The organism is Paenibacillus sp. JT22N7 (genome assembly GCF_059383875.1).
This window is the reverse complement of sequence record NZ_JBXENY010000011.1, coordinates 1-57671: the sequence shown is the minus strand read 5'-3', so window position 1 is coordinate 57671 and position 57671 is coordinate 1. Positions and strand designations below refer to the sequence as shown.

Sequence of the window (57671 nt, the reverse complement as noted above, 5' to 3'; positions counted from 1 at the left end):
GCAAGCCGTCTTACACTTTCCAGCATATCAAGCTGCTCGCCAATCGGCAAGACCGAACATAAATTATATGGCAGATCTACGATTGCCGCATCATAATGCCCCTCCAGCTCACGCATATCGCCCAGTGAAACAAGCTCCTTACTATAGCCAAAATGAGCAAGATTGACCCGGGCCCCCCGCACCGCAAGGGGATTGCGATCCACGCCACGAATCGCAATGCCCATCGACAGCGCTTCAATCAGCACGGTGCCCATGCCGCAGCATGGATCGATCATACTCAACACCTCGCCATTCGGCCCTGCGGCAATGTTAACTACCGCCCGAGCCACTCTTGTGCCAAGTGCTGTTGAATAATTTTGCGGCTTCTGCCGATGGGCGAGCCAGACTGCGCTCGCTTCCTCACAGTCGCCAAACCAATAACGCTGCTGCCAAAAGGTAATGCCCAGCAGACGCTCTGGCCGCCGCATGTCCGCGACGCCAATTAGTGATGCACCGACGGAACGCTCTAGTCCGCGCTGCTCTTCATAGCTGTATGGAGCATCCGCCACTGTGCAAAGCACCTTGAATGTCGCTCCATTCAAATCGACAAGCGGCAGCTGCTCTAGAAGCTCCGGCAAACTTGCTCCTGAAAGGGCAAGCTCAACGCGTCGCTTCAGAAACGGACTGCGGCTTGGATGAACGCGATGCTCGCTCACGACAAAGCCATCGCTAAGCGGAGCATCCAGCAAGCGGCTAAGCTCCAGACGGCATAGCTCCAATTCCTCTTCATGACAGCTGTAGCTGTATAAATAACGAGCCATTAATGATCTACGGACGTCCGCGCCTGAGGAGCAGCAATCTCATCGATGCTGAATGGCTTGAGCTCCGGCTTTGCCTTTTTTTCCACCTCAGCTGTTAATTCATTCACCTGTTTATTCAGCAGCTTAACCTGGCGCTGCAAACGGAATACACGCACCATTCCAAATAATCCAATCACTAATCCGCCAAGGAGCGTCGAAGCGAGAATGACGAGGATGAGCGGAATTTGAGTCTGCGCAAACATAAAATTAACTTGCACCGAATTGACATTTATTACGGCAAACAACGCAATAACGAATGCAAACAGCAGTGCGGATATAAGCATCGTTTGAGCCTTCATCGTTTTCTCCACCTTTATCTGGGTTGTTATTAGTTTATCATATTCCCTATTAAACCAATAGTCATGACGCCAAACAGCAAGCGGATGCCCGCCACAAAGGCAAGCATCCGCTTTAGATTGTTCGCAAAATAGTTATAATGGCTAACTAAGCTTTTCTTCTCACCTGCTGCCACACGAACATAACGATAATGACCAGCAATACCGCAAGCTGCGTAAGCGCCGTCTCCAGCGTCGGATAAAAACCAAGGAAACCAATAGCAGGCAGCTCGCTTACCGCATGTGTAGGCAGCCAGGCAGCGACCTGCAGCGAGTGAATGCTTTCTCCCATAAAACGGAACACCAAATAATAAATGAGCACCGATGCCACAATGAAAAAGGGGCGAATGGGCAGCTTCGTGCTGAAGCGAATTATGACGAAAGCAATCGCCACGAGCAGCAGAAACGTTACGCCGATCCCTAAAATCATTTGTAATGGATCAATGGAAGGTGCCATGCCGACATAAAAAATCGTCGTCTCCGCCCCTTCCCGCATAATGGCAAGCGCCGATACAGCGAACAGGGACCACAGACTGCCGCGCGCAATGGCACTGCCCATCTTGTTGTCAATATAGCTGTTCCAGCTGCGCAAATTCGCTTTGCTGTGCAGCCAATTACCGACCGTGATCATCAAGATAACGGAAACAAGACCGGCGATGCCCTCAATCGCTTCTCGCGCGCTGCCAGCCGCCGCCTGAGCAATGGCATAGGTGAGCAGCACAGCCATAACAGCGCTCAGCAGCAGGCCGACCCAGACGCCGGACCATACCCAGACGCGCTTCGACTCATTGCCCGATTTTTTCAAATAAGCCAGCAGGGCCGCAAGCACGAGAATCGCCTCAAGCCCCTCGCGGAGCAAAATCATTCCAGCGTCCCAAGCAGTATAACGCGTTTCCTCCACCATCGGAGCGAGTATTTCTCTGATTTCGGCAATTACCGCTTGGGCTTTATCTGGTACTGGCGGATTGGAGAGCAAATAGCCCGATACCGCCGTCATTTTAATTTCGATTTTCGTATAAGCATCAGCAGAGCGAATTTGCACCTGCCCCTCGACCGAAGGCCATTTTGAAATGAAGGCTTGCATTTGGCCATCGGCCTCATTCAAATTGCCTGCGGCTATGTCTTTTGCCGCTTTATCAACGATCGCAATCAGGTCAGCAATACCCAGCTTTTCCGCAGGTGCAGAGGCTGCATCGATTTTGCCAGCAATGTAGTCATTAATCAGTTGAATCATCGCATTCGTTTCCGTCTCGGCTTGCTCCGCACGCGGCGGCTCGGCCTGAAGCGCAATTCGGATCATGCTCATGGCCGTCTCCAGCTTGCCGTAAACGGTGAAGTTTTCCGAGCGAATCGCAGGTTCAATCGTCAGCCAATTATCGTTAATCGTCTTATAATTCGCGCTCGCCTTCACCCATTGCTCCCCTTGAATTTCGATCAGCAGCTTCGTTGCCATAGGCAGAAGCTGCTTCGCGGCTTCCTTGCCGGTCAGCTTAGCTTGATCGTCCTTCTGGACGCTTTTCACATATTTATTAATCGCTTTCGCCAGCTCGGATAAGGAAGCTTTGGCTTCATCCGGCTTGTTGTCTGCCTCATCCAACAGCACGATCGCATGAGCCAGCGCGGAATCGACATCGGCTGATAAATCTGATTTTTTCACGTTTAGCTGCTTCCAACGTTCATTTGCTTCTTTTATATGACCGGATGCCTGCTCCCAGTCGCTCTGGCTTGCCGCCGCAAGCGCTCCGCCAACGAGCGGAAGCAGCTTATCCAAATCGCTGGACGTTTCTGCAAAAGCTGGCCTTACGCCGATCGCTCCTAAAGCTATCGACGCCAAAATGACGATAATGCCCAGCCACTTCCAGCCTATGCTGTAACGGCTTCTACCTAAAACCATATGCCGCTTCCCCTCTCTCCCGCTACAATAACGTCTCTCCAATATAGCCGCCCTCGCTAACGCCAGGGAAACAAGCAAACACGGCGCTGCCCGTATGCACGATATATTCATTCAGCTTGTCCATGCGGCTGAGCTTCGTCTGCATCGGGATAAACTGCTTGCTCGTATCGCGGTTATAGCAAATGAACAGCAGCCCCGCATCCAGCTGACCGGTCCGATTGTCCAGACCGCTGGAGTAGGAGTAGGAGCGGCGCAATATTTTCAAAGAGCCGTCCCCTCTAGCAAGTGCCAGATGCGAGTTAGCTGGAATGACCGGCTTGCCGCTCTCATCCTTTTTGTTAACATCAACGGTGTCAAACTCCTTCAGGCTGCCAATTGGAGCACCGCTCTCCCGGTGTCGTCCGAAGGTTGCCTCTTGGTCAGACAGCGTTGAGCGATCCCACACCTCTACTCGCATGCGGATTCTTCTGACGACCATATAGCTTCCGCCCGCCATCCACGGCACGCCGTCATCAGCCGAAGCCCAGACGACTTGCTTCATCTGTGCCTCATCGCTCGTATCCGGGTTCGCGGTACCATCCTTGAAGCCCATTAAATTGCGTGGTGTCGCGCCCTGCTTATCGGCGCCAGAGGTGCGTTGAAACCCTTCTGCCGTCCAGCGCAGCACCGCCTTGCCCCGTGCGATACGCGTCAAATTGCGAATGGCATGGAAAGCGACCTGCATATCATTCGCGCACACCTGCACGCCAATATCGCCACCGCACCATTCAGGCTGCAGCTCATCGCCGCCAAATGCCGGAAGGTCCTCAAGCGACGATGGCTTCTTGCCTGACAGCCCGAAGCGTCCATCAAAAAAGCTCGGCCCAACACCGAACGTAATCGTTGTTTTGGAAGGCGACAGGCCTGCGGCTTCGCCCGTATCAGATGGCGGCAGATTCAGATTGTTATTGTCCGTGCCAATCATCGTTCCTTGCGTCATCGCAGCCGATGCGGCTGTCCATGCTTGAAACAATGTACGCACATCATCTATTGAAGCTGCCGTCAGATCAAAAGCGGCAAATAATATAAAATCCTGTGACGGCGTCGCAATGCCTGCCTGATGAGCGCCATAAAACGGCAGCACATCTCCACTTGCTCCCGCTTCGGCCCCTGTCGTCGTTGCGACGGACAGGCTTTTGCTCGCTGCCTGCATGATGCCGCCTACGCCAGTCGCACCGACCAGCAAACCAGCCCCACCAACGCCCATGAGCCGCAGTAAATCCCTGCGGCTCATCGGTTTTTCCAGCACGCTGTCGCCAGCCTGCTTCTGATTATGCTTCTGTTGGTCATCGTTGTTAGTAGTAGAACTCATAACATTAAGCCCCCAAAATTTTGCCCATTTGTGAAAGCGGTTCTGCCAAAGCGTCGAGCAGCTGGCTCAGCTTCTTCGTATCTTCTTCTTTCAAATCCAGATAAGATTTATAGCCATCGCCATCTTTATAAACAGCAAGCGCATCATCAAGATTTTTGAAGCTTGTGCCAATCAACGTTTCCAGCGCGGCGTCATGCTTGTTCAGCTGCGGCTGAAGCAGCTCATAAATTTTCTCTGCCCCTTCCACGTTCGCAACAAAATCATACAAGTCCGTATGCGAATAACGCTCTTCCTCGCCGGTTACTTTAGAGGAGGATACTTCGTTCAGCAGCTCAACAGCTCCCGTAACGAGCAGGCTTGGCTCGATTTCAACCGTCTCCATCAAAGCGCGAAGCAGCTTGATATCCTCAAGCAGCGTGTCGGCATAACCTTCAGCGCCTTTTGTCGTATTTTCTTCCCATAAAATTTTCTCGATACGGTGGAAGCCTCTCCATTCCTTCTCATCGACATCATTTTCACGGGCATCAATATGCGGGTCAAAATCGCCCAGAGCTTCAGCAATTGGCTCGATTCTTTCATAATACATTCTCGATGGCGCATACAGCTGCTTCGCCGCCCTGATATCGCCCGCTTTAACGGCATTGACGAATTTTTCAGTTTCAATAACGAGCGAATCCGCCTCTTTAATCGTAAAGGCGCGATATTCATCAAGAACAGGCTGCCATTCCTCTTCCGTGGCAGGCGCTACTGTAGCAGCTGGAGATTCCGACGCTGCCGGCGATTCTGCAGCTGTATTCGTTGCTGCTGCCCCATTGTCTGTTTTTGTATTGGTAGCGGTATCAGATCCGCAAGCCGAAAGAATTAATAAACTTGCACAAGATAATGAAATTGCGAGTAACTTCCAGTTCATTCGAAATATCCCCTTTTAATGATCCACGTCGTGTGAATTTATTCTATTGCGAAGTATATTCCTATTGAGAATCATTGTCAATTATATTTTTATGGCAATGATGGCACTTAGCTTTTCCGCTTTTCTAAGCAAGCGACCAGCAGGAGGGAAATCGTTGACAATTATTCTCAACGAACATAACATAAACTTAAATTAACCTCATGAGGAAGTGTCAGCAGCCCTTGTCTATCACCCAACATATTGCAAAAACCATTTATCGGCCTGGTATCGGCAAGCTTATACGACCGATAAGCAGGCTGCTTTTTAATCATATGAATGAAGGCATCGTCATTTATCATACAGATGGACAACTCGTTATGAGCAACCACGTAGCGGAAAAATACGGTTTTCTCGCTACAGCGGCAGCTAAGGACAGCATTTACCCGCTTTATTTTAAAATAAACGGGGCTATACCGCTCCCTTCCGATCAGCAGCCCCTGAACCGCTTGCTGCAAGGGGAGCAGGATATTGTCCAAGAGCTGTGGCTGAAGCCAGGCGAAGGAAAAGCCGGAAGCATCGTGCGAATCGTCGGCAAGGCGCTTCGCTCCTTTCGAGGTATGCCGCTCGGCTTTATGCTCGTCGTCCACGATATTACGCTCAGCAAATGGCATGAGAAGCGCCTGGAAGTAAGCGAGCAGCGCTTTAAATCGCTTTTTGAGCATAATCCGGATATCGTTCTGTGGTTTGATTTGAAAGGGACGCTGCTGAGCGTCAATTCGGCCTTTGAGACGGTCACTGGCCACTGCGCATCTGAGCTTATCGGACATTCGGTTGGCGAATTGATCAACGATGTGGAGGCTTGGCAGCTTCAGCAGCTGCTCGAGAAAGTCCATGAAGGACGGACTATTCATCAGGAAACGTCGATTACAAATAAAACGGGCGAGCTTGTTTATTTGCATGCAACAGTCATTCCCATTATTGTCGAGGAGCAGCTCGCCGGGTTCTACATCGTGGCCCAAAATGTGACCGCGCAAAAACAATCGATGGAGACGATTTCCCGCATCGCTTATTTCGATTCCTTGACGGGCTTGCCGAACCGCCATTCGTTTTTCGAGACGCTGACCGCAACTTTGGCGCAATGCAGCACATGCATCGACAGGCAATTCGCCGTGCTTTTCGTCGATTTGGATCGCTTTAAGCTCATTAATGATACGCTTGGCCACCGGGCTGGCGATTTTTTGCTGGAGCAAACCGCGCTGCTTATGGGCAAGTGCGTGGGAGACAGCGGCACGATTGCCCGGCTCAGTGGAGATGAGTTTATTATTTTGCTGAATCATGCAGGGGCCCAAGAGGCCGAGCAGTTGGCAGGAAGAATACTTGACGAAATCGCCGTACCCATCATCTACGACAACAATCGACTGCTATCCACAGCAAGTATCGGCATCAGCCTATATCCCGACCATGGCACATCGTCCGAGCAGCTGATTCAGTTTGCTGATATCGCCATGTACCGAGTGAAGGAGCAGGGGAAAAACAACTATCTCTTCTTCACCTCGGAAATGAATGAATCTATCGTTCGCCGCACTACGATGGAGAAGCAGCTCGCGATCGCTTTGGAGCAGGAGCAGCTGACGCTGTTTTATCAGCCGCAGGTTGAAGCGAGCACAGGGAAAATCTCTGGCTTTGAGGCGCTTGTCCGCTGGAACATGCCGGAGCGGGGACTCATTTCCCCGTTGGAGTTTATTCCCCTGGCTGAGGAAACAGGCATGATTATCCAGCTCGGCGAATGGGTGCTGCGCCGAGCCTGTGAGCAGCAGAAGCGCTGGATAGATGAAGGACTGATGCCGGTAACAATTGCGGTTAATATATCGATGAAGCAATTTGAGGATGACAGCCTATTCGAGACGATCCGGCATATTTTATTCGAAACGAAGCTGCCTCCTCATTTGCTGGAGCTGGAAATTACCGAGAGCATCGGCCTGCAAGGTGCCGACCAGGTCATCAACAAGCTGAACCGGCTCAAGACGCTCGGCGTGAGCATCGCCATTGATGATTTTGGAACAGGCTACAGCTCGCTGCATTATTTGCAAAAGCTCCCGATTGATACACTGAAAATCGACAAGTCCTTTATTCGCGATATGATCAACGTCACGCCTGATATTTCGATTGTCCATTCCATTATCAGGCTTGCCCACAGCCTCCAGCTTGATGTTTTGGCCGAAGGGGTCGAGGTCGTGTCCCAACTGGAAATGCTGGCCGAGCTCAAATGCGAGCGTCTGCAAGGCTACTTGTTCTCGCGCCCGATTCCAGCTGATGAGGCACGCGTGCTGCTGCAGCGGCAAAAGCTGGATGAACATTATCGCTGACTGGCTGTCGCCGTTATATTCTAAATAGAAAAAGCCATACGGCGGAATGATTCAGGCCCACTTGTATGGCTTATTTCATTTGGTTTTCATAAAAAAGCAGCCGATTGCCGAACGGATCCGTCACGACGCATTCGAGTGTGTGCCATGGCGTTCGTTCCAGTCCAGGCTTGGCGTAACGGTACTCTTTTTCCAGCAGACGGGTATGATAGGCTTCAATTTGGCTCGTTTCAATACGAATAGCTGCGCCGGGGCAGCTGTCGCCATGATGCTCGGATAAGTGCAGCACACAGCAGCCATTAGATACTTGCATATACAATGGAAAATTCGCCTCGTAACGATGCTCCCAATCCAGCCGAAAGCCGAGAAAATCCATATAAAACGCTTTAGCATGTGCTTCATCAAAAATTCGCAAAATCGGAACGACTGGTTTCATTAAAAGCCCGTTTTGTCCCATTCGCGCCTCCCTTCGGCAATCGCCGCGCTCTTTTTATCGTTTTTCCATAAAAAAGTTCCAAGTTTCTACATTTTACTTAACTTCCCCTCTATCTTCAACCGCCAAAACAAAGTATAATACTGGAAAACATATTATTTTATAAGCCTTTAAGCCTATTATATCAAGATAAGAGGACTATGATCCCATGCCATTTATCACTCCTTTTGAATCCAGTCTGCAAGCTGTTTTCACCAAAGCACAGCAAATAACGGCAAAATTTCCCGAACCGCTAAATCAAACGGGACAAGCATATATCACGCATATTAATCCTCTGCATCGCAGCGGCAACCAGAACTATATCGGCTATTTGCTGCCCTATTGGATGACGGAAATGGCCTCTGTGACCGAGGAGCAATGCGAGCAGCTTGCGCTTGCCAATGTATTCGGCATGCTGCATTTTTTCATTGTGGATGAAGTGATGGATTCGGGGAGTGCGGAGAGCAGACAGAAGCTGGCTTTGAGCCATTTATTTTATACGCAGATGTACGGTGTTCTGCACTGTCTTCACACCTCTGACTCTAGGTTTTGGGAGTATTACGGCCGCTACATGGCCGATTGGTCGATTGGCGTGGCCCAGGAGTCCGCTGAAGATTATTTTAATACCGATCCGCTTCGCACCGCTTTAAAGTCGTCCCTCGTGAAAATAGCCAGCACCGGAGCCCTGCTCCTCTCGGGCCAGCAAGCCTTCATACCAGCAGTGGAACGAGCTGTTGATTATGTACTCGTAGCGCTTCAGATGGCCGATGATTGGACGGATTGGGAAGCTGATCTGGCAGATGGAAGCTATAACGGATTACTAGCGTTTTTCATGGATAAATGGCCGGAGCAGTCGCCTATTACAGTCAGTAAATTAAGGAAAGCAATATATGTACAGGGGCTACTAACGGACTATGCGGAGCTCGCTTGCCAATTTGAGCAAGCCCATCAACAATTAGGCCTTAAGGCTGGTCATTTGCTGGCATTTCATGCCTCCATCACCGCTTCCCTCGCAAAGGATGCCCAAAATATAGAGCTAGCTCGACAAAAACAAATGGAAGGCGGACTTTTTCAAACACTAGCATGACGAAATTCGCCAAAATATGCTTATTTTCAACAGTATTTTCTGAAAATATATAGTAGTTTTTGTCGAAATTTCATGTTACAATATGTAAATGGAACTTATACATAATACTAGAAAGGTGGAAAAGTATGAGCAGCGAAAACAATTTACGACAGCAAATTATTCAGAAAGCATGGGAAGATGAGGCTTTCAAGAAGCAGCTCCTTGCTGATCCACGTGCCGCTATTAAAGAGGCGTTTCAAGTTGAAATTCCAGAAGGCGTTGAAGTAAAAGCAGTAGAAGAACAAACTAACAGCTACTATCTCGTTATTCCTGTCAGCCCTGCTGATAGCTCCCAAGCGGCTGTCGCATCACCACCTTGGAAGTAAACCTCTACGTACAGTCATAAATCAAGCGCCCTGCCGGGACGGCAAGGCGCTTTTATTGAATTTCTGCTATAGGCAAACTTACGAACGCTTCCGTGCCTACTCCTTTAATACTGTTAAAATAGATCCGGCCGTTCATCACTTCGATAATGCGGAAGGTCACCATCAGCCCAAGCCCCGTACCTTTGGACTTATTGGAGAAATACGGCTCGCCCAATCTTTCCAGCTCGCTCTCTTCCATCCCGACTCCATTATCGCTAATGCGAATAATGACGGTAGAATCTTCCTGATAGGCAATAATGTCGATGCTTCCCTTTGTCGGCAGCGCTTCGATGCTATTTTTCACAATATTAATAATCGCTTGCTTGAATTTAGAGGAATTCCCCCGCACATACAGTTCAAAATTCGACTCTACCCGCAATTCTCCACCTTGGATTGTAGCTAGCGGAGATAAAATCGCTTCAATTTGTCCCAATTCCTCGGCTATATTCAATATCGTCGTCATTTCAACCTGAGGCTTGGCAAAGGTCAAGAAGTCCGTAATGATGCTGGAAGCCCGATCCAATTCGTCGATAGCAAGCAGCATATAGTTTTTATCCTTCTGGTCAGCGGAACGGTGGCCAATTAGCTGGAGAAAGCCGCGTGTCACCTGAAGCGGATTGCGCACTTCATGTGCAACCGATGCGGCGAGCTGGCTAATAATTTCCATTTTCTCCGAACGCTGCAGCTCATTATTGAAGACTTCCAGCTTTCGGGAGTACAGCAGCATTTGCTCATAATTATTAATGATCCGCCGGATCAACACCACAATTAAAGAAAAGATGAAAAACAGCGTTCCCCATTTCCAATAAAACATTTCATAATCTTTTTGCGTAAAATAAATGACCAGCTCGGACACCACGGTTAGCGCAAACAGCGCAAAGCCTGCCGAAATAATAATGCTTTCCCGGTTTCGCTTCACACAATAAAAAGCAAGCACCGAGATCAAAATGATATTGCCGATCATGACGGACGAAGCGAAGATGAGTGGGACGATGCTCTCATAATAATGCAAGATCCTTCCGCCTAGCAGGACGCTCAGCAGCAGCCATGCGAAGCTGCCAATAGAGATGACTAATTGGACACGCAAGCAATATTTTAAGATCCGGCTTGTGCCCTTACTAATGATTTGCTCAAAAAATAAAAAGATCCAAGTCATAATAAACGTCGAGGATATATCAAACAAATAATAATACACCCGGCTGGATTTGCCGAAAAACGCATACAAATACGGGGAAATCGTCAATGTCATTACCCCAATCGACAGCATGAGGAGACATAACGAATTCCAGCCTGGCCAATATATTTTATTCACAAACAGCATGCATATTAGCAATGAAATCGATACAAATACAAGCGTGCCGCCTAAAATAATATCCAAAATATTTTTCTGCAAATATTTAGAATTCATGCTTTGGAAATCGCCAAGCTTCACGCTCCCATCGATTCCGAGCGAGCTTGCATCTGCATTGCCTTTTAGATAAATGTATATCGGCTTATTGTAATAATGAGGAGACAGCTTCAGCAAAATATTGTTCGTCTCATAACCGTAGTTTCGCTCATCCTCATAAATAAGATAACCATCATTAAAAATACGAATTTGCTGCGCAAAGTTCACGTCCAGCATTATACCTGGGTTTTCCCAATTCAACTCAGGAACCTCAATCTTGATCCAGGCGGAGTTAAAGCCTTCCGGCTTAGCGGTTAGCCGATCATTGCCTGTTGCCAAGATCCATCTATCACTGTGCTCCTGATCCATCACATCTGCGAGCACCGGCTCCTGACTTGCCTCATCTAGCCATTGAATATACCACTGATCAATATATGTTATTGGTGGAGGAGGAGGGCTCGCAAAAGCTCGAGGAACCATTAAACAGATGGATAAAACGAAGAATAATACGATGAACCTTGCGTATCTCAATACTTCTCTCATTCCTGCACCTCAAAGCTTCGAAAATTCATCACTAGCCCATTTCTCCTAAAGTATTCGACAATCTTTGATAGCATCCCTGCCTTTTTTACCTATTGGCAAAAAAATTATATAACACAAAAAAAGAGCAGACAAGCCGCTCTTTTCATTATAAAGCCTATTTTGCGGCCTCTCCGCCTAATGTTGCTTTGCGATAGATCCGCTCATTCGGATTAAATTCGACATATTGCAAATGCTTATCGAGCTGGACAATGGACTCTTTATTTCCCAATCCAAGAAATCCCTCCGCCGCCAAACTGCTGTAAAACAGCTTATGGACCTGCTGCTGCAAGGTTGTGTCGAAATAAATCATCACATTGCGGCAAATGATTAGATGAAATTCATTGAACGAGCCGTCCGTCACCAAATTATGCTGGGCGAACATAATATTATCCCGCAGCTCCGGCAAAAAATAAGCAAATTGATGATCCGTTTGATAATATTCGGAAAAGGCGATCATTCCGCCCGCTTCCATATAGTTTTTCGTATAAATTTGCATTTGCTTTAGCGGATATGCGCCGCGCTGGCACTTCTCAATCGCGCTCTCGCTCATATCGGTCGCATAAATTTTGCTGCGCTGCGTGAGGCCTTCCTCCTTGAGCAAAATCGCCATAGAATAAACCTCTTCGCCTGTCGCACAGCCAGCATGCCATATTCTTATTTCCGGAAGCCCTCGCAAATAAGGAATCACCTCTTGGCGCAAGGCGCGGAAAAACCCAGGGTCCCGAAACATCTCGGTTACTCTAATGGAGAAATCATGCAGCACCTTATCCAGCATATCTTTATCCCGAAGCACCTGATCAAGCAATCTTGTAATCGTAGGAATGCCTTCAATACGCAACCGATTTTGAATCCGGCGCAAGAGAGACGAACGAATGTAATGCCGAAAGTCAAATCCATAATAACGGTAGATGCCTTCTAAAAATAATTCCAGCTCTACGTTCTCCACTTCTTGATTCATCGGCCCTCCTGCTTCGTCATCCATACGCGCAGCAGCGAGTAGAGCTGTTCTATTTGGAGCGGCTTGCTAATATAATCCGAAGCGCCCGCCTGCATGCAGCGCTCCCGATCATTTCTCATTGCTTTCGCTGTGAGCGCAATAATCGGCAGCTCTTTCAGCACCGGATTGCTGCGAATGCTGCGTATAGCTTCCAATCCATCCATAACCGGCATCATAATATCCATAAGAATAATATCAAAATCAGGTTGTTTATTCAAAAGCTCCAGGCCGAGCTTGCCGTTGCTGGCCGATTCTACAATAACCCCTTTACTGGTAAGCGCCGTCTTGAGCGCAAATACATTGCGGTCGTCGTCATCAACGAGCAGCACCCTTTTCCCCTCAAACAGCCGCGTATCCTCTATATGAGCTTTTAGCTGCGCCGCCTCTTCCTCGCTAAGCACTTCACCCTCCAGTTTCTTAGAGTCGCCTCCAGCATCATCAGAGGTAAGCCATATTACGGTATTGGCACCAGCCGCCGACTGATCACGGCTATTCAGCATTTCCTGACTGAATGCTGCAAATTCTTCACTTAAGCTTGGCAAATACAACGTAAACGTACTTCCCTCGCCCTCCACGCTCTCAAGCTGCAGCCTGCCTCCAAGCAGGCGGGTAAATTCACGGCAGATGGATAAGCCTAGGCCCGTACCGCCATATTGGCGATTCGTCGTCCCATCGGCTTGCTGGAACGCTTCGAAAATAATCGCTTGCTTGTCTGGCGAAATGCCAATACCGCTGTCGGTTACCGAAATGGCAATCATCGTATCGGATGGCGCCTCGCCATTATACAGCTCCAGCATTCGTGCTTGTTCCACAGAAGAAATACTGAGGCGCACGGAACCGCTATCTGTAAACTTAAACGCATTGGACAGCAGATTTTTCAAAATATGCTGCAACCGGTGACCGTCCGTCGAGATAATAGGCGGTGCTTGCTCATCGAAGACAGTAACGAAGGAAAGCTGTTTTTTCTCCGCTACGGGATCGAATAACTGGCGCATCAGCATTGGAATTTCAGTCATATTGACATCGTCAATCGTCACTTCCAGCTTGCCGGCTTCGATTTTCGATAAGTCCAAAATATCGTCGATCAGGCTAAGCAAATCTTTGCCCGCCGAATGGATGACGTGGGAATAATGCTGCTCTTCCTCCGTCATCGTCTTATTTTCATTCTCATAAAGCATCTGCGACAAAATCAAAATGCTGTTAAGCGGCGTACGCAGCTCATGCGACATATTGGCCAGAAAATCCGTCTTATACTGCGAGCTCTGCACAAGCTTCTCGGAATAATCCTCAAGCTCATGCTTCGTCTGCTCCAGCTGGGTATTGCGCTGCTCGGCCAAGTCCCGCTGCTCCTGCAAATAGTCATTCGTCAGGCGCAGCTGCTCCTGCTGCATTTGCATTTCCTCAGACTGTGCCTGCAATTCTTCGGACTGCGCCTGCAGCTCCTCGGTCAGCATTTGTGATTCATTGAGCAGACGCTCGATTTCCATACGGCCTACGACGCTGTTTATAGCTACGCCAAGGCTTTCCTGCAGCGCTTTAATAAGCGTAAGATGCTTATCTTCGAAGCTTCCTAAAGAGGCAAACTCTACAACCGCCAATACTTTACCCTCGAAGAAAACAGGAGCCACAAGCAAGCTGCGAGGAGAAGCCTCGCCTAAGGAAGAGCGGACTTTAACATATCCCATCGGCAAATCTGTCAAATGATACAGCCGTTTGTCAACGACACATTGGCCTGCAATACCTTCTCCAGGCTTGAAGCTTACAGCTGCTTCTATTGCATGGTCATGTCCGGCAAAGGAAGCCGTTTTCACATAGGTAGTCACACCATTTTGGACATGGCGCAAATAAATGGCGCTATAAGTAGCATCCAGCATCGGTGTTACTTGATAGACAAACGCTTCGGACAGATCAGCAATATGCTTAAAGCCCTGATACATATCCGCTACCTCCACGGTACGCTTCTGTACCCAGCTTTCTTCATTGACGTTGTCCAGCAATTCATTGGTCGCCTCGGCCAGCTCGCGAATTTCATCCTTCGTATTCACGCGAATACGCTCATTAATATCGCCGTCTGAAGCAATGATGCTGCGAATCGTATGTTTGACATCCCTAATCGTACGAACGATGGCGCCTGAGACGAACATAGCAGCAGCGATCGCGCTTATCGTCACTAACGCAAATGCAATAAATAATACGTATTGCAAATTGACATTATTTTGTGAGAGCGTCTCCACCCTTTGCTTCGTAAGCTCCTTCTCCGAAGTACGAAGCTGATCCAGCTGGGTACGAACCTTTTCCACAATTTCCTTGCCCAAATCGCTCGCGTAATAGGTCCTGATCGCATCCATCTTGTTTTCTTTACGCAGTTGAACAACGGGCTGACCTGCAAACTTGCCCCATTGCTCAATATTCCCTTTAATTTCCTCCAAATTGGCCTGTTGGGCAGGATTATCACTCAATAGCTCATGCAGCGTATTATAATTGCTCCCCCATACTAAAATGGCATCGTTATAAGGAACCAAATACTTCTCGTCACCACTAATGACGTAGCCGCGCTGCCCATTTTGCATATCCAGCATATTGATTTCAAGTTGATCGACCATTTCATGAACGGCAATATCATGATCAGCGACAAAATTGATTTCGCTCTGCAAAGCGTTTATCCGGGTTACAATAATGACAATCGCAACAGCTAAGCATAATAGAATGCTAAGGTAGCCTAATAAGATTTTCGCTCTTATCGTAAAGCGCATCGAACGCCAAATAAGTCATTCCTCCATTCCCACCATCCCTACAACTCTATCATCATTGCTAAGAGTATGGCAAGGAAACGAGGCACGCGGAGAAACCTACAGCCATGCCCGCAGCTTCTCAATCGCACGCTTCTGAATACGGGAAACGCTCATTTGCGAAACGCCCAGCTTATCGGCTATCATTCGCTGCGACTGGCCTTCCTGATAGATTAAATGGATGACGGTCTGTTCTTCTTCCTTGAGACTTTTCATTGCTTCTCCTATATCCAGCTTCATATCAAGCGCTTTAAATTCATCGGACGGATTCGCAATGAGATCGCCAATAGAAGCGCCATCCCCTTCGCTCGTCAACGGCGTATCAAGCGATGTGTAATGATAATAATCACGTCCTGCCAAAATTTCAATCGTCTCTTCCTGCGTAAGCTCCAGATGGGCGGCGATTTCCTCCACTTTCGGCGAGCGTTCCAGCTTTACCGTCAGCTCATCAATCGCATGCTGAAGCATGCTGCCCTTTTCCTTTACACGTCTAGGCACTTGAATATACCAAGAGCGGTCACGCAAATAATTTTTCAAGTTGCCAATGACGCTTTTCATCGCATAACCTTCAAACGGGATACCGATTGAAGGGTCATATTGTTTAAAGAGCCGCAGCAACGACATTTGGCCTACTTGATATAAATCCTCATATAAATCCGGGCGGCTGCGAGACATTTTGCCAGCAGCCATCCGAACGATATCCTCATAATGCACCAGAAGCGCCGTAGCCGCTTCATTACAACCTTCATTTCGGTAGGTTTGCATGAATGCGGCTATTTCGCTTGGAGCTTTGGAGGAGGGTTTTGTACTCATGCCATCTCCTCTTTTCTGCCAAGCAGTTTTGTAAGAATGACCTCCGTACCGCTAGTCGTATTCACTTCCACATGATCCATGAGCGCTTGCATCATATACAAACCAAGTCCGCCAATTGGAGCCTCGCTAAGCCTCGTCGCATGAAGCGCTCCCGCTGTACGGTTAACAGCCTGTTCATAATTAAAGCTGGTTCCATTGTCACGAACGCAAATTTTCAAGCCGTCAAGCTGCTGTTCAAAACTCACATGAAGCTCGCCCGAGCCGCGATGCTCATAGCCATGTATAATCGCGTTATTGCACGCCTCGCCCACAGCTACCTTCATATCTTCAATTTGCTCATATTCAAAACCTAATTTAACGGCAAGACCATATAAGGTCAATCTTACGATATCGAGATAATCTGCCTCCGCTGGAATTGTCAACTGCACCGATGTTTTCATATCAGCCATTCTTTCCTTTCTACAGTAAAATGTTAAGTTCTGTACGTCATGCTGCAAAAGATCTGTTTACTGTCTGCTAGAAGCTGTATTATGCATAGCAGCTGGCCTGGATACGTTATCTGCTGCTGCCGTATTGGCTTTACGCTCTACAAGCATCTGCAGCACCTTCGCCGCAAGCGTTGCTCCTTGGGCAATTAATTCCGTCTTCGTGCTATTCACTGCCACTTTCGGCTTTGCTGCTTCCGCTTTGGCTTGTACGACGGCTCTTTCTTTCCGCAGCTTCTGCCCCGTTTTCACAGAGGAAATGAGTGCGACAGCCGATTCCTTAACCGCCGAGGTCGCTTCCTGAACGACATGGCCCACATCATCCAGCGAGCCAAACAGCGAATCAAGCGATTTGAGCTTCATATTTACATCATCTGCAACAGAGTTTGTCGTTTGAACGACGCCCTTCACCTCTGTACCGATTGCCGATATCTCATGCTTCACTTCGACTAAAGTTACCCTCATCTCATCTAGAGAATACTTAAGCGATCTAAGCGCCTCTATCACATAATAAACGAGTATTGCAAAAGCAATTGCTGCTATCAAAACCCCTATTTCCCATAGCATAATCATAGCCTCCCTTACTTTCCTTGTGCTTCTTGTTACGTTTAAGTTACCCTGCTCCACAAGGAATGAAACAGCAGCTGGCCAGCGATATAAAAAAAGAAAACCACGACTTGCTGGGGCGTCCCATGCCTTAGTCGTGGTTATGTGTTATTGCAGCGGCAGAAGGCGCTTGGTCATGACAACCTGCGTACATTCGGCGGAATGTATATTAACCTCATCCATTAGCGCTTGCATTAAATACAAGCCCAGTCCGCCAACTTCTAAACCGCTCGTATCTTCACCTTCGAGCGGCCCTGCCTTTTCCATATAGGCGCCAGCTTCAAAGCCTGCTCCGCTATTCGTAATTTTAATCGTCAAGCTGTCTGGCAGCACTTCAAATTCAACTATAATTTGGAGCTCGTCCTCAGCGGCCTCAACAGCATCGGCCGCCTCCCGCTCGCCCGCGTGATGTGGCGTATAGTGTAAAACAGCGTTATTGCAAGCTTCTCCCACAGCAACCTTCATATCTTCGATATCCTCGTACGAAAAACCCATTTTAGAAGCAATACCGTACAGGCCAAGCCTCACGATATCCAAATATTGTGCGTCCGCCGGTATTTGCATCACAATACGCTTCATGCTTAGCTTACGGTCCCTTCGTTGATATAACCTGAAATGCCTGTAATATCAAATAGCCGCTTAATGCTTCTTGGAATATTTTTAACGATAAATTCGGCTTTCTTCTCATCACGTGCTTTAATGACCGACACCACGATGCCGATACCTGTACTATCGATATAAGCAAGGCGTTCCGTATCAAGAACCAGCGTTTTCTCCGTACGATTGACAACCGTTTCGAGCAGGGAGCGCAGCTCAGGCGCTGCGGCCAAATCAAGCTCACCGCCTACTTGTACAATTATCGCGCTATCCGTTTCATGAATAACTGCCTGAAATTTGTTTAACGTCATTGAACACACTCCCAAGGCAAATTTTAAGTAGATCATATCAATAACACCGTCACTGCACAAGCAGAGAACTGAGGGCCTGGAAGATCAGCTGCCTGCTTGCCACTTGCGGGATGAAAGCGACTATTACGTTTATCATGCCTACGTTTACAATGAAGGGATATGCAGCCGATCATGCTGTTCATAACAAAACCAGCATCTGCTGAAATAGTCAGATATCCTTATATTAAACCGTTTGGGATTGATTGAAACAGCTGGCGAGCAACGATTTCAAAATTATTTTTCCGTAAAAGCTCGCTGCCAGCTTTGGGCCTATCGTTTCTTTCTATTTGTATCTCGCTTGTACTATCTATTACGCCTTCACTTTTGTTTCGACCGTAACGAGGCATATATCGTCCTGCTGGCTCACCTGTCCTAAACCTTCGAACAAATTCAGCACATGATCCTCAAGCTGTTCCCCATCTTCACCCAGCCTTGCTTGCAGCTGCTGAACGTCATCCTCTTGTCCTTTGGCGAGCTGGTCCAGCAGACCATCGGTATAAAGTACAATTTTCACTTGGTTGCGATAAGAAATGCTGCCTTTCTTCACTTCAATGTTATCAAAAAATCCTAAGGCGCAGCAGCCTTCCGTCAGCAGCTGCGGTTTTTGATCCACAAAGGCGATGCCAGCGGGATGTCCTGCATTGACATATTCAATCGTCTGCTCCTTCGTGTCCAGCACATAATAGATAGCGGTAAAATAATAGTTCATCAGTTGATTCGAGCCTTGCAGCTGCATCATTCTCCGGTTCAGCTCAAGCACGACGAGCTCGGGATCGGAAATGCTTTTGATCGTATCCTGCAGGGCCGAATAAATATACATGCACACGAGCGAGGAAGAAATGCCATGGCCCATCATATCAAGCAAAATCACGCCATATTTTCCGCCGCCTAAGCAATACCAGGCATAAAAGTCGCCTGCCAGCTCAGAGGACGGCCGATAAATAGCATCGATTTTTACCCGCTCATTGTCTATCGGATCGCTTAATATGCTGCGCTGCACCTGCTTCGCCAAATTCAGCTCGAAGGAAATTCGCTGATCGCGCTCCCTATGCCAATCCTTTTCATATTTAAGACGAAGTGCTGAGCGAATGCGAGCCAGAAGCTCGACCTTATTAATCGGCTTCATGACATAATCGATCGCTCCCGCGTCCAGCGCTTCCGCCAGCTTGTTGGAATCCCCGAGCGCCGTAACAAAAATAACCGGAATATCGCGGTAGCGCTCGCTTTCCTGAATACGCCTGCACGCTTCAATGCCATCGATGCCCGGCATCATTAAATCCATTAGAATGAGAGAAACCGGCTGTTCCGTCGCATTCGGCTCATCTAGCTCCAAAATATCAAACAGCTCCATCGCTGAGGAGGCTGTTGCTAATTTCGTGTATCCGGCTTTTTGCAGTATTTTCTCTATTATGAGCAAATTAGTAGCGTTGTCGTCCACAATTGCAATTCGCATATGTTCGCGCTCCTTTCGTTGCTACAACTTAATCAACCTTTTTTTTCAAAGTGAAACGCTCTAGTAGTTATATCATAAACGATAATGCCATTCCAATCCTATAAAAAATGATCCCTCCGCCTTGTTCGGTTGCCACTTCACATATTAAAGCTTGTTTCAAAAACGGCTAGGGAGGTTACTTAGTGACATGAGTGACGATAACCAGATAAGAGGAGAGGATTAATATGTCAAACCCTGTAAATGAAGCAAAATCAAACGGACTGCTAGCGGGAATTCTTATTGGAGGTGCGCTCGGTGCTTTGTCGGCCCTGCTGCTTGCTCCAAAAACAGGCTCCGAGCTGCGAAAATCTCTTTCCAATACCTGCTCAGATTTAACCCAAAAAACGGGTCGCTTAGCTTCCAACATTAGCGAGAAAACTAGCGATCTCGTTTCTACGATAGGCAACAAAACGCAAAGCCTCGCCACTACGGTTCGCGATGAGGCCTCCGACGTAGCCGACCATGCAAAGCAAAGCGCCGAGCATATCATTGGTTCAGTATCAGAGAAGGCTGAAGAGGCGAAGGAAGGCATTAAGGCGCAGCTAGAGGCGCCGAAAGTTTAATCGCACTGCTGCTTAACCTTAACGCTCCTTCATTCATAGGCATATAATAATTTGGTGTTCGAATATTAGGCGTACAAAATAAAGGAGCCTCCTCAGGGATGGCTCCTTTATTTTGTACGCCTTTAAAAGCAAGGATAAGCAAGAAAGCTGCTGTTGCTAAGAAACAGCGCAACTGTCATAGCAGCTGAATATTTTTTAGCTAACGTCTAACCCAGCGCCACATGCTTGATCTGCATCAGCTCCCCAACCTTGCTGAACAGCGAGGCATTATGTCCAATCGACATGGCGCAGTGATGGGTCGGAGCTTCGGCAAACCATGCCGTCATATAATCGTCTGGATGCTGCTTGAATTTTACTGGCGTCTGCGTATTGCCAATACGCATAATCGGTCCATTGGTTGACTCCGCCTCGCTGCTGATCAGCTTAAGCCTGCCATCTCCTGTCTGGGTCAAGTTCAGCGTCGTAATCGGTCCCGTACGTACCTTCGCTTCAACGGATACACCTGTTCCCTGTTTGCCATGATAGAGCCCCATGCCGCGCAATACAGGTCTTCCCTCAGATATGGCAATATGAAACGGTCCATCATGCCCAAGCAAAATCGTTTCATCAACGTAATCGACGACCACAATTTCCGAGAAGCTGCCGCCTGTGCCGAGAATATCGCATATTTTCATAGCGACGGCCGTCTTCAAATCTCCTTCTCCCGAGCAAGGAATACCTCTGGCTGTCAGCAAAGAATGCCCCACAATAAAGCCGCCTTGCAGCTGCTCGTATTCACCGCCCGGCGCACCATGATAATAATAGGTTAGCGCATCCAAATCATATTCGCGTACGAGTTTTTCCTGCGCTGCCGCCACCTTGCACGACCATTCAAGCTGCTCCTCCGTCGGTTTTCTGGCAATCGGATCAGAAGGAGAATCGCCGCTGAGCTGGAACATCGCCAGCACTTCATCCCGCTTGCGCTTCGTTTCCTGCGGCGTAACCGACCTTAGCATGCGATCCAAATCGCACATTTCCAGCACCTCTATATGAAGGCCGGTCTGAGCCTGAAGCATCGTAAAATCGCTATACATGTCCAGCATGCCGCTATACGTATTGCCAAGAAAACCGAAGCGGCTATGGCGCAGCGTGCGCGGAACACCCGCCGCCCTTACCCATTCCTCAATCTCACGCCAGGCGCGAACAGCTTCCTTACGCCCGCTCGTTACCTCATTCGTCAGTGAAATATCCGGTGTATAATCTAGTCCCAGCAAGCCATTTACAACTTTAAATGGTATACCGGCACGATTAAACGCGTTAGCAAACTCCGGAACCGGACAAGCGCCGCAGTGCGCCAGCCATTCTCCTGTCGTTGAACCTTCATAATTCATTCGCTCGGTCGGCTGCAAATTAAGAAACACGACTGGCGCTTTATTGATTTGATGGATAGGCAATACCGTCGAGCTGGTTGAATACGTAGCGGCATGACAAAACACTAAATCTACATTTTGCGTATTGAGCCATTCTCCCGCGCTGCGCCCCTCGCTTTCCGTATCCACCAGACCATAATTAAATACATCGGCCCACTGGGCGATTTTCTGCTCAATAAATGCCCCATATTGCTCAAGACGCTCGCGCAGGCCGGGGAACTGTTCCCAATACGCGCGCAGGCCAACAGAATACATGCCAATTCTCGGTTTGCGGGCAGGCTTAATCGGTGTCAGCAGTGACATGACGGATCATCCTCTCAGCTGCAATCATGTTTTATATGACTATTGTAAAGGCTTACAATATAATAAACATCAAACAAAGTTGTGCAAAAATAATAGAATCTTGGGGAGGCCTTCGTCCATGTCTGCTTATCGTGAAAAAGCCATTCATGCCTGGACGCCTGAATCCGTCCGCTTAGCCGCTACACCATCCTCATTCGCGAAATCCGCTCTTTTTTACATTCAGGAAATCGGACACTTTCAGGCCTTCGCCCCTTACTATACCGAGCGGGAGCAGCTTGAATCGTTTCTGCTCGTCTATACTTTAGCGGGTGCAGGCCGCCTGACGTACCGTGACATTACTTATGAGCTGCGGCCTCATCAGTTGTTTTTCATCGATTGCATGAGCTACCAGCATTATGCCGCAGATTCCGCTGCGGGCGGCAATTGGGAGCTTTTATGGGTACACCTCAACGGCAGCACCACACGCGGCTACTATGAGCAATTTGCTGCAAGCGGCTCTCCAGTTGTTACGCTTCGGTCAGAGTGCCGGATTCAGGCTTGCCTTACGCAATTGCTGCAAATGAATCGGCAAAAAAGCATGCGCACAGAGCTGGCCAGCTCGCTATTGCTTGCTGAGCTTCTAACCGTGACACTGCTTGCCGCGCATGAACCGGAGCTGCTGAGCACAGAGCCTCCGCCCTATATTGCGGCAATCATTGAAAAATTCGAACAGCATTATGCCCAGAAAATGACGCTCGACCAGTTGGCACGCCAGCATGCGGTGAGCAAATACCATCTTGCCAAGCAATTCAAGCGCTATACAGGCTTCTCTCCCCACGAATACGTCATTGGCATTCGTATTTCACAAGCAAAGGAGCTATTGAAGTATTCGGATCAGCCTGTAGCCGATATTGCCCTGCTCGTAGGGATCGACAACGTCAGCCATTTTATCAACTTGTTTAAGGCGAGGGAAGGTGTGACGCCGCTTGCCTACCGTAAACAATGGCAGCCAGCATCTATCCGTTAAGCAGGAATAAAAAAGAAGGCCACCCTCCCAGTAGTGAAACACTACTTTCAGGGCGGCCTCTAGCAAGGCATCATGCTTGCTTAATAGAGAGGGCGCTTCGCTCAGAAGCGCATAATGAATAGGTAATGAATAAACGAGAGGATGACATCACGTCATTATTATTATCTTCTTCTTTTAGATCATAACAACTTCTCCCGCAAAAAAATGTAATCCAAATTACATTTTCGAAAAAATAGTTGCATTCAGCCTTCCTGGGCGATAGGGCCCTCATCGTTCAGCCGGCCATCCTGCTGGATGGCGCCGATGACTTGCAGCTGCTCTTTGTCCAAAATGCTGATTTTTTTGCTCACAATGCGAATATAACCTTCATTTTGCATTTCAAGCAGCACCTTCGTTACTGTCTCCCGCACCGTCCCCGTCATATCGGCAATTTGCTGATGCGTCAGCTTCAGCCCAATCGTCGTTCCGTATTTATCCGACAGCCGCAGCAGCAGCCGCGAAATGCGCGTACGCGCATTCGAAATCGTCAAATCGGTAATAAGCTCATTCGCTTTGCGCAGACGCTCCAGCGTAATGCTCAAAATATGAATCGCAATGCCCGGATTTTCCTTCAGCAGCCCAAAAAACTGTTCGCGCTTCAGCACATAAAGCGTGCTTTTCTCCAATACCTTCGCCGAGGCAGAACGCAGCTTCGTGCTGTCGATCAGCGCCATCTCGCCAAAATAGTCCCCCTCATGGAAAATGGCGAGTATAACCTCGCGATCCTCCTCATGACGGTAAATTTGCACCGCTCCGGCTTTAATCATATACAACTCATCGCCTTCATCCTGCTCCCAGAACAGCTGGGCGCCTTTGGCAAAAGTTCTCGTCACGAACAGCGGAGTGATTGCCGCCAGCTCCAAATCATTCAAATGTTCAAAAAAGGGGAAGTTGCGCAAAAATGTAACATCTGACATCCTCAATCTCCTCCTACCCAGCTATTGTACCCAATCTTTCGGGCATACGCACGGGTTTCTTGAAGGAGAGGCGCCACTCGCTGCCTAACCTTTCACCGAGCCGCCCAATAAGCCGCGGACGAAATATTTTTGCAGGGCGAAAAATACGGTTAGCGGCATTAGCATCGAGACGAATGCAGCTGCCGTCAGCAGATGCCAGTCGCTTCCTTTTGACCCTACCATTGCGGCAATTCGCATAGACATGACCTGCACATCCGGCTGACTGCCGATGAACACCAAGGACACTAAATAATCGTTCCAAACCCAGAGAAACTGGAAAATGCCAATGGATGCAATCGCTGGAACCGACAATGGCAGAATGAGCCGTGTAAAAATCGTGAAGTTCGAAGCTCCGTCCATAAACGCCGATTCGAACAGATCTTTGGGCAGCTGGCTAATGAATGTATACATAAAATATATCGTCAGCGGCAAGCCGAAGCCCGTATGCGCAATCCATATGCCCAGGTAGCTGCCATTGAGGCCAAGTGCCGTGTAATCCTTCAAAATCGGGATGAGCGCAACCTGCAGCGGCACAACGAGCATCATAATAACGGCGACAAACATCGATCGCCGCAGTGGAAACCGCAGCCATGCAAAAGCATAAGCAGCAAATGTCGCGATTAGGATCGGAATAATTGTCGATGGAATCGTCACAACCATCGTATTGAGAAAGGCTTTGGAGAGCCCTTCTCCCTTTTGCGATCTAAGCGTGCCATCTGCCTGCATAATTTCAAAGTTTTTGCCCGTCAGCACGCCATTGTAGTTTTCCAGCGTGAAGTTCGTATTCACCTTCCAGTCCGGCTGCTGCACCTGGATCGTACGCGCCCGGCGGTTTTCCCAAATCAGCCTGCTGCCATCCTGCGCCGTGACGCCGCTGCGCAGCTGATCATCGTTAAACAGCTCGCCATTCACCTCAATCGGCTGGCGCAAATCCGTTTCCTTCGGCAGCGTAATCGTCGATTGCGTGACATAATCACGGTGCGGGAATACCGTCCACCAGCCGGTTTGCAAAATATCAACCGCAGGCCGGAACGAGGAGACCAAGAGGCCTACCGTCGGAATAAGCCAGATGAAGCAAATAAAAGCGAGTATGACGTTGACGATCGTTTTCGACATCGTCTTTTTCCTTGTCCGCTTCATCAGAATCCCCCCTGTTTCCGAAACTGCCGCAAATTAATGATGATGACGGGGATAACCGCGATGAGCAGCACAATCGCCAGCGTTGAGCCGTAGCCTGCATTGCGATACATGAAAAACTGGCGGTAAAACTGCGTCGCCACCACTTCCGTATCGTATTGCCCGCCAGTCATGACCATGACGACATCGAAAATTTTCAGCGTAAATACAATAATCGTCGTCGATACCGACAAAATCGTTCCTGAAATGGCCGGAATAATGATGCTGCGAAAAATACGAATTTCCCCCGCGCCGTCAATCCGCGCCGCCTCTAGCATATCCTCTGGCACGCCCTTGAGCGCCGCCGAGAACAGCACCATCGCAAACCCCGTCTGCATCCAAATCAGAATGGCGACGAGGAAAAGATTGTTCCAGGGCTGAAGCATGCTGGTGAAAGCCTGCGCTTCCCCTCCGAAGGCGACCACAATCGCATTGAGCAAACCGATCTGCTCATCACCCGGCTTGTAGAAATAAATAAATTTCCAAATGACGCCGGCAGCGACGAACGAAATCGCCATTGGCATAAAGATGATGCCTTTCGCCAGCTTCTCGAAGCTGCTGCGGTCAGCAAGCACGGCAATCAGCAGCCCTAAGCAGATACAGGCGGTAGCGCCAAAAACGACCCACATCAAATTGTTGCGCAGCGCCGTTAACAGCAAGCGATTCGTAAAAACTGCGGCATAATTGGAGAGGCCGACAAACTTCTCCGTGCCCGCATCCATAAGGCTCATATAGAAGGTGCGCAGCGTCGGAATGAGCAGCAGCCATCCGAGCAGCAAAGCTGCCGGTCCTACGAAAATAAAGGGCTGGATGCGCCGCTTCCAGATGTCTGGATATTGCTCCACTGCCCAGTTAAACGACCAATAAATCGAATAAACGCCCAGCACTCCCCAAATGATAGCAAGCAAAGCATATAATACAGATGGCAAATTCGTATCGCGCAGAAACAGGTAAATGCTTGAATGCAAAATCGCATTGACGAGCACGACAGCCAGAGTAACGGCAACGTTTCGCGATTTGCTCGTTTTTGGCGTGGAAGCTAGCATGGCCCAGCCCCTCCTTCAATTAAAATTTAATTATTGAAGCCTGACTGAATTTCTTTAAGCGCGCCATCCAAATCAACGGTACCACTAATATAGTCCGTCATGCCTTTCCAGAACGTGCCTGCTCCTACCGAGCCAGGCATAAGGTCAGAGCCATCGAAGCGAAGCGTCGAAGCATTTTTCACCAGCTCGCCCATTCTGCGCTCCACATCCGTTGGATACCAATCAAGGCTTGCATCATTCATTGGCGCGACCACACCGCCGGACTGCACCCAAGTCTTAATCGATTCGCCTGTCGTGAAGAACTCCATAACCGCACGCACTTCCGGACGGTCGTTATGCATCGCATACAAATCGCCGGCAACGAGTACAGGATTGCCATAGGCCTCATCAATTGACGGCAAATAGAACCAGTCATAATCCTCGCCGGATTTCAAGCCTTCAGGGAAGAAGCTTGTAATAAAGCTGGCTTGGCGATGCAGCCAGGCTTTAGGAGGATGATCGAACATTGGCGTCACCGAATCGCCGAATGAGGTCGTTACAATCGACTTGCGTCCGCCGTATACATAATCATCGTTCAGCCAAATTTGCGACAGCTTCTCGAATGCATTTTTTACAGCAGGATCCGTAAATGGCAGCTCGCCTTTGACCCATTTGTCATAGTTTTCAGCTGTTGTGGTGCGCAGCATAATATCTTCGATCCAGTCAGTCGCAGGCCAGCCGGTTGCTGCTCCGCTCTCGATGCCAATTGCCCATGCCGGATCGCCGTCTGCGGCGATTTGCTCGGTTAGCGCCAGCAGCTCATCCCATGTTTTTGGTACGGTATAGCCCGCATCATCAAACTCTTTCTTCGGATACCAGACGAGGCTTTTCACGCTGCTGCGATTCCATACTCCGGCCATCATCGGTCCACTTGGCCCTTCCATCGTCGCCATATCCAGCCAGCTCTGATTGTAGTTGCCCTTCAGCTTATCCGCGTCCAAAAATTGCGACACATCGATAACCTTGCCCGATTTCACGAAATTCGCCAGCAGTCCCGGCTGCGGGAAGTCGGAAATATCCGGGGCATTGCCGCCATCGATCCGAATAGCAACGGTTGCTTCAAACTCCTTGGAGCCTTCATATTGAATATCGATACCCGTTTGTTCCTCAAACGCCTTGATGCTCTCCTCAAATTTCGCCTGGTCCACATCTACGAATGGGCCAAACATCGTGACTTTGGTACCTTTGTAGCTGCCGGCAAGCGCCTGCTCTAGCGGCGAACCATCTGCGTTTCCTGCCGGCTCCTGCGTAGCTTCCGCACTAGCCTCAGGCGTAGCTGTCGCTGCTGGTTCCTCGCTTGCAGCGCTATTGCTTCCGCCATTTCCACTGCTGCAAGCAGAAACAAGCAGCGCCAAAATGAGAACCATGCTCAGCATAAGCGTATAACCAAACTTAAATGGCTTTTTCAAAAGAACCATCCCCTTATCGTTCATAGTCAAGTGAATCGCAAGTCATTCTCGTTGATGAACGTTCGCCGCATGATGTACGAATGCCAGTTGTACGTCGTTCATGGAAGCTGTCTTCATATGGAGACTATCATCAAAGTGTAACGTTGCATCACTCCCTTCACGATTCAAACAAAATGAGAGGGCAGACGAAACCCCATGCTCCGCCCGGAATGAATACGCTTACATTAAACATATTCAGCAAATGAACCGCGGGTGACAAGAACAGCGAATAGGCATCGGCCTATGCTTTTTTATTCCCAATGCTGTGATGCGACGTATGAGACAATGTATGGGACATAGGCAAAGTAGACTCTCTGACGATTAACTCGTGAGGAAGCCATTCTCTTAGGACGGCAGCTTCTCTTCCTTCGAGCTGCTCATGCATTTTTTCTACAGCTCTCCAGCCGATCGCATACATGGGCTGGGCAATCGTCGTCAGCTTCGGTATCGTCATCCAGGACATGCGCAGGTTGTCAAAGCCTACAACGGATACTTGATCGGGAACACGGATTCCGCGGTCATGCAAGCAGGATATGACGCCCATTGCAAATTCATCGGAGCAAGCAAATACAGCAGTTAAGTGTGGGTGTCGGTCGAATAAGCGGGAGGTGGCTGCATATGCTTCTTCAAACCAGTGTGTTGCAAACTCTACGTAGTCTGCACAATGATGGAGGTTGTTTCGTTCGAGAGCCCGGACGAAGCCGTCATGGCGGGTCTGACCTGAGATGGGGTCGGGCAGCGTGAAGCAGATGAGGCCAATATGCTGATGCCCTTGTTCAATTAAATAACTGACCGCTTCGAAAGCGGCTGCCTCCTCGTCAACCTTGACGGATGGAAGCTCGTATTCGAAAGACACGGTAGACACAAGCACGACAGGATAACCGCAAGCTTGCATCGTCTCGTAATACTGCTTCTGGACATAATCGCTGACGAACAATAAACCGTCGGCCTGCTGCTTGTTCAACGTATCCAGATAAGAAATAGTTCGCTCCGGCACTCGGTCCGTATTGCAAATCATCAAATTGTAGCCGAGCTGCTTAGCCGCATCCTCCATGCCGCGAATAATTTCGCCAAAATAAGCATTGCGGATGTCGGGAATGAGAACACCAAGCATTTGCGACTTTTTGAAAATAAGACCTCGGGCCAGCGCATTCGGGTGGTAATTCAAGCTTTCAATCGCTTCTAGCACACGCTGTCGCTTATCCTTCGTGACCGATTCCGGCGCATTCATCACACGGGAAACGGTGCTAATGGATACGTTAGCCATTCTAGCAACGTCGCGGATCGTAGGCTTCATCGCCAAACCATCCTTTATTTTCTTTTTTTGAAAACCTTTTCAACGTCATTATAATGGCTAAAATATCCTTTTGCAACCGTTTTATTTTTGCAGCTTCGAAAGCCAAGCATTGATTGCGGCTGCTACCTCGTCCGCCTGCTCGGATGCCGTTATCGTTGCATCGTTGTCGCCGGACTGCTTGCCATAGGTACCGAAGCCACCGTGATTTCCGCCTTCAATCGATACATATTCGGTCTGATCGGCAGGCAAGTTTTTCTTGGACTGCTCCCACGTTTCCTTGTTCAGCACAGCATCCAGCGTTCCCGTAATTTGCAACGCTGCAAGCTTGCTGCCGCTCAAATCAGCGCCGTCATCGGCATATGCGCCCATGAAAAAGATGCCGGCCAGCTTATTCGGATTCTCTGCTGCATATCTCGCAGCAAAGGCTCCGCCAAGCGAATGCCCGCCGATCACGTAGCTTTCTTCTGGATGCTCCGCTATGTATTCATCTGCGCGGTCCTGCGCAGTGAGCGCCAAGTTAAATGGCATGGAAGCAATATAAACGCGATGTCCAGCTTCTGCGAGACGCCTTGCAAGCGGCGCATAACTTTCCGGCTTCACCAGCCCTCCTGGATAAAAAATAATATTAGGCGAGAGGAGCTCTTTGCCTTCCCCCGGCTCAAAACGGTAGCCATGCTTCAGCTCGCTTACCTGAACCGAGCTGTCGCTATCCAGCGCGGCCAGCGCTTCTTCCAGCGGACTATACGTCTTCGCCTGCAAAAACAAAATAATTCCCAGGATGAGAACAATGACGACAATGGCTGCCCATAACAGCACTCGCTTCCAAGGCGAACGACGGCGTCCACGCGAATGCCGGGATACCGAGATTGCATTTGAACCATAATCCATTTCCGTTTCGACTCTCCTTTCATTTCAGACGTAATCGGATGGCAGCATCCTTTGCCGCCATCCGATTACGTTTATTAGCTGCCAGTCAACCTTAAAGCGGTTGAAAGCCAACCGGCTTCTGTCCCTTGTCAGCCATCCATACTCCACGGCGATCCTTGTCAAAGTCTGTTTTCAGCTCTTCAATGACCCGCTTCAAATCTACACTTTGCTCGTAGTGCTTCTGCAGCGCCGCGGACACATACAGCTCATTGAGCTGGGCAAACGAGAAGCCCTCGGTAAATTTCGCTGCGTCCTCCATAAGTCCATCTGCTTCCTCTGCCAGCCTCCCGAACCCTTTGCGCTGCAAATAGGCGAGCCGCAGCTCTTTATCCGGCAGCTTCATCTCATAGGCCCGGTCGAAACGGCCCGCGCGGTTCATGAGCGCCGGATCGATTTTTTCCGGATAATTCGTCGTTCCGATCAGGAACAGCCCTTCACGGGACGTTGCCCCGTCAAGCGTATTCAGGAAGAAGGAGCGTGCCGAATCCGGCATCGAATCAATATCCTCAATGACGAGAATCATGGGCGCCATTTTCATCGCGGCGGAAAACACCTGTTGTATCGAATCACTCGTCGTATACTCGGTAATTTGCCAGTAGGCAACTGGAGCCTCTACGCTGCCCGCGATTGATTTTACGAGCGTCGTCTTGCCGTTCCCCGGCTTGCCATACAGTAAAATACCTCTTTTGTACGGCACGTTATAGGTTTGGAAAAACTCGCGATCCCTAGAGAAAAACTCATCAATGGAACGATAAATTTGCTGCTTCAAGGAATCGCTCATCATCACCTCGTCGCGTTCCACCATACGCGTAATTTGCTCCTTGCTGCGCTCAAACCCTTCCTTCGTATCGGTGAAAATCGTCACGCGCCGCTCGCTAAGCTGCCGCGCCTGCATCGCTTCGAGAAAAGCACGCATCGTCTCATCATTTTTCGCAAAAATAATATCTTCCGTATTCAGGCCATACTGGCGCAAAAACGGGATGCGCGCGAAAGCTACCTCAAATTCGGGATAAGTAATGACATTATTGCGCAGCGAAGGATTGATCCGGTAATTGGCTTCAGACTTCGAATCCTCAAAGCGGAATGAGCGATCCTCCACCAAGTCGTATATAGCGGCCTCCCGCTTTACCCCTTCGTATCCGCTCGCGAGATCATCCGACACCCAGTCCCACACATCGTCCCCATCATCCTGCATGTACAGCTGCATAGGTGAGTCGAATGCTTCCTCCAGCATGTTCTTAATCGTTTGGACGGCCGTTGCATAATTGAAATAATCATCGGTGGACTGGCCTGCTTCTGCTTTGAAAATATAAGGTTTATACGTTTTGGTAATCATAAATGGGGCATTATCTCCTTTAAAATAGGAATTACGATTGGGCTTGTCCGCCCCTCCCGTCAGGCACAAGGTGAAACGGCTGTCGCCGTCCTCTGGCGGCTTGGCGCGTTTCAGTCCGAGAAATATAGAGAAAGTATGGCGAAATCATATACTTTCCTATATTTGGACAAAAAAAGACCGCAAGCCATCAGCCTACGGTCTTCCTGCATATGAAGAGAAGCTGCCTGCGGCAGAAGCCTATAATAAATAAGCCACTTCCTCTTCATGCTTATGCTTAAAACGGCCCGTAGAGGCCCATGGACATTATACGGCTATGACACAAACGCTTCATGACCAAAGGCCTCCTTTCTCCGCAGCTTCAAGTTTAATAGAATAGTCGTCAAATGCTAGATTGAAAGCCGCTCGCCAGCAAGCTCGCCATGCCGGGTTATAAAATCAAAATGCTTGTAGGCGATCGTAATACGACTGCCGCTGAATGTACATATTACCTCGTCATGATAAGGCGTAAAGACGCGGCAAATATCGAAAACCAGCATGTCGCTGCTCAGCCATGTCGCACGGGATGCTGTGGCTTCATAGGCCAGCTCATTGCCATAATACCATTCTTGATGACCAGAGTCCAGACGATGCGCACCTGCCGCATCGCTCCACATTAAAGTTGTCACTTCTCCGCCAAATGTCAGGCTAAGCTCTGTGACCCCATCCACGTTTGGCTCTACCTCATAACGAATCGTGCCTTCGGCAAATAGAGGGCGTGGCTGCGCAGCGCGCTCCACAAGAACAAGGCTGCCCAGCTTCTCCCGCAAGTCCGCCAGCTCAGCTTTATTTTCTGGCAGCGCATGCGGCAGCATGGCCGGCAGCAAATGCTCCCACATCATGTCCATCACTAGCTGCATATCCTGCACAAAGCTGTTGATGGCAATTACCGCATCCTGCTCCGGCAGGACGACGCAATATTGGCCGAAAGCCCCATCGCCTCTATAGGCGCCATGTCTGCATTGCCAAAATTGATAGCCATAGCCCTGCTGCCAATCCGTGCCGGAGCCTGTTACGACGTCCCCGTGATTGATGTTGTCCACCTGCTTGGCAGTCGCCTGTTCAATCCATTCGGCGGAAATAATCCGCTTGCCGTTAAACATGCCTTTATCCAGCAGCATTTGGCCAAAACGCGCCCAATCCCCCGTTTTCAGCCTGGCTCCCCAGCCCCCAGTAGCTTCGCCATCAGGCGCCGCATCCCATGCTGGACGCTCAATACCGAGCGGCTCAAACAGCCGCGGCATTAAATAGTCCGGCAGATCAAGACCGCTCACCCGCTGTACAAGCGCTGACAGCATATGGCTGGCCCCGCTGTTGTAGAGGAAAAAAGTGCCTGGCTCACGATCAATCGGCTGCTCGAAAAATCCTTTTATCCAATTGCGGTCGGCCCGGTCTCCTACTTTGGGAGTGACGTGATCCGACAACCAGGATTGGAACATATCAAAGCGTGCCGTGTCGTTTGTATGTCCGGTGGACATCGTAAGCAAATGGCGAATTTTAAGCCCGCCCATATTGGCTTTGACCTCCTCGGTCGCTTCCTCGGGAAAATAGTCCAGCACCGCATCCTCCACGGAAAGCAGCCCTTCTTCCACCGCAAAGCCAATCGCCATTGAACTCAGGCTTTTAGTGAGCGAGTAAGCAATATGCTGCCTGTCTGCTTGATAGGGCGTCCACCACCCTTCGGCTACTACATGCCCATGCCGGACAAGCATCAGGCCATGCAGCTCCAACTTATTATCTGCAATGCCTGCCAAAAAAGAACGAATAGCTTGCGAGCTTATTCCCTGACTTTCCGGTGTTGCACGAGGTAATTCATATGGTTTCTGCATGACCGTCTCCTTTTAATGGACTGCTTATTTCCCGCTATTCTTCAAAGCGTCAAGCCCAAGCGCAAGCGAGCCGCATAGTCCGGCATTGTCGCCTAGTCCTGGCGATACGATATAATTTTCAATGTTGTTCAAAATTTCCGACGCCTGCACATAACCGTTCAAGGCGCGTTTCACTTCGGCGTGAATAAGCGGGAACAGCTGCGATTGGTGCATAACACCGCCGCCCAAAATAATTTTACGAGGCGACAGCAGCAAAATGCTGCCCGCTACAGCCTGTGCGATATAAAAAGCTTCCATCTCCCACGCCTTATGCTCTGGCGGAAGCTCTACTGCCTTGACGCCCCAGCGCTTCTCAATAGCAGGACCTGCCGCTACGCCTTCCAGACAGTCGCCATGATAAGGGCAAAAACCATCATAGGTATCCTCAGGATGACGGCGAGTCAATATATGACCGCCCTCCGGGTGCACAAGCCCATGGACCAGCTTGCCCTCCGAATAAACGCCTACACCTACGCCAGTGCCAATCGTATAATAAATGCAGCTGTCCAAACCTTTAGCAGCACCCCACACCGCTTCCCCGTAAGCCGCCGCATTCACATCTGTATCCCAGCCATAAGGCACGTTATAATGCGCTTTCAGCGCGCCAAGAAAATCAAAGTTCCCCCAGCCCGGTTTAGGTGTCGTTGTAACAAACCCGTATTGCGGGCTGGATTTATCAATATTAATCGGACCGAATGTGCCGACGCCAATCGCCTCAACCTGCTTGTCCTTGAAATAGTCGATTACATTCGCCATCGTTATTTCTGGTTTTTCCGTCGGGAAGCTTACCCGATCCTCAATAACGCCATGCTCATTGCCTACACCACATACAAATTTTGTACCGCCTGCCTCAATTGCCCCAATACGCACGATAATCCCTGCTTTCTATTCCTATGATCTAACAGAAATATACCATGCTGGGCAGCTAAGTGCCACAGTATATGCAAGAAAACTTGCCTGAAATATAGCTGCTTCAGAGCAGGCTCCTGCGCTTATAGCGGGGCACCGCTTTTTTCGTAAAACGGTTGGCGTAGGAAGAAGCCGCATAAGAGTCCGGCTTGACCCGCGGGGCATAGGTTCCCATTCCCTGCACCCGCTCTACCATTTCCTGCACATACAGCGAGGTTTCATTAATAGAAGGCACCGTTCCAGCATCAATATCAATGAAATGCGCCAGTGAGGCCCCTTGATACACATAAGGCAGCAGCAAATCCTCCATTCGCTTCAGCACGCCATCCTTGAAATAATAGCCAACCTCCTGCGACAAAACCGTCTCCAGCGTCAGCTTCTCTCTATGCTTCATCATTTCTCGGGGAACAACCGTTTGGCGGTAGCAGGCCCAGGCCCCATTTCCAATTCTGTGAATGACAACCCCCGTAACAAACTTCGTATACCCGCGAAATACTTGGCTGTCCGTCCCCACTACAAAATGATACGATGCCCGCACATCGCTAGAAATAAAGCTGCAAATCCGCTCACTGACATCCTGAAAGGTTAAGCGGGTTTCGGTCACATTTTGGAACGATAATCCCTCTGGTATAATCAGCTGCTGATTGCTTCCTGCTATGGACACGATCGAAAATTCCTCCCCTTGTGACAAGGTGAAACGGCCGAAAGCCGTCCGCTGGCAGGCGCTCCACTTCGTTGCCGTCCCCCGGCTTCGATGCCAGGTCTTCTTCTAATACCTATGCGAACAGTGCAGCAAAATAGTATTCGCCATCAGTTCAATAAAGTTGGACATGTCAGCTCTAATTAAAAAAATTGTAAATCCGATATAGTAAGTATTAAACAATTTATAAATGGCAAAAAAAGCCGCAAGGGGGAAATAAGTGAAGACAGCTCATAAAATCCGATTCATCATCCTTACTGTCGTCATTGTTGCTTTAATCGCTACTGGCTGCACGAATGAAGGCGCTACTACACAGTCTGAAGCAACAGAAAATGGGCAAAAAACGCTTAAAGTTTATTGGTGGGGCAATGATGGAAGACGTGAAAGAACGCTTAAAGTTATTGATTTATTTGAAAAGCAATATCCAACTATTAAAGTTGAACCAGTAGATGCAACTAACGCCGACTATTGGACACTGCTCGCCATGAAAGCAGCTGATCAAGACTTCCCTGATGTCATCCAAATGGACTATAAATATATAGATGAGTTTGCCAAGCGCAAGCTGATATTGCCCCTGGATGATTTGGCTGCAAACGGCAAGCTTGATCTTTCTGATCTTGATGCAAGCTCGCGCACGACAGGCACAATAGACGACAAGCTTTACGGCGTCGTTACGGGCATAAATGCACTAAGCATGATGTATAACCCGGAAATATTCGAAAAGGCTGGCGTTCCCGTTCCGGAAGCAGGCTATACGTATGAAGATTTCATTCAAACAGCCCGTGATCTTAAAGAAAAAATAAATGAGCCGGACTTTGTCCCAATCGGAACGGATTCGCTCGACTTTGCTTATTACCTCAGACAGCGGGGAGCAAGCTACTATTCCAAGGACGGCAGCTCGCTCGGCTATGATAAGGATGAATATTTATCCGACTTCTTCACGATGGAGAAAATGCTTATCGATGAAGGTCTGATGGCAAGCGTAGCCCTACTTAAAGACCGCTCAGCGGATAAAGATGCGCTTATCGCAAATCAACTCGCTGCTTTCCATAGGCTGACGAGCAACAACGTCGTCTCCTTTACTAACTTGTCAGGCAAAGCATTGAAGCTGCTGCCGCTTCCAGCCTTTAAAGGCGGCTCTGAAGGAAACTATGTCAAGCCTTCGATGTATTTCTCGATCTCTGCCTATACGAAGCTGCAGGATGAAGCAGCTTTATTCGTTGACTTTTTCTTCAACAATTTTGAAGCGAATGAAATTTTGCTTGGCGAACGCGGTGTTCCTGCCACAGCCAAGGTGCGCGAGCATCTGCTCAGCACAATGAAGGAAACCGATAAAGAGCAATACACGTACATGGGTGAAGTTGAGAAAAATTCAAGCCCGCTTGATCCGCCAGTTCCCCTAACATCCAGCAGCATCAACACATTGTTCACCAAAATTAGAAATCAAACGCTGCTTGGGCAAATTACGCCGGTTGAAGCCGCAAAACAATTCCGGGACGGCGCGAATGAAATTTTCGCAGATGCCGCTTCTTAGGGGAAAGGACAATAACCGATGAAACTAACGATTAGTAAAAAGCTTTACGGCGGATTTTTCTCGATTCTGCTGCTGCTCATTGTGATCGCTACTCTCAACTATGTGGAGATTGGCTCGATTAACAGCACCTATCAGAAGCTGCTTCAGGAACGCGCCCATAGTGTCAGTCTCGTCAAAGATTTAAGCCTCGCTATTAAAAATGAAAACTTGAACATTACAGGCTATCTTCTGATGAATGACGAAGCGGAAATCGATGCCTACCGTGATTCCGTTCGTCGTTATAATGAAGTCAGCCAGCAGCTGCAGGGCATGACAACCGATTCAAATGACTGGCTGCTGCTGCAAGGACTCGATTTGCTTCAGCAAAGCTATACGAGCAATGCCGAGGAAATGATTGAATTTAAGAAACAGAATAAAGTAGAGGATTATATGCGCCTCGCAGCCAAAAACGAACCGATTATCAGTAAATTTATGGAAACGGCAGACCGTTTCGTTCTAGAACAAGAAGAGGTGCTTCGCCTAAGCTCGGAGGACACCTCGTCCAAAGTGGCAAGCACGAAGCTGATGGTTCTCATTATTTCGCTGCTCACGATTGTTGTAGGCCTTGCTATTGCATATTTCATCAGCCGGATGATTACGGTGCCCATTGTTCGAATTACTGCCGTCGCAGAGCGAATTGCGAATGGGGATTTGACAAGCGAAGCCGTTAAGGTGAAAAATCGTGATGAACTAGGCGTTTTAGCCGCATCTTTTAATTCGATGTCGCAAAATTTACGCCATTTGATTGAGCAAGTGTCACAAAATGCACTGCAAGTTGCAGCTTCGTCCGAGCAGTTAACTGCCGGGGCTGAACAGACGACTAAAGCAACCGAGCAGGTCGTTGAAATTATTGAGCAGGTAGCAGGAGGCTCCGAGGAGCAAATTAAAGCTGTTCAGGAAAGCGTAGCTTTTGTGAACAATATGTCAGTGGAGGCGAGCGGCATTGCGGCGAGCGCCCTTCAGGTTTCGGAGAAATCGCGGGCAGCTGCTCAGACTGCCGTAGATGGAACAGTGGCGGTACAATCCGCTGTCGAGCAAATGGGCCATATTCAGTCTACGGTGCAAAATATTGCGGAGGACGTTAGCATTTTAGGCTCACGCTCCGATGAAATCGGCAAAATCGTCGAGGTAATCGCGGGCATTGCCCAGCAAACGAATCTGCTGGCGCTTAACGCCGCGATTGAAGCTGCACGCGCGGGAGAAGCAGGACGCGGCTTCGCTGTCGTCTCCGCAGAGGTTCGCAAGCTGGCTGAGCAATCGACTGAGTCCAGCCAGCAAATTGCGGTGCTCGTCCGTTCCATTCAGTCGGATACAGAGCGTACCGTCCAATCCGTTCATGACGGCAAGGAAGTCGTACAAGCAGGGATTGCAGCGGTATCTGCGGCGGGTGAGTCCTTTAACAACATCAAGCAAGCCGTTAATTCCGTGACCTTGCAAATCCACTCGGTATCCGAAGCCTCCCAGCAAATGTCCGAGGATACGAATAAGCTGGCGGCTTCCCTGCAAGGCGTAGCCGAGGTAGCAGAAGAAACGTCCTCCGGCGCAATAAGCGTATCGGCCGCAACCGAGCAGCAGCTCGCAACGATGGAGGAAATCACCTCCTCGTCCCAAGCGCTCGCTAAAATGTCCGAAGAGCTGCTGCAATTCGTTAAGGATGTTAAGCTTTAGAGATTAGGGGTACAAAATTGCCACGTTTGATTTTCCGACAAGCGCAAGAAAAATCGAACACCTTCAAAACATGCTCCTATGTCGTAAGATGTAGGAGCTGTTCTTGAAGGTGTTTTTGTATGTATATTCAATTATTATTTAAATATAAATAACCAGCCGCTGGTTGGATCACCGACGACTGGTTATTAGAAACTTACAAGTTATGTTGTCCCTGTCTCGAAAACAGGGAATATTCTACAAGAGAGATTCAAACCTTTTTATTAAGCGCCTAACTATTCATAATTCATAAACAAATTTATTATAAGCATAATAACTAAATAAGTGAATGCCAATGAGAGAACCAGCTTTAAAAGAATACTTTTCTTTCCTTTTCCATCTTTATATTTATATTCTTTTCTTAATTTAATAAGAGAAGTCGTAATAATAACAACCATGAATAAAGGCATTACATAAGGCACTATTACATTCCACATATTAATCACCTATTTCTTATTGAGGCTCATTCTATTGAGAATGAAAAGGATGCCTGAAAGCTAAGCGTATTCTGAACGAATGCGCTCAATATAGCTTTTAGAAAACGCCATTTGCTCCTCGCTCGCCGTCTCCATAATAATATGAACGCCCGGCTTGTACTTATTAAGCAGGCGCATATACAGGCTGTAATTCATTTCGCCATAGCCCGCCGGAACCGTCTGCAGCTCTCCATTCGCATCGGGTTTGCGGTCCTTCGCGTGAGCGCCAATAATCCGGTCGCCAAGCAGGGCGAATGCTTCTTCAATCACTTCATCCTGACGGGCGAAGTTTTCCGTCGTCAGCAAATTGCCTGGATCGATCACGACGCCAACATGCGAGGACGGAATCTGTTGCAGAAAAGCGTGCAGCTCCGCCGCCGTGCCAATTAAATGGCTGCTGGCTGCCTCGATGCCAATGAATACGCCCCATTTTTCCGCTTCCTCTATAAGCTCTTGAACCGTCGATTTAAGTGTCTTCCAGTCCTGCTCCGTATAAACGCCGTCTGGATGGGTTCCCGTCTCAAAAGCAACCATAGGCGCGCCGAGCAGACGTGCGTAGCGGATCAGCTCCTTAAAGCGCTCTATATTTTCGCGAAGCTTCTGCTCATCGCGCTCAAAGAAATGCAAATAGCAGCCAAGCACGGAGATCGATACGCCATTTTTGCGAAGCTCCTCCGCTATCGACATCGCGAGCCCCGGAGTCAGCTTGCCCGGTTTATTTAAATCAACATCATTAATAGCCTTCCACATTGCCAGCTGGATATGGCTGAATCCGGCAGCGCCCACCTTCTCAGCCAGCTCCCGGTAAGACAAGCTCCCAAATAAATGTGCCAATACGCCTACGGACATTTCCTTCACCCTTTCTTTTTTCGCAACAGCAAGATACAAGATGATGTGCTTGCGCCTCTATTCAGTATAACGAAGTTAACCGCTGTGCAGGCGCTAAACAGCCTAATATAACGGTTAATTGAACATTTTCACCTGATTTTTGACGTCTAGCCAGTCATTTATGATGACGCTTACTTTTTTGGCTCGTCTATTGACTGTAACGCAGCCCGCAAACTCTGTCAATTGGAAGCAGCCGATCCTTTCCTAAGCACCATTTTCAGCATATAATAGAAGCAGGTGCTTTGAAGTTTCGGGCACCACATACGCAGGCAAACAGGAGGAATACGAAGATGGCAATGAGCAAAGCGAAGAAAGCAAGACAAAAGCTGGCCCAAAGAGGACTAATGAATCCCGAACAGCTGCGGGGAAGCTGGAATGGCGTGAAGCCTGGTGAACGAAAAACGCCTACTCTGCAAGAACGAGTAAATAAACTGCATACGAAACACAAAAGGAATCACGCAGGCAGAAGCGATGATTCCTTTTGTATTTATTGCGCCTGACAGGCAACAGCGCGATACTTCTTTATTTGTATTTTTTCCAGTCGCCCGGCTTGCTGTTGTTCAGCAAATATTCCATATCATTTTCCAGCCGCTTCTGCTCCTGCTTCCGCGCTTCATTCGCCTTCTGGGCGGCATCCTGCTTCTTCTGCTCCTCCGCTGCCTTCAGCGCATTCGACTGCTCCTTGAGCTTGCTCAGGACATCAGCACTCAGCAAATCCTTCAAGGTAGCCTGCTGGCTATCTGCCGCGGCCGCTTTCGGCTTGCTCGCTTGCGTTGCTGCCTGCCGATTTTTTTTCGCCATCCGTAACACCTCTATTTCGTCGCAGTCTCATAGCCTTTCATTGTCGTTTATTATAGCATGATTTGGGCAAAATGAAAGACGCCCCTCGCCGCATGGCAGCGGGTTGGAGCGCCATTTGTTTACCTGCTTGACGCAGGCTGCTTTAAATATTATTAAGAGTAGTTGCCTTCGGAAATGCCTGCTATAATAGCAGCACCGAATACTAAGAAAAAGAAAATGTATAAAACGATACCGATTGCAGCCCACAACAATGAAGCCTTGGCATAGTTCGACTTGCTGATTTTTGTATTGCCTCCAAAAGCCCAGACGAACAGCATAATAATGTTCACGAGCGGAATAGCGCAGAGCAGAATAGTAATCATCCACTCTTTAAAGCTTACCGGCTCCGCCAAATGATTTTGCTGCTGATAGCCATTCTGATTTTGATATTGTTGTTCCATGACCTTTTCACTTCTCCCTCTATTTATCTAATGTTATTTTCTCTTGCTCTGTACATGTTAACGAGGAAAGCGACATATTTCAACATACTTTTGGATTATTTTCCATTTGTGAAATAGGCTTTAAGCACTAAAAAATATAATTTTTATTACGTAATACCTATATTACATTTTGGATTACTCTCCTTGCTATGTTAAAATGATGTAGGTGCCCCACCCGGCTCCATGTACTACAATCTTCGTTACCCACACTGGAGGTCGAATAAACATGGCAAACCAAACTGGCACAATCGTTCAGCAATCGTTGCATGCATTATCGGGAGACTCCTCCTTTTTGTCCGATTTACAAGGAAAGCACCGGGATCAGGCTTTCCTGTCTTTAGCTGCTATTTTATCCACGCCAAACAAGGTGAATAAAGCTTTTTTACGCATTACGATGGATGATGGCGACGTCGTTCGCATACCGGCCTACCGCATCCAGCATAACGATACACTTGGCCCATACAAAGGCGGCATTCGTTTCCATGAGTCCGTAAATGAAGAAGAGGTTACCAATCTGGCAGCCTTGATGACGCTCAAAAATGCGCTGCACGACGTTCCGTTCGGCGGCGGCAAAGGCGGCGTCGGCATTAATCCGCGCCATTATTCAGCGAAAGAGCTATACATTATATGCAAAAAATACGTCCAATATTTTACCGATATTCTCGGCCCGGAAAAGGATATTCCCGCGCCCGATATGGGAACCGGCGAACGCGAGATGGACTGGATGATGGCCGAATATAAAAATATCCATCCCGGCAAGCCGTATCTCGGCAGCTTCACCGGCAAAAGCGTCATTAACGGCGGCTCATTAGGACGCCGGGAAGCGACAGGCAAGGGCGTTTATTTCACGTTCCGCTATATGCTGCATGACTTTATTAAAGTGCACCGTGGCTATTTGACCAACAGCTCTAATCCGTTTGCTGCCAATGTACTCGCCCAAGCGGAAAAATCGCTTTCCATCGCCGTTCAAGGCTTCGGCAATGTCGGCTCCATCGCCGCGTTGGAAGCGCATAAATGCACCTATCTCAACAACAAGGTCGTGGCAGTCAGCGACCGCAATGTAACGCTTTACAATGCCGATGGCCTATCGATTCCGGCACTTATTGACTTCGCTAATCACCATCAAGGCGATTTGCCTAAGACGAAGGAAGAGCTTGCTGAGCTTGAGCTCAAAGCAGACATTTTGGAACGTGAGGAAGTGCTGTATCTGGATGTCGATGTGCTCGTGCTGGCCGCGCTGGAGGAGCAGGTTCGCGAGGATAATGTAGATAAAGTGAAAGCCAAGGTCATCGTCGAAGGGGCAAATGCGCCGATAACGGGCGAAGCCGACCAGAAGCTGTCCGACAATGGCGTTATTATTATTCCCGACATTTTGGCCAATGCTGGCGGCGTTATCGTCTCTTATTTCGAATGGCTGCAAGGACGTGAAACGCAATATTTGACGGAAGAGCAAGTGCATCGCATGCTGTTTGAGAAAATGCAAAGCACACTCGGCTCCATATTGCCCTCTTTCTTTAGCGCCAACTTCACGCTGCGGCAAAATTGCTATAATCATTCGGTGATGAAGCTGTCGACGGTTCTGTACCGCCAAGGCAAGCTATACTAGGCTTAGCTGAGGTAACCTAACCGCTATCATGCACGGATCAGGTAACAAAACGAAAAAACAGGCCCGAAGCTGCAACATGCAGCTCCGAGCCTATCTTTGTTTCATGCTTATTTTTCACGTCTTAAAACGCCCAGTTGCCTTTGCGGAATACAGGAACGACTGTACCGTCGGCTTGAATGCCATCAATATCCATGTCGGCAGAGCCAATCATGAAATCATTATGTGTCAAGCTCGCATTAACGCCGTTTGCTTCCAGCTCTTCTGGCGACATTTTTTTGCCGCCTTCAATATTGAAGGCATAACCGCTGCCGATCGCCAAATGGTTCGAAGCATTTTCATCAAACAGCGTATTGTAGAACAAAATATTCGACTCCGAAATCGGGGAATGATGCGGCACCAGTGCAACCTCGCCCAAATAACGCGCACCCTCATCCGTATCAATGAGCTTTTGCAAAATCGCTTCGCCTTCCTCCGCCTCGGCCTTTACAATGCGGCCGTTCTCAAAGGTCAGCTTAAAGCGGTCAATGATGTTGCCGCCATAGCTGAGCGGTTTTGTGCTCGATACATAACCATTAACGCCGGTTTTCAGCGGCACGGTGAACACTTCCTCCGTCGGCATATTCGCCATAAACGGAACATTTTGCTCGTTTTCGCTGCCAGCCGCAACCCATAGATGCTTGTCATGCAGCTCAATTGTCAAATCCGTGCCCGGAGCGGTGTAATGCAGCTTTTTAAAATGGTAGTTGTTCAGCGCCTCGCCCTTGCTTCCAAGCGCTCTGTTATGCTCCTGCCAAGCCGCAACCGGATCATCTGCATGCAGACGCACCGCCTTGAAAATCGCTTCCCACAGCAGCTCGACAGCTTGCTCGCCCTCCGCCTGCGGGAACACCTTCTTCGCCCAGTCCTTGGCCGCTGCCGCAACCACTGTCCAGCTCACCTTGTCCGCTTGAATCGCTCTGCGGAACTCCTTCAGCCCTGCTCCCGCCGCCTTCTGGTAGTTGGAAATACGCTGCGTGTCGATCCCTTTCAGCAAATCCGGGCTAGAGGAAACGATTGAAATAAATGCGGCGCCCTTATCAACAAACTCCTGGCGCTTCGCTGTTTCCCATTGCGGGAAATGCTCGAAAATTTCAGCGCCCGCTTTTTCATATTTTAATCTGGATAACTGGTCATCCGTCCAATCAATATGTACATTGCTTGCTCCAGCTGCATAAGCCTTCTCTGCGACGAGACGCACTAGAGGCGCCGCCTCAATCGCTCCCGTCACGAATACCGCCTGTCCCTGCTGGACATTTACACCTATTTTCACAATAATCTCAGCATATTTCTCCAATTGAACTACAAATGCATCGCTCATTCCAAGTCTCCTTTATCTCTATAAAATAGGTCCATCCACATTCCAGTTACTTCCTTACATCCATATTATAGCCGATCTGCAGGGAAAACAAGCCCGATCTGGCTGCGCGCCTCATCCAGCACCTCAAGTACAGCAAGCGAGTTCGCAAGCGTATTAATATCCGATTCATGCTGGCCGCTCTGAATGAGCCGAATAAATGCCTCAGCCTCATACACCATCACATTTTCCGCCTGCGGCACCGTCAGCTCCTCCACTTTGCCATTACGGTATTCGATGCGCACCTGATTCGGGTAGCTAATATTTTCAATGATCATATTGCCCGCTTCGCCTTGGATTTCCGCTGGAAGCTGGGAATTGGAAATTTTGGAGTGCAGCACGGCCGCATCCATTCCATCATATTGCAGCAGCAGACTGCCCTTGCCGTCCACACCGGACTCCAGCATAACGGCACTTGCTTTTACTTTATTCGGCTTGCCGAACAATGAGACCAGCGGGTAAACACTGTAAATGCCAATGTCCATCAGCGAGCCATTCGAAAACTCCGGCTTGAATGCGTTCATGACATTGCCTTCCTTGTAAGCATCATAACGCGAAGAATATTGACAATAGGATGCAAAATAACCCCGAATGGCTCCCAGCTTAGGCAGGTGCTCGCGAATAACTGCGAAGTTCGGCACGAACGTCGATTTCATCGCCTCCATAAGCAGCACATTATTTTCTTTGGCCGCTGCGATCATTTCCCGCATTTCCCGGGCGTTTGAAGCAATGGGCTTCTCGACAAGCACATGCTTGCCATGCTTCATGCAGGTGATGGCATGCTGAGCATGATGCGAGGTAGGGCTTGCGATATATACAGCGTCCACCTGATCGCTCTTTGCCATCTCCTCCAAATCTGTGAACGTATGTGGGATATTATATTTACTCGCAAATTCAGCCGCCCGCTCTGACGTTCGCGAATATACGGCCGCTAAAGCAAAATCCTCCAGCCCGCGTGCCGCTTCAATAAAGGAATCTGTAATTTTATTGGTGCCAATTAGGCCAAAACGTATCATAAGCTTATTCCTCACTATCTCATCTTAATTTGTTCCTCTTATTCTACCACTACAGCCGGCGAAAAAAAATAAAAGCCGACTGCCCGCGCATCCATCTGCTCGAACTGTCGACTTTCTAGCGTGTGGCATCCCGCCTGCACCTCGGCTCTGAGTTTCAATCCATCACGAGCTCAAATGCCGACAGGTACAACATACAGCCCCGTATCGCTTTCTTGCTTAAGCAGCACATCAACCTGATACGTTTCTTTTACGATTTCCTTCGTAATAACAGCCTCCGGCGTACCGCTCGCTACAATTTCGCCCGCTTTCATCACGACAATGCGGTCGCTGTAACGGATTGCTTGATTAATGTCATGGAGTACCATGACGATAGTCATGCCATGCTCCCGATTTAATGCCTTTACCAGCTCCAATATTTCAATCTGGTAATACATATCGAGGAAGGTCGTCGGCTCATCCAGAAACAAGATCGGCGTTTTTTGCGCCAGCGCCATCGCAATCCATACCCGCTGCTTCTCGCCGCCAGAAAGCTGATTGAGCCGCTGGCTGCGCTTCTGCTGCAGGTTGGTCGAGTCAAGCGCCTCTTCAATCGCCCGCTCGTCCTCCTCATTCGCCTGTCCGAGGAAGCTGCGATGCGGCAGCCGACCATAGCTGACGAGCCGCTCCACCGTTAAATCGTAAGGCGCCTCATTTTGCTGATGCACGACCGCAAGCTTTTTAGCTAGCTCCTTTGGCTTGATTTGGGCCAGCGACTTGCCATCGAGCAGCACCTCCCCATGAGCGGGCGCATAGTTTTGCGATAAAATACCGAGCAGCGTCGATTTGCCGCAGCCATTTGGGCCGATAATCGTCGTTATTTTTCCCGTTTCAATTTTATCGCTGATGTTTTTAAGCTGGTCTGACTTTTTGTCATAGGAGAACGTCACCTGTTTAATTTCCATAAACGCGCTCACTCCTTCTAAGCATAAAGATGAGGAATGGCCCGCCGATAATCGTCATTATGATCGAAGCCGGAATTTCCGTCGGCGCGAGCACCGTCCGTCCGAGCGTATCCGCTGCTAAAATCAGCAAGGCGCCGCCCAGCGCAGAAAACGGAATAAGCACCTTATGATCGGAGCCAACCAAGGTACGCGCAATATGCGGAACGAGCAGGCCGACGAAAGCAATCAAGCCGCCAATGGCCGTTGCTACGGATGCGAGCAGCACCGCTACGACCGAGATCAGCAGCCGTGCCCGCGTTACCCGCAGCCCGAGATTTTTCGCCGTTTTGTCCTGTAAGCTGAGCATATTGCACCATGAACTGAGCAGCAAGGACAGCAGCAGGCCAATTAGGCCATACAGCCCGATAATTTGCACATCCGTCCACGTCTTCATGGTGAAAATCGATGAAATCGCCTGATTGACGCTCGTAACCGCGTAGCTGCCGCGATAATTAAACGACTGGCCGAGTCCCGTAAATGTCGCATTAATGGCAATCCCGACGAGAATAAGCCGCAACGGGCTAAGTCCCGACTTCCACGACAGCGCATAAACGAGGTAGCAGGCCAGCGCACCGCCGAAAAAGGAAAACAGCGGCATCCAGAAAAACAGCCCTGGAAAAACCGTTACAACAGTCAGCGATACTAGCCCTGCCCCCGATGAAATGCCAATCACGCCTGCATCCGCAAGCGGATTTTTCATTACGGCCTGAAGCAATACGCCGGACACCGCAAGCGAAGCTCCTGTCAGCAGAGAGACGATAATACGCGGAAACCGCAAATCTTTTATAACCTCTACCTGATCATTCGTTCCTGAAAATAAACCCTGCACCAAATCCAAAATGCCTACCTTAATACTCCCGGTCATAGCGGAATAAATGATAGCGGCTACCAGCAAAGCGATAACGACAATAAAACTGCCAACCTTCTTAATCATGACCAACGTCCTTTATGAAAAGTTCCCGAGCCGAACCTTGCCGGGCCACATCACGCCGTATTCGCTTATGGGTAGAGCATTCCCATCAAAGCATCGATAGCATCTACAGCGTATAAATTACCCGTCGTTCCGAATAAAGCTTCTTCCAAATCATATACTCGGCCGTTTTGTACGGCGCTGAAGTGCTTCCAAATATCGTTTTTCTGGAACTCCTTATCGAACATCTTCACAACTTCCTCCGGCATGCCATGGGCGGCACGCAAAATCACATCCGGATTCGACTGCTGCAAATATTCCGTGTTGGATGCTAAATACTCTACACTTTCACCCTGTACAATGTTGACGCCGCCAGCAAGCCGAACCAGATCGCCAATGTACGAATGCTCAGTCGCAACAAGATAACTGCCGGGCACGCCTAGCAAAATCAATACGCTTGGCTTTTTCTTCTCAGCCGTAGCCGTATGAATCTCCGCCACCTTCTGTTCGAACTTATCGACGATAGCTTGCGCTTGTGCTTGCTTATTGTACGTCTCGCCCAGCTTTTTAAGAGCATTATTCATGCTTTCCACACTCGTAAGGTTGAGAAAATCAGCCTGCATCCCCGCCGCTTCAAAAATCGGCTTCAGGTCATACTCCAGCGTCGTCACCGACAATATTTCCGTCGGCTTGAGCGATTTGACGAGCTCCATATCTGGGCTCATCGGATTGCCTACCCTTGTCACTTGGTCATAGCGGTCAGGCAGCGTCTTGGAGCTGGTCGGCACGCCTACAAGCTCCACTTCAAGCGCATCCAGCATTTGCGTAATCGCGACGGTTGTTGATACGACCCGCTGCTCTGCTGCAGGAGAAGAAGCCGGCTCGGCCGTATTCTTCTCCTGCTCGGCCTGCTCGGCTTGCTCAGCCTGTGCGGACTGGCCCGCTCCCTGCTGCTCCTTGGCAGCGGGATCAGCACCTGTTGCCGCGCAGGCAGCTAGCAGAAGCAGCGCCATCAATCCGAGCAGTCCAAGCATTTTGCCAAAAGCGTTATTCATCCGTTTATCTAACTCCCTTCATGAGAACATGACAAGGATACCGGTCTCCCGGCATCCTTGTCAGCTTTGCTTCATTTGTGTATGAACCGCAGGATTCACATACAGGAAGTACCTTTATCTTTATCTCCCTGCGTGCTCATGTTTCCTGCTTATTTCGTTTCCAGAAGCTTCATGATCAGCGTCAATGCTTCCGCTCTTGTTGCGTTAGCAAGCGGTTCAAATTTATTACCGCCTTTGCCTTGTACATAGCCAGCTTTTGCAGCAGCAGCAATGTCATTTTTCGCCCAATCGGGAATCGAGGCAGCATCTGCGAAGCTTAGCTCGTTCGTCTCATCAATGTCGAGCTTAGCTGCTCGAACGATAATGGAGGCCAGCTCCGAACGGTTAATTTCTCTGCTTGGAAGGAATGTTCCGTTCGCATAGCCAGAAATCAAGCCTGCTTTCGCAGCACGGTCAATGTGCGGCTTCGCCCATGCAGGGATTTGCTTGCTGTCATTGAATGTCGCACTTGTCGATCCATCCGTGAGCTTCAAAGCCCGGCTGATCAGAACGGCGAACTCAGCGCGAGTAATGACGCCATTCGGACGGAATTTGCCATCGGAATAACCTTTGACGATACCAAGCTCCAGCGCTTTTTCAATAGATGCTTGTGCCCAGTGGCCTTGAATATCCTTGAAGTCCGTTACAACAGGCTCGTTCAAATCATCTTTGCCTGCATTCGGATCTTTCTCCTCAACGACTTCCACATCGCCTACACCAGGTGCTACAGAACCAGCGGTCGCTACTAGAGTGTTAGGATAGAACTCGATTTGAATATCATACTCATGGAAATAATTCATAGCAGCCCAATCAATTTTGACCCAGCCATCGATGCGATTATTGATATTTGGGACATTGAAGTAGACAACCCGCGTGTTATTTACCGTGTCTCTGCTTTCAACACTAACACTGTTATTGTTAAATTTGAGTCCTGTAATTTCCTTGTCCTGCTTAAGCGTCATATAAAATGTTTTTGTGCCGCCCGAAACTTTCAGCAGTCCTGGGGAAATGACATAATCCTGCATAACGGACTTATTATCTGTTCCGTATTTTTTGATTTCAAACTGCAAGAAGTAGTTGCCGTCTGCCAGTTGTCCTGGAACAGTCGTTCCTGGCAGTTCAGTAACAGGAGCATCAGCTGTTTTGGTAATGTCGGCAAATTGAACAGCATATTGCACATCCGTTGCTGCCCCGCTAACTTCAACAACAAGCGAATACGTATCTGTAAGATTTGGAACAGCGAATTTAACAGGCGTACCTGTTATAACTGCTGCCAAGAATACAGCGTTTGCCAGCGAAGCGGCATTGTTTGCGCCACTTGTTGAGCCTATTGGAAGAATTTCAGCGCCTGTAGCATTATTTTTCAGCTTCTTAATCGTTACTCCCGCTTTAGGAGTGAAGCTAATAATGTTGCTTCCGTTACTATACGTCAAAACTCCTGATGCTTCCAAATGATCAGAAATGCCTTCATCAGAAGATTTAAACACGAGGCTGTAGGTGCCATTGCCTAGAACTTTTGCAGCTTTAAACGCAATAACCGCCTGTTCCAGAGCAGAACTACCGTCTTTTACTTGTGCTTCTGTTGCTATCGGGTTAGTTGTAATTACTTTCGCCGCAGTAATTACAGCTAATAATTTAGCTTTTGCCTGCGCTGGATACTTATCAATTTCTGTTCCCTCAGCTGCTTCATCATGTAATTTTTGAGCTGCAGCTATGCTAGCTTTCAAAGCTGTAGCATCCGCCGTACCAAAGCTCAAACGAATGTTGTGATCCGCTTCATAAGGCTGTCCTGATCTCGGGTCAATGACCGTAGGCATGGAAATATGGACCTGAGCGTCCAACAGCGCCGTCAAATCACTTACTTTGAACTTAACTACTCTAGTATTAGCCGTTGTATCCGTACTTACAATAGTAGAATCAACTAGTACGCCGTTTTCCTTCACTTTGAATGCTGTAACGATGCTGCTGTCTTTGATTGTAAAGCTTACAAAGGTGGAACCGTCAACTGAAGTTACGTTTGCTGGTTTCAGGAAGTAGCTGTCCATGCTGGAAAATGCCTGATTAGTTGCATGTAGAGCCGCAAAATAAATCTGACGGTTTGCTGATGCTTTAAATGCTGTCACCGCTTGCTCCAGCGCTGTGTTGGCACTGTTTAATTGCAATCTTGTAGCCGATAATTGCTCGGCTTTCGCTGTAGCTGTTTCAATAGCAGTTTGAAGCGCTGCTATGGTGTTGTTATCGTATTGACCAGCTTCTGTGCCTACAATCGCTTGATCATGTACCAATTGGGCTGCTTCAATAGTAGCGCTTAGCGTCTTAAACTGTTCCGAGTTATAGCTCAAATATACGGATTTTGTAACTGAATCTGTTTTGTAAACCAAGTATGACAGCCCTTGGAATGTACTATCGGTTGCATTATCGTTTCTCACAGCCACCTGATAGATCGTTTTGTCTGCATCAGAAAGGCTGTTTACTTTATAAAAAGGTGGAGAGATAGCAGTAGAATATCCGCCTCCGCTCGATGGGAAAGAAGCTTTCAAAGCAGACTCGTCTACCGCTGTTTTAAACGGAATATTAGCAACTGTATGTTTTAATTTACCTTGCAGCAATGTAATTTGCGAAGCAAAATCTCCTGCGAATTCAGAAATTTCAGCATCGCTGCCAAGAGAGTTCAAAACAATGAGATCTATTACCTGCGCATTGTAGCGGCTGTTTTTTACGTTTTTCTCTACATTTTGCAAAGCAAGCAGGGCATCATCGACTTGTTTTTGGGTAGCATCCCGATTATAAGCCATGTTGTTAGCCGTATTAATAGCATTTTGCATACTCAGCTCGGAATTATATGGATATTCTCCATCGCTTACAATATTCGTCCCGCTGCCGTTATCTGCTGTTCCCGTATTTTTCACAGTAGCAGCGAATGTACCAGCCTCTGTAATGCCTTGGAACAAAGCAATTTTGCTGACGCTAATTCGTCCAGCCTCATACTCTTTTTTAGCCTCATTTAGAATGGCGTAGGCCGCTTTAATCAGTTCAATATTGCCGCCTGCTGATGCAGCGATACCATCTGCCATTTGAATTGCATTATAAAGCTTTGTTTTGGAGCCAACAGGATAAAACCCATCTCCTGTGCCTTCATAAGTGCTTTCATAGACGGATCTGGTAACTGTGAAAAGCTCATTCAACTTTTCAAGTGTTACTGTTTCACTACCGCTGCCATTGTCAACACCACCATCTACTGGACCAGTAGGAAGCGTTGTTGTATCCAAATCGAGCTGCAGGTTGTACCAACTATCATAATTTGCAGCCGGTAGAACGATATGCACCAGAATATCCTGGCGCTGGCTCAAGTCAGCTATATCGATCCGCGCTTTAACAGCATCCGGGTTCGTTCCATCACCAAGCAAGGTCGGCGTTACTGTTTTGTAGCCATCCATACCTGTGACGGTTTGACCATTTATAGTTGCCTTCGCTTGGCCTTCCATACGTGCAGAAAAATGTTGAAATGCTGTATATTTAAAAAATTCATTTTCAAATTGAGCCTTGCCATCTTTCACTATCAGTTTGCCTGTATTAGGTACGACGACCATCGATTCTAAAATCGAGGTTTCATTTGTGTTGTCTTTCAAATAACGAAAGTTGATCGGATACTCTCCATCTGGCACCGTTGTAGCTGCCGCTTGAGCAATTGGACCTATGCTTGCTACTTGCAGCATTAACACTAATGCAAGAAGCAATGCCACCACTTTTGTATATTGCTTTTTCACCCTGCTTACTCTCCTTTTAACGGTTCATTTATTTCCACTAACTCTATGTCTCGCTTGCAAGACTTTGTAATTTTCTAACATACTGATTTACCCGGCAAAAGAACGGTCTGGATAAATCAGACCGTTCTTTGTACTCTATCTGTGTTTAATTTGTGCGAATGGTCTTACAGATCCCAGCTGAATTTAATGTCATGAACTGTGTTGTAGCCATCTGGGTAACCAGGGAATGGTGGCACTGTAACATGGATTTTAGCAACTGTTTGAGCAGTAAGGTCATTTACTACGAAAGTAAATTGTTTGTCACCGTTTGAAAGAGTAGTTGCAGGAACGAGAGTGTAAGTAGCGCCACCATCATTGGAAATGCTCAGCGAGTTGATGTAGCTGCCGCCAGAGAAAGACAATGTAACTGTTTTATTATCCGATGCAAGGCTTGCAGGGCTATTTGCATATGCATTAGCATAAGAAACTGTGCCATCTGGTTTCAGCACAGTAAAGTTTAGCGAAGTTGCCGCAAAAGCAGAACCTACTTGAACAACTAGTGCAACAGCCATAACCAACAGCATCAAAGGCATCATTTTTTTGAACGATTTAATCATAATTATAAACACTCCCTATTATTAGTTTTTGGCTTTGTTCTTCCGATAAAAATACATAATAGCTCCTACTAAAACAACGATACCAACAACAGTCACTGGTGTTACCCAATTATTAGAACGCTCTTGAAGCGGTTCTACCTCTGCTGCGGCTTCTACAGAATCATTTTCGTTGGCCTTGCCTGCATCCTCAGCCGTCCCTTCGGTTTCAGATACACTGGAAGTGTCAACAGACTCGTCTGTTCCCGCTTCCAAAACCGCCTTCGCAGCTGCCTCTGGTGAAACGGTTGCTTCAACTGCAGGAGTTGCTTCATCAGCTGGTGCTTCCGGTTTCTCTACTGCTTCAGGAGATGCGCTTGCGACGGTCTCCTGAGGCACTGCCGATGATGGGATAGCGCTTTCCGTTACGCTGTCAGCTCCACCTTTTTCATCGGCAACAGTTGGCGTTGCTTGAGCCGAAGCTTTCGGCGTAGCTGTTGCTTCCGCAGAATTTCCATCCATTGCAGGCGCCTTGGTAGCTTTCGGGGAAGCAGTCGCCTTAGGAGTTGGCGTGGCTGTCGGCTTTGTTGCTGCAGACTCTGCAGGTTTGGGAGTGGTCTCCACTTTTGCAGGAGTTTCTGCCTTGCTTACAAGCTTCAGGCTATTCGTATCAAAATCGAATCGTATAGTGTAGTCGTGATCATAATCAATATCGGGAACCGTGACATGAATTTTAGACAGCATCGTTTGGGACAAATCATCTACGCTGAACTGTACAACCCGCGTATCATTAGCCTTACTGCTGCTGATAATCTTCGTGTTCACATATCCTCCACCGCCAGGGACTTTAAACTCTGTTACCCAAGCACTATGATTAATTTGCAGCTGCACTGTTATTTTTCCGTTTTCAACGATAACCTTGGCAGGCTTTTCCCAATAATCATTTGCCATAGATGCTGATTCATCTTCAGCTTTCTTGATGACATAATCAATCGTATATGTACCGTCTGTCATGCTCTGCGCATAGGCTGCCGGTGCTGTAAGAAAAATCATAAAACAAATAATTAAGAATGCTGATATTGGGAGTTTACGAATGAAGTCTTTCTCCTCCTCTCCTGTCGTATGGAAAAAATAGTTTAGAAAAGGTAGACAACAATCAAGTTAATGATTATCATTATCAATTGAGTGTTAAAAAAAATACCTTTTCTTCCCCTCCCCTAAGTCTGCTCATCATACTCTTCACAGCTCTCAGGATGCCTAGCAAACTGTTTATCAGCTGCCCGACAACTTGATATTAACGTAACTGTATTAATTTTGTCAATCACTTATTTCTATATTTTTTTGTTTTATTTTTCTTTTAATGATTTTAAAGCTTAAGATATGATTTTTATATCACCATAAAAATAATATTAATTTCATTTTTATGAGTAAAATAAATATTTATTGTTTAAAAATATACATTTAAAATTTTCTTTCTCCAATATTATTTTTTTCTATATATTGTTTATTTCTTATTGACATTGATTATCATTTACAATATCATTATTTTAATAATAATAATAATCATTATCATATCGGATTGGGAGGATTATATGAAAATTGTATACCCTGTGATGCTGGCCCTGCTTCTCTTAGCCGCACCAGGTTGCTCACAAAATGTTAATTCAGCCGCCTCACAAGGGGTTGCAAGTCATGCTGGGAAACAAAATGCGGTGGCCATAACCGATTTTGCAGGAAGGCAACTAACATTTGCTGCTGTCCCTTCGCATATTGTAGCGTTAAGCAATGGTGAAGCCGATATTGTTTATGCCCTAGGGGGAACACTCGTCGGCCGTCCTACCTCCTCCGTTCCATTAGCCAACGAAGAAGCAGAGGCCGTGGAACAAATCGGATCTACCCATGAGGTCGATCTGGAGAAAATCGCCTTTTTGAAAGCGGATGTCGTTCTCGGCAACAATCCTATGAATACGAAGGATATACCGACTATCGAAAGCATTGGGGCCAAGATGGTGCTCTCCTCTGCCAATTCTATAGACGATATTAAAAAACAAATTGCGCTGTTAGGCCAGCTTCTGCAAAAACAGTCGCGGGCTGAAGAGCTTATTGCCGAAATCGATGGCAAGCTCAGCCAAATTGCAGCAAATGCCAGCACGAATAAGACGCGGGCTTTATTAGTATACGGCGCTCCGGGTACCTTTATGGCCGCACTGCCCAACTCTCTCAGCGGCAACATTTTGGAGATGGCTGGCGGACAAAATATCGCCTCGGATTATGAAGCGCTTCAAAGCTATCCACAATATGCTCAGCTCAATTCAGAAAGAATTGTTCAGTCTAATCCACAAGTTGTCATGATTATGACACATGGCAACCCGGATCAGGTAAAAGATGCCTTCCTAAAGGAAATGCAAAGCAATGCTGCCTGGAATGGACTTGATGCTGTAAAAAATAATGCCATCGAAGTGCTGCCTGCCGACCTGTTCGGCACAAACCCGGGGACGCGTGTAACAGATGCGCTCACCCTTATGATTGAAATGCTAGATGGAGCGAAGAAGCAGCCATGAATAAAACTCAGCGAAGCCGCCGGCGCAAATGGTCTATCCTAATTGCGCCTATTATTTTGCTACTTGTTACTTATTTCGGTCTCGTTTACGGGTCTGTTCCTATTACTTTAAAAGAGATTGGCCAGGTTCTCACCTCCGATGCCGATCCCCGTTACGAAACCATCATTATGAATTTAAGAATGCCGCGCGTTATTATTGGTTTGCTGGTAGGCGCTTGCCTAGCTGCATCAGGCGCTCTGCTGCAAGGCGTAATGCGCAATCCCCTTGCGGATCCCGGCATTATTGGGGTTTCCGCTGGCGGCGGACTTGCAGCTGTCATCACGATGGTCGTTCTTCCGCAGCTTGGCTATATGCTGCCAATAGCAGCCTTTTTAGGTGCAAGCATTACTTGCCTGCTGATCTATTTGAGCGCATGGGACAAAGGGACATCGCCTATCAAAATCGTACTCGCAGGCGTAGCCATTAATGCACTGCTCGGCGCTGTAACAAACGGACTTATGGTCGTCTATAGCGACCGCGTACAATCGGTTCTACCTTGGCTTGCTGGTGGGCTGAACGGAAGAAGCTGGAGCCATCTCTCCTTTATGGCGCCTTATGCCATTGTCGGTTTGCTGCTCTGCTTTCTGGCGATTAAGCCAGCCAATGTGCTGCTGCTAGGCGATGACTCCGCCCAACTGCTTGGCCAAAAAGTTCAAATCCAGCGCTTCCTGCTCATTATTTTGGCTGCATTGTTAGCCGGAGCTGCCGTCAGCGTCGCGGGGCTAATTGGTTTTGTTGGACTCGTCGTCCCACATGCCGTTCGTTTAATTATCGGAGACGACTACCGCTTTCTCCTTCCGCTTTCTATAGTCGGTGGAGCATCTTTAGTCGTTTTAGCAGATACATTCGCACGTACCTGGTTTGATCCGATTGAGCTTCCTGTAGGCATCCTTCTTGCCTGTCTGGGAGCACCATTCTTTCTTTATCTATTACGTAAAAAGGGGGCAATACGATGAATGCTGCTATTCATATTGAAAATGTAGGCTTATCCGTCGGCGCTTTCGAAATGGAAGATGCCAATATGATTATCCCTTCTGGAAAAATCACGGCCATCGTTGGTCCTAATGGATCAGGCAAATCGACAATGCTGAAGGTCATCACCAAGCTGCTTACGCCAGACAAAGGCGAAGTATTTATTAATCAGAAGCCGCTTAAAACCTACAAATCCAAAGATTTTGCCAAAGATATTGCTATGCTTACGCAATCCAAAGAAATGATTCCCGACCTAACGGTACGTGAACTCGTTTCCTTTGGGCGCTCACCTCATAAGCCTATGTTCAAAAACAAAATGACACACGAAGACAATGACATCATCGATTGGGCCCTAAAGATTACCGGCACTAAGCGTTACCAGCATCAAATGTTTTACACTTTATCTGGAGGTGAACAGCAAAAAGCGCGAATCGCAATGGCTTTGGCGCAAAAAACGAATATTCTTCTGCTCGACGAGCCTACTACTTATCTCGATATTGCCCATCAATTCGATGTAATGGAGATGCTGCAGCAGATTAATCGGGATCATCAGATTACAATTGTTATGGTTTTACATGACCTCCAGCAAGCAGCTGCATACTGTGACCATATGATTGCTATGAAACGCGGATTAATTGCCATGACAGGGGAACCCCAAACCGTACTAACTTCAGAGTTTTTAAAAGATGTGTATAACATGGATGCCCGTATCAAATTTGATGAAGGTTATCCCCTTATTATCCCGAATCCAAGAAAAAATCAGGAGGACACCAAAATGATTATTGTAACAAATGCATCCCATATTACAAAAGGCAATGCCCATAAGCTGATTGAGCGCTTCGACCGTGTTGGCGATGTAGAGAAAGCAGAGGGATTCCTTGGCCTTGAGGTTTTGCTGACAGAGAAAACGAAAGATTATGAGGAAGTATCCATTGTAACACGCTGGAACACGAAAGATGATTTCCAAGCTTGGACTCGCAGCGACGCTTTCCGTGAAGCTCATTCTCGTCGTGGTGGAACACCGGACTATATTATTTCCAATACAATTACCTTCTACGAAGTTAAAGTCATTAGAAACCCGATTGCTGCGGCTAACTAGCCTACTGCTTTAAGCACATTTATTCCAATAAAAAAGAAGCTTGCAGAGCCACTCTTGAAGTGGAATTGCAAGCTTCTTTCATATGTAACAGCTGTTACGCTGATCTATTATCGGGCAAATAAAAAAGCCTGCTCTTGCGCTCCAATTACCGAGCAAGTTCAGACATGCTGTAAAACTTATAATGGTCGGGACGACACGATTTGAACATGCGACCCCCTGGTCCCAAACCAGGTGCTCTACCAAGCTGAGCTACGTCCCGAAACAAAAATGGAGCGGACGACGAGATTCGAACTCGCGACCCTCGCCTTGGCAAGGCGATGCTCTACCACTGAGCCACGTCCGCAAAAAAATATGGTGCGGTCGAGAGGACTCGAACCTCCACGGCTGTTACACCACTAGAACCTGAATCTAGCGCGTCTGCCAATTCCGCCACGACCGCATATTTTTTTGAAAAAAGATGGTGCCGTCGAGAGGACTTGAACCCCCAACCTACTGATTACAAGTCAGTTGCTCTACCAATTGAGCTACAACGGCACAAAATGAAAGAATGGCGGAGCTGACGAGATTCGAACTCGCGGTCTCCTGCGTGACAGGCAGGCATGTTAGGCCTCTACACCACAGCTCCGTATTCAAAATCATAATGGTGGAGGCTGAGGGGATCGAACCCCCGACCCTCTGCTTGTAAGGCAGATGCTCTCCCAGCTGAGCTAAGCCTCCGAAAATGGTATGGTGACCCGTAGGGGACTCGAACCCCTGTTACCTCCGTGAAAGGGAGGTGTCTTAACCACTTGACCAACGGGCCATGATCACGTTTAAAACCAATCAATGTGTGTTGCACATTGAAAACTGGATGCGAAAGACAAAGTCTGAAACTTTAGCGTGTTATTAGGATAAGCCCTCGACCGATTAGTATTCGTCAGCTGCACGCATTGCTGCGCTTCCACCCCGAAC

Annotated in this window: 49 protein-coding genes and 7 tRNA genes (1 of these 56 running past the window's edge); 12 read left to right on the top strand and 44 right to left on the bottom strand. The window is 48.2% G+C overall.

Annotated features, from left to right (window positions below; genetic code table 11):
• The 5 genes from AC50Y5_RS25990 to efeO form a co-directional block, all read right to left on the bottom strand.
• A protein-coding gene (locus AC50Y5_RS25990; protein ID WP_056037137.1) for a TRM11 family SAM-dependent methyltransferase crosses the window boundary here: on the bottom strand, window positions 1–800 show its 5' portion. The gene continues 127 nt to the left of window position 1, outside the view; only the first 800 of its 927 coding nucleotides appear in the window; its start codon is at window positions 798–800; its stop codon lies beyond the left edge, outside the window.
• Window positions 800–1138 carry a LapA family protein gene (locus tag AC50Y5_RS25985; protein ID WP_063892588.1) on the bottom strand — a complete coding sequence of 113 codons (339 nt, stop codon included), beginning with the start codon at window positions 1136–1138 and terminating at the stop codon, window positions 800–802. The genes AC50Y5_RS25990 and AC50Y5_RS25985 overlap by 1 nt, the downstream gene beginning before the upstream one ends.
• Before the next feature lie 145 nt (window positions 1139–1283).
• Window positions 1284–3068 (bottom strand): FTR1 family iron permease, encoded by a 1785-nt coding sequence (locus AC50Y5_RS25980; protein ID WP_494864172.1) that lies wholly within the window; start codon window positions 3066–3068, stop codon window positions 1284–1286.
• A gap of 22 nt (window positions 3069–3090) precedes the next feature.
• A complete protein-coding gene (gene efeB / locus AC50Y5_RS25975; RefSeq protein ID WP_494864171.1) occupies window positions 3091–4419 on the bottom strand; it encodes an iron uptake transporter deferrochelatase/peroxidase subunit in 1329 nt (442 codons plus the stop codon).
• 4 nt (window positions 4420–4423) lie between these two features.
• Window positions 4424–5329: an iron uptake system protein EfeO gene (gene efeO, locus AC50Y5_RS25970; RefSeq protein ID WP_056037142.1), complete on the bottom strand. Its 906-nt coding sequence runs from the start codon at window positions 5327–5329 to the stop codon at window positions 4424–4426.
• A gap of 221 nt (window positions 5330–5550) precedes the next feature.
• Here efeO and AC50Y5_RS25965 point away from each other — a divergent pair, with 221 nt between their 5' ends.
• Entirely contained in the window at window positions 5551–7674 is a 2124-nt protein-coding gene (locus AC50Y5_RS25965) for a putative bifunctional diguanylate cyclase/phosphodiesterase (protein ID WP_494864170.1), read from the top strand.
• Between the two features lie 70 nt (window positions 7675–7744).
• On the opposite strand, the gene AC50Y5_RS25960 is transcribed toward AC50Y5_RS25965, so the two are convergent.
• Window positions 7745–8128, bottom strand: a complete 384-nt coding sequence (locus tag AC50Y5_RS25960) for a glyoxalase superfamily protein (RefSeq protein ID WP_056037147.1) — start codon at window positions 8126–8128, stop codon at window positions 7745–7747.
• Window positions 8129–8312: 184 nt separating this feature from the next.
• Here AC50Y5_RS25960 and AC50Y5_RS25955 point away from each other — a divergent pair, with 184 nt between their 5' ends.
• Window positions 8313–9230, top strand: coding sequence for a class 1 isoprenoid biosynthesis enzyme (locus AC50Y5_RS25955; RefSeq protein ID WP_494864169.1), 918 nt, complete (start codon window positions 8313–8315; stop codon window positions 9228–9230).
• Window positions 9231–9355: 125 nt separating this feature from the next.
• Window positions 9356–9595: an NHLP leader peptide family RiPP precursor gene (locus tag AC50Y5_RS25950; protein ID WP_056037153.1), complete on the top strand. Its 240-nt coding sequence runs from the start codon at window positions 9356–9358 to the stop codon at window positions 9593–9595.
• A gap of 52 nt (window positions 9596–9647) precedes the next feature.
• On the opposite strand, the gene AC50Y5_RS25945 is transcribed toward AC50Y5_RS25950, so the two are convergent.
• The 9 genes from AC50Y5_RS25945 to AC50Y5_RS25905 form a co-directional block, all read right to left on the bottom strand.
• Window positions 9648–11564, bottom strand: coding sequence for an ATP-binding protein (locus tag AC50Y5_RS25945; RefSeq protein WP_494864168.1), 1917 nt, complete (start codon window positions 11562–11564; stop codon window positions 9648–9650).
• 154 nt (window positions 11565–11718) lie between these two features.
• Entirely contained in the window at window positions 11719–12585 is an 867-nt protein-coding gene (locus AC50Y5_RS25940; RefSeq protein ID WP_056037160.1) for a CheR family methyltransferase, read from the bottom strand.
• Complete coding sequence (locus AC50Y5_RS25935) at window positions 12558–15254, bottom strand: CHASE3 domain-containing protein (RefSeq protein WP_494864167.1); 2697 nt, start codon at window positions 15252–15254, stop codon at window positions 12558–12560. The genes AC50Y5_RS25940 and AC50Y5_RS25935 overlap by 28 nt, the downstream gene beginning before the upstream one ends.
• Before the next feature lie 195 nt (window positions 15255–15449).
• Entirely contained in the window at window positions 15450–16154 is a 705-nt protein-coding gene (locus tag AC50Y5_RS25930) for a sigma-70 family RNA polymerase sigma factor (protein WP_235533193.1), read from the bottom strand.
• Window positions 16155–16198: 44 nt separating this feature from the next.
• Window positions 16199–16651: an anti-sigma B factor RsbW gene (gene rsbW / locus AC50Y5_RS25925; RefSeq protein ID WP_056037167.1), complete on the bottom strand. Its 453-nt coding sequence runs from the start codon at window positions 16649–16651 to the stop codon at window positions 16199–16201.
• Window positions 16652–16708: 57 nt separating this feature from the next.
• Complete coding sequence (locus AC50Y5_RS25920; RefSeq protein WP_494864166.1) at window positions 16709–17254, bottom strand: DUF948 domain-containing protein; 546 nt, start codon at window positions 17252–17254, stop codon at window positions 16709–16711.
• 147 nt (window positions 17255–17401) lie between these two features.
• Complete coding sequence (locus AC50Y5_RS25915) at window positions 17402–17872, bottom strand: ATP-binding protein (RefSeq protein ID WP_494864165.1); 471 nt, start codon at window positions 17870–17872, stop codon at window positions 17402–17404.
• A gap of 2 nt (window positions 17873–17874) precedes the next feature.
• Window positions 17875–18201, bottom strand: coding sequence for an STAS domain-containing protein (locus AC50Y5_RS25910; RefSeq protein ID WP_056037176.1), 327 nt, complete (start codon window positions 18199–18201; stop codon window positions 17875–17877).
• A 349-nt stretch (window positions 18202–18550) separates the two neighbouring features.
• Window positions 18551–19693: a PP2C family protein-serine/threonine phosphatase gene (locus AC50Y5_RS25905; RefSeq protein ID WP_494864164.1), complete on the bottom strand. Its 1143-nt coding sequence runs from the start codon at window positions 19691–19693 to the stop codon at window positions 18551–18553.
• Between the two features lie 224 nt (window positions 19694–19917).
• Between AC50Y5_RS25905 and AC50Y5_RS25900 the strand changes: the two genes are divergently transcribed.
• Entirely contained in the window at window positions 19918–20295 is a 378-nt protein-coding gene (locus AC50Y5_RS25900; RefSeq protein WP_056037182.1) for a YtxH domain-containing protein, read from the top strand.
• Window positions 20296–20501: 206 nt separating this feature from the next.
• Here AC50Y5_RS25900 and AC50Y5_RS25895 read toward each other — a convergent pair whose 3' ends face one another.
• Complete coding sequence (locus AC50Y5_RS25895; protein ID WP_494864163.1) at window positions 20502–22007, bottom strand: hypothetical protein; 1506 nt, start codon at window positions 22005–22007, stop codon at window positions 20502–20504.
• Window positions 22008–22125: 118 nt separating this feature from the next.
• Here AC50Y5_RS25895 and AC50Y5_RS25890 point away from each other — a divergent pair, with 118 nt between their 5' ends.
• On the top strand, window positions 22126–23013 hold the full coding sequence (locus tag AC50Y5_RS25890) for an AraC family transcriptional regulator (protein ID WP_494864162.1): 888 nt from the start codon (window positions 22126–22128) through the stop codon (window positions 23011–23013).
• A gap of 242 nt (window positions 23014–23255) precedes the next feature.
• On the opposite strand, the gene AC50Y5_RS25885 is transcribed toward AC50Y5_RS25890, so the two are convergent.
• The 10 genes from AC50Y5_RS25885 to AC50Y5_RS25840 all read right to left on the bottom strand — a co-directional run bounded on the left by AC50Y5_RS25885 (window position 23256) and on the right by AC50Y5_RS25840 (window position 34754).
• Window positions 23256–23969, bottom strand: coding sequence for a Crp/Fnr family transcriptional regulator (locus AC50Y5_RS25885; RefSeq protein WP_494864161.1), 714 nt, complete (start codon window positions 23967–23969; stop codon window positions 23256–23258).
• 84 nt (window positions 23970–24053) lie between these two features.
• Window positions 24054–25148, bottom strand: coding sequence for a carbohydrate ABC transporter permease (locus AC50Y5_RS25880; protein WP_056037194.1), 1095 nt, complete (start codon window positions 25146–25148; stop codon window positions 24054–24056).
• Window positions 25148–26230: a carbohydrate ABC transporter permease gene (locus tag AC50Y5_RS25875; protein ID WP_056037197.1), complete on the bottom strand. Its 1083-nt coding sequence runs from the start codon at window positions 26228–26230 to the stop codon at window positions 25148–25150. The genes AC50Y5_RS25880 and AC50Y5_RS25875 overlap by 1 nt, the downstream gene beginning before the upstream one ends.
• Before the next feature lie 26 nt (window positions 26231–26256).
• Window positions 26257–27678, bottom strand: a complete 1422-nt coding sequence (locus AC50Y5_RS25870) for an ABC transporter substrate-binding protein (RefSeq protein ID WP_494864160.1) — start codon at window positions 27676–27678, stop codon at window positions 26257–26259.
• 280 nt (window positions 27679–27958) lie between these two features.
• Entirely contained in the window at window positions 27959–29014 is a 1056-nt protein-coding gene (locus AC50Y5_RS25865; RefSeq protein WP_056037200.1) for a LacI family DNA-binding transcriptional regulator, read from the bottom strand.
• 81 nt (window positions 29015–29095) lie between these two features.
• On the bottom strand, window positions 29096–29902 hold the full coding sequence (locus AC50Y5_RS25860) for an alpha/beta fold hydrolase (RefSeq protein ID WP_494864159.1): 807 nt from the start codon (window positions 29900–29902) through the stop codon (window positions 29096–29098).
• Window positions 29903–29993: 91 nt separating this feature from the next.
• The gene (locus tag AC50Y5_RS25855; RefSeq protein ID WP_494864158.1) at window positions 29994–31277 is read right to left on the bottom strand and encodes an AAA family ATPase; all 1284 of its coding nucleotides are present in this window, start codon (window positions 31275–31277) and stop codon (window positions 29994–29996) included.
• 386 nt (window positions 31278–31663) lie between these two features.
• The gene (locus tag AC50Y5_RS25850; protein ID WP_056037210.1) at window positions 31664–33142 is read right to left on the bottom strand and encodes a serine hydrolase domain-containing protein; all 1479 of its coding nucleotides are present in this window, start codon (window positions 33140–33142) and stop codon (window positions 31664–31666) included.
• Window positions 33143–33166: 24 nt separating this feature from the next.
• Window positions 33167–34051 (bottom strand): ROK family protein, encoded by an 885-nt coding sequence (locus AC50Y5_RS25845; RefSeq protein WP_056037214.1) that lies wholly within the window; start codon window positions 34049–34051, stop codon window positions 33167–33169.
• Between the two features lie 103 nt (window positions 34052–34154).
• Entirely contained in the window at window positions 34155–34754 is a 600-nt protein-coding gene (locus AC50Y5_RS25840; RefSeq protein ID WP_494864157.1) for a ribonuclease H-like YkuK family protein, read from the bottom strand.
• Window positions 34755–35010: 256 nt separating this feature from the next.
• Between AC50Y5_RS25840 and AC50Y5_RS25835 the strand changes: the two genes are divergently transcribed.
• Together AC50Y5_RS25835 and AC50Y5_RS25830 are read left to right on the top strand one after the other, a co-directional pair.
• Window positions 35011–36324: an ABC transporter substrate-binding protein gene (locus AC50Y5_RS25835; RefSeq protein WP_056037217.1), complete on the top strand. Its 1314-nt coding sequence runs from the start codon at window positions 35011–35013 to the stop codon at window positions 36322–36324.
• 18 nt (window positions 36325–36342) lie between these two features.
• Window positions 36343–38031, top strand: a complete 1689-nt coding sequence (locus AC50Y5_RS25830) for a methyl-accepting chemotaxis protein (RefSeq protein WP_056037220.1) — start codon at window positions 36343–36345, stop codon at window positions 38029–38031.
• 533 nt (window positions 38032–38564) lie between these two features.
• Here the strand turns inward: AC50Y5_RS25830 and AC50Y5_RS25825 are convergent.
• Window positions 38565–39392 (bottom strand): sugar phosphate isomerase/epimerase family protein, encoded by an 828-nt coding sequence (locus AC50Y5_RS25825; protein ID WP_056037278.1) that lies wholly within the window; start codon window positions 39390–39392, stop codon window positions 38565–38567.
• A gap of 329 nt (window positions 39393–39721) precedes the next feature.
• On the opposite strand from AC50Y5_RS25825, the gene brfA reads away from it, so the two are divergent.
• Window positions 39722–39931, top strand: coding sequence for a ribosome rescue factor BrfA (gene brfA / locus AC50Y5_RS25820; protein WP_056037222.1), 210 nt, complete (start codon window positions 39722–39724; stop codon window positions 39929–39931).
• 22 nt (window positions 39932–39953) lie between these two features.
• Here the strand turns inward: brfA and AC50Y5_RS25815 are convergent, their stop codons facing one another.
• Together AC50Y5_RS25815 and AC50Y5_RS25810 are read right to left on the bottom strand one after the other, a co-directional pair.
• On the bottom strand, window positions 39954–40232 hold the full coding sequence (locus AC50Y5_RS25815) for a YqkE family protein (protein ID WP_494864156.1): 279 nt from the start codon (window positions 40230–40232) through the stop codon (window positions 39954–39956).
• 152 nt (window positions 40233–40384) lie between these two features.
• Window positions 40385–40672, bottom strand: coding sequence for a hypothetical protein (locus AC50Y5_RS25810; protein WP_056037229.1), 288 nt, complete (start codon window positions 40670–40672; stop codon window positions 40385–40387).
• Between the two features lie 265 nt (window positions 40673–40937).
• Between AC50Y5_RS25810 and AC50Y5_RS25805 the strand changes: the two genes are divergently transcribed.
• Window positions 40938–42317: a Glu/Leu/Phe/Val family dehydrogenase gene (locus tag AC50Y5_RS25805; RefSeq protein ID WP_494864155.1), complete on the top strand. Its 1380-nt coding sequence runs from the start codon at window positions 40938–40940 to the stop codon at window positions 42315–42317.
• A gap of 121 nt (window positions 42318–42438) precedes the next feature.
• Here the strand turns inward: AC50Y5_RS25805 and AC50Y5_RS25800 are convergent, their stop codons facing one another.
• The 8 genes from AC50Y5_RS25800 to isdC all read right to left on the bottom strand — a co-directional run bounded on the left by AC50Y5_RS25800 (window position 42439) and on the right by isdC (window position 53129).
• Window positions 42439–43674: an aminopeptidase gene (locus AC50Y5_RS25800; protein ID WP_056037236.1), complete on the bottom strand. Its 1236-nt coding sequence runs from the start codon at window positions 43672–43674 to the stop codon at window positions 42439–42441.
• A 65-nt stretch (window positions 43675–43739) separates the two neighbouring features.
• The gene (locus tag AC50Y5_RS25795) at window positions 43740–44726 is read right to left on the bottom strand and encodes a Gfo/Idh/MocA family protein (RefSeq protein WP_494864154.1); all 987 of its coding nucleotides are present in this window, start codon (window positions 44724–44726) and stop codon (window positions 43740–43742) included.
• A 170-nt stretch (window positions 44727–44896) separates the two neighbouring features.
• Entirely contained in the window at window positions 44897–45667 is a 771-nt protein-coding gene (locus AC50Y5_RS25790; protein ID WP_494864153.1) for an ABC transporter ATP-binding protein, read from the bottom strand.
• Window positions 45657–46640: a FecCD family ABC transporter permease gene (locus AC50Y5_RS25785; protein ID WP_056037247.1), complete on the bottom strand. Its 984-nt coding sequence runs from the start codon at window positions 46638–46640 to the stop codon at window positions 45657–45659. Before AC50Y5_RS25785 ends, AC50Y5_RS25790 begins: the two co-directional genes overlap by 11 nt.
• Window positions 46641–46705: 65 nt before the next feature.
• Window positions 46706–47671, bottom strand: a complete 966-nt coding sequence (gene isdE / locus AC50Y5_RS25780) for a heme ABC transporter substrate-binding protein IsdE (protein WP_494864152.1) — start codon at window positions 47669–47671, stop codon at window positions 46706–46708.
• Window positions 47672–47820: 149 nt separating this feature from the next.
• Window positions 47821–51477, bottom strand: coding sequence for an NEAT domain-containing protein (locus AC50Y5_RS25775; protein ID WP_494864151.1), 3657 nt, complete (start codon window positions 51475–51477; stop codon window positions 47821–47823).
• Between the two features lie 164 nt (window positions 51478–51641).
• Complete coding sequence (locus AC50Y5_RS25770; protein ID WP_494864150.1) at window positions 51642–52073, bottom strand: NEAT domain-containing protein; 432 nt, start codon at window positions 52071–52073, stop codon at window positions 51642–51644.
• A 21-nt stretch (window positions 52074–52094) separates the two neighbouring features.
• Window positions 52095–53129, bottom strand: a complete 1035-nt coding sequence (gene isdC, locus AC50Y5_RS25765) for a heme uptake protein IsdC (protein ID WP_494864303.1) — start codon at window positions 53127–53129, stop codon at window positions 52095–52097.
• A gap of 512 nt (window positions 53130–53641) precedes the next feature.
• On the opposite strand from isdC, the gene AC50Y5_RS25760 reads away from it, so the two are divergent.
• The 3 genes from AC50Y5_RS25760 to isdG are packed head-to-tail and all read left to right on the top strand — an operon-like array spanning window position 53642 to window position 56720.
• A complete protein-coding gene (locus AC50Y5_RS25760; protein ID WP_494864149.1) occupies window positions 53642–54610 on the top strand; it encodes an ABC transporter substrate-binding protein in 969 nt (322 codons plus the stop codon).
• Window positions 54607–55605: a FecCD family ABC transporter permease gene (locus AC50Y5_RS25755; RefSeq protein ID WP_056037262.1), complete on the top strand. Its 999-nt coding sequence runs from the start codon at window positions 54607–54609 to the stop codon at window positions 55603–55605. The genes AC50Y5_RS25760 and AC50Y5_RS25755 overlap by 4 nt, the downstream gene beginning before the upstream one ends.
• On the top strand, window positions 55602–56720 hold the full coding sequence (gene isdG / locus AC50Y5_RS25750) for a heme oxygenase (RefSeq protein WP_056037265.1): 1119 nt from the start codon (window positions 55602–55604) through the stop codon (window positions 56718–56720). Before AC50Y5_RS25755 ends, isdG begins: the two co-directional genes overlap by 4 nt.
• Window positions 56721–56902: 182 nt before the next feature.
• Here isdG and AC50Y5_RS25745 read toward each other — a convergent pair.
• From AC50Y5_RS25745 to AC50Y5_RS25715, 7 genes are all read right to left on the bottom strand, one after another.
• Window positions 56903–56979, bottom strand: a tRNA-Pro gene (locus AC50Y5_RS25745).
• A gap of 9 nt (window positions 56980–56988) precedes the next feature.
• Window positions 56989–57063, bottom strand: a tRNA-Gly gene (locus AC50Y5_RS25740).
• A 9-nt stretch (window positions 57064–57072) separates the two neighbouring features.
• Window positions 57073–57159 (bottom strand) — tRNA-Leu (locus AC50Y5_RS25735).
• A 19-nt stretch (window positions 57160–57178) separates the two neighbouring features.
• A tRNA-Thr gene (locus tag AC50Y5_RS25730) sits at window positions 57179–57254 on the bottom strand.
• A 14-nt stretch (window positions 57255–57268) separates the two neighbouring features.
• Window positions 57269–57345, bottom strand: a tRNA-Asp gene (locus AC50Y5_RS25725).
• Window positions 57346–57361: 16 nt separating this feature from the next.
• A tRNA-Val gene (locus tag AC50Y5_RS25720) sits at window positions 57362–57437 on the bottom strand.
• A 10-nt stretch (window positions 57438–57447) separates the two neighbouring features.
• Window positions 57448–57522 (bottom strand) — tRNA-Glu (locus AC50Y5_RS25715).
• Between the last annotated feature and the right edge of the window lie 149 nt (window positions 57523–57671).

Bases quoted from the DNA above. Each gene is read 5' to 3' on its own strand.
- AC50Y5_RS25850 (WP_056037210.1), bottom strand. From the start codon at position 33,142: ATGCAGAAACCATATGAATTACCTCGTGCAACACCGGAAAGTCAGGGA.
- isdE (WP_494864152.1), bottom strand. From the start codon at position 47,671: ATGAATAACGCTTTTGGCAAAATGCTTGGACTGCTCGGATTGATGGCG.
- efeB (WP_494864171.1), bottom strand. From the start codon at position 4,419: ATGAGTTCTACTACTAACAACGATGACCAACAGAAGCATAATCAGAAG.
- isdG (WP_056037265.1), top strand. From the start codon at position 55,602: ATGAATGCTGCTATTCATATTGAAAATGTAGGCTTATCCGTCGGCGCT.
- efeO (WP_056037142.1), bottom strand. From the start codon at position 5,329: ATGAACTGGAAGTTACTCGCAATTTCATTATCTTGTGCAAGTTTATTA.
- AC50Y5_RS25880 (WP_056037194.1), bottom strand. From the start codon at position 25,148: ATGAAGCGGACAAGGAAAAAGACGATGTCGAAAACGATCGTCAACGTC.
- AC50Y5_RS25915 (WP_494864165.1), bottom strand. From the start codon at position 17,872: ATGAAGCGTATTGTGATGCAAATACCGGCGGACGCACAATATTTGGAT.
- AC50Y5_RS25955 (WP_494864169.1), top strand. From the start codon at position 8,313: ATGCCATTTATCACTCCTTTTGAATCCAGTCTGCAAGCTGTTTTCACC.
- rsbW (WP_056037167.1), bottom strand. From the start codon at position 16,651: ATGGCTGATATGAAAACATCGGTGCAGTTGACAATTCCAGCGGAGGCA.
- AC50Y5_RS25945 (WP_494864168.1), bottom strand. From the start codon at position 11,564: ATGAGAGAAGTATTGAGATACGCAAGGTTCATCGTATTATTCTTCGTT.
- AC50Y5_RS25900 (WP_056037182.1), top strand. From the start codon at position 19,918: ATGTCAAACCCTGTAAATGAAGCAAAATCAAACGGACTGCTAGCGGGA.
- brfA (WP_056037222.1), top strand. From the start codon at position 39,722: ATGGCAATGAGCAAAGCGAAGAAAGCAAGACAAAAGCTGGCCCAAAGA.
- AC50Y5_RS25960 (WP_056037147.1), bottom strand. From the start codon at position 8,128: ATGGGACAAAACGGGCTTTTAATGAAACCAGTCGTTCCGATTTTGCGA.
- AC50Y5_RS25815 (WP_494864156.1), bottom strand. From the start codon at position 40,232: ATGGCGAAAAAAAATCGGCAGGCAGCAACGCAAGCGAGCAAGCCGAAA.
- AC50Y5_RS25770 (WP_494864150.1), bottom strand. From the start codon at position 52,073: ATGATTAAATCGTTCAAAAAAATGATGCCTTTGATGCTGTTGGTTATG.
- AC50Y5_RS25885 (WP_494864161.1), bottom strand. From the start codon at position 23,969: ATGTCAGATGTTACATTTTTGCGCAACTTCCCCTTTTTTGAACATTTG.
- AC50Y5_RS25985 (WP_063892588.1), bottom strand. From the start codon at position 1,138: ATGAAGGCTCAAACGATGCTTATATCCGCACTGCTGTTTGCATTCGTT.
- AC50Y5_RS25895 (WP_494864163.1), bottom strand. From the start codon at position 22,007: ATGTCACTGCTGACACCGATTAAGCCTGCCCGCAAACCGAGAATTGGC.
- AC50Y5_RS25890 (WP_494864162.1), top strand. From the start codon at position 22,126: ATGTCTGCTTATCGTGAAAAAGCCATTCATGCCTGGACGCCTGAATCC.
- AC50Y5_RS25795 (WP_494864154.1), bottom strand. From the start codon at position 44,726: ATGATACGTTTTGGCCTAATTGGCACCAATAAAATTACAGATTCCTTT.
- AC50Y5_RS25800 (WP_056037236.1), bottom strand. From the start codon at position 43,674: ATGAGCGATGCATTTGTAGTTCAATTGGAGAAATATGCTGAGATTATT.
- AC50Y5_RS25980 (WP_494864172.1), bottom strand. From the start codon at position 3,068: ATGGTTTTAGGTAGAAGCCGTTACAGCATAGGCTGGAAGTGGCTGGGC.
- AC50Y5_RS25790 (WP_494864153.1), bottom strand. From the start codon at position 45,667: ATGGAAATTAAACAGGTGACGTTCTCCTATGACAAAAAGTCAGACCAG.
- AC50Y5_RS25830 (WP_056037220.1), top strand. From the start codon at position 36,343: ATGAAACTAACGATTAGTAAAAAGCTTTACGGCGGATTTTTCTCGATT.
- AC50Y5_RS25920 (WP_494864166.1), bottom strand. From the start codon at position 17,254: ATGCTATGGGAAATAGGGGTTTTGATAGCAGCAATTGCTTTTGCAATA.
- AC50Y5_RS25930 (WP_235533193.1), bottom strand. From the start codon at position 16,154: ATGCAAACCTACCGAAATGAAGGTTGTAATGAAGCGGCTACGGCGCTT.
- AC50Y5_RS25865 (WP_056037200.1), bottom strand. From the start codon at position 29,014: ATGAAGCCTACGATCCGCGACGTTGCTAGAATGGCTAACGTATCCATT.
- AC50Y5_RS25950 (WP_056037153.1), top strand. From the start codon at position 9,356: ATGAGCAGCGAAAACAATTTACGACAGCAAATTATTCAGAAAGCATGG.
- AC50Y5_RS25905 (WP_494864164.1), bottom strand. From the start codon at position 19,693: ATGCGAATTGCAATTGTGGACGACAACGCTACTAATTTGCTCATAATA.
- AC50Y5_RS25860 (WP_494864159.1), bottom strand. From the start codon at position 29,902: ATGGATTATGGTTCAAATGCAATCTCGGTATCCCGGCATTCGCGTGGA.
- AC50Y5_RS25760 (WP_494864149.1), top strand. From the start codon at position 53,642: ATGAAAATTGTATACCCTGTGATGCTGGCCCTGCTTCTCTTAGCCGCA.
- AC50Y5_RS25825 (WP_056037278.1), bottom strand. From the start codon at position 39,392: ATGTCCGTAGGCGTATTGGCACATTTATTTGGGAGCTTGTCTTACCGG.
- AC50Y5_RS25940 (WP_056037160.1), bottom strand. From the start codon at position 12,585: ATGGATGACGAAGCAGGAGGGCCGATGAATCAAGAAGTGGAGAACGTA.
- AC50Y5_RS25785 (WP_056037247.1), bottom strand. From the start codon at position 46,640: ATGATTAAGAAGGTTGGCAGTTTTATTGTCGTTATCGCTTTGCTGGTA.
- AC50Y5_RS25875 (WP_056037197.1), bottom strand. From the start codon at position 26,230: ATGCTAGCTTCCACGCCAAAAACGAGCAAATCGCGAAACGTTGCCGTT.
- AC50Y5_RS25810 (WP_056037229.1), bottom strand. From the start codon at position 40,672: ATGGAACAACAATATCAAAATCAGAATGGCTATCAGCAGCAAAATCAT.
- AC50Y5_RS25805 (WP_494864155.1), top strand. From the start codon at position 40,938: ATGGCAAACCAAACTGGCACAATCGTTCAGCAATCGTTGCATGCATTA.
- AC50Y5_RS25855 (WP_494864158.1), bottom strand. From the start codon at position 31,277: ATGATTACCAAAACGTATAAACCTTATATTTTCAAAGCAGAAGCAGGC.
- AC50Y5_RS25910 (WP_056037176.1), bottom strand. From the start codon at position 18,201: ATGACGTTAAACAAATTTCAGGCAGTTATTCATGAAACGGATAGCGCG.
- AC50Y5_RS25755 (WP_056037262.1), top strand. From the start codon at position 54,607: ATGAATAAAACTCAGCGAAGCCGCCGGCGCAAATGGTCTATCCTAATT.